Origin of the sequence: Flavihumibacter solisilvae (assembly GCF_000814475.1) — a bacterium.
In the GTDB taxonomy this organism is placed as follows: Bacteria; Bacteroidota; Bacteroidia; order Chitinophagales; family Chitinophagaceae; genus Flavihumibacter; species Flavihumibacter solisilvae.
The window spans coordinates 57,672-115,342 of sequence record NZ_JSVC01000016.1 but is presented as its reverse complement, the minus strand read 5'-3'; the positions used below and the strand labels follow the sequence as shown (position 1 = coordinate 115,342).

Below are 57,671 nucleotides of genomic sequence, written 5' to 3'. Positions count from 1 at the left end.
CAACTAATAAAAAAGGGCCTCTTACGGGGCCCTTTTTTATTCCGGGCCTGCGGCTTTTTTTACCGAAATACTTACAACTGTTAGTATTGAATCCCCATTCCTTACATTTGTATCTTTAAAACTCAACAGTTGAATATGAAAGAAGTATACGTTGTTTCTGCCGTTCGCACCCCGATGGGAAGTTTCGGCGGCAGCCTGAAAGACCTGTCAGCAACCCGGCTGGGAGCAGTTGCCATTAAAAATGCCGTGGAAAAAGCCGGGATTCCCGCTACTGCCATAAATGACGTACTCATGGGTTGTGTTATCCAGGCTAACCTGGGACAGGCGCCTGCAAAACAGGCTGCCAGATATGCCGGCCTGCCGGACAACGTGAACTGTACAACTGTGAATAAGGTTTGTGCAAGTGGGATGAAAGCCATTTCGCAGGCCGCACAAAGCATCATGCTGGGTGACGCGGAGGTCGTGGTTGCAGGCGGAATGGAAAGTATGAGCAATGTGCCCTTTTATGCTGAACAGCTGCGTTGGGGAAACAAGTACGGGAACAGCAATTTTATCGATGGACTGGCAAAAGACGGCCTGACGGATGTATATGATGGCAAGGCCATGGGGAATGCCGCGGAACTCTGCGCCAAAGATTGCGGTATCAGCCGCGAGGAACAGGACCAGTTTGCAATTGAAAGTTATAAAAGAAGCCAGGCAGCCTGGGAAGCTGGTAAATTCTCCAATGAAGTAGTACCTGTTACAGTTCCCGGTAAAAAAGGGGATACCGAGATAACCAAAGACGAAGAGCCATGGAATGTCAAATTCGAGAAGATCCCTGAGCTTCGGCCGGCATTCCAGAAAGAGGGCACTGTTACAGCTGCAAATGCTTCCACCATGAATGATGGGGCTGCAGCACTTGTACTGGTGAGCGCTGAAAAACTGAAGGAACTCGGGTTGAAGCCGATCGCGCGGATCGTTTCGTTTGCAGATGCTGAGCAGGCTCCGGAATGGTTTACCACATCTCCTGCGCTGGCGGTACCCAAAGCAGTTGAAAAAGCTGGCTTAAAAATGGAAGACATCAGCTTTTGGGAACTGAATGAGGCATTTTCTGTTGTCGGAATTGAAAACAGCCGCCGGATGAAACTGGATCCCGCACGGGTGAATGTGCATGGGGGAGCGGTTTCGCTGGGTCACCCGCTTGGGGCTAGCGGAGCACGGATCATTGTCACACTTATCAATGTACTTAAAGCTAACAATGCCCGTTATGGTGCAGCGGGTATATGTAACGGTGGTGGTGGTGCATCAGCAATGGTTATTGAAAACCTGACATAATTAAAAACAATAACGTATTTTCAAAAATAAAATCCGCACATGAAACGAATTTCGTTGCTCTCCCTGTTGCTGGTACTCGTTTTCGCTGCATGTAAAAAAGATAAAGGTGGTGATGATCCTACTCCGGACCCTGATCCGCCAGCCGTTTCGGAAGCAGATAAGGTTAAGGACACAACCCTGTTATATGCGAAGGAAATCTACCTGTGGTATAAGAACATCCCAGCGAGTTTCAACGCCCGTCAGTACGCAGATCCCAACGAAATTATGGAAGCCATCAGGCCTTACAGTATCCAGACCGGTTTTACAGAACCTGTTGACCGCTGGAGCTTTGCCATGTCACAGGCCGAATGGAATGATGTAAGCGGTGGAATTGCCGGTGATATCGGGTTGGGGATCTTCTTTATGAGCAACAATGACCTCCGTGTTTCTTATGTAGAGCCGGAATCAGCTGCCGGTAAAGCAGGTGTGAAGCGGACCTGGCGCATCACTAGCATAAACAACAGCACTAACATCAATACAAGTAATGCCAGCATCAACTTCATCGTTGACGCAATATATGGTGGTAAGAATGCCAGCATCCGGTTCCAGAAGCCTGACGGTACAAGTGTGGACATGTCGCTGACGCCGAGCACCTACCAGGAGCAGCCGCTTTTGCTCGATACAGTTTATTCAGCCGGCGGAAAAAATGTCGGGTATTTTGTATTGAATTCTTTCCTCGGTGATACATCGCAGATGAAAGCCAGCTTCAGCAACCTGTTCCAAAGGTTGGCAGCGAAAAATGTAACAGACCTGGTCGTTGACCTGCGTTACAATGGCGGTGGTTATGTGGATCTGCAGGAAGAGATGGCAAATTATATTATTCCTGCGGCAAGCAATAACAAGATCATGTACAAGCAACAGTTTAACGATCTTATGCCTACGAATTGGAACTCTACTGTCACCTTCGCTAAAAAAGGAACCGTAAGTCCGCAAAAAGTGGTATTTATTGTAACACATAACACTGCCTCTGCGAGCGAGGCACTCATTAATTGCCTGAAACCGCATATGGATGTGTCGGTAGTCGGTCCAAGCAATTCTCATGGAAAGGCAGTAGGATACTTCCCGATCGAAGTGGGGGACTGGTACATCTTACCGGTTTCATTCCGCCTGCTGAACAGTGCAAACGAGGGTAATTATTTTAATGGGTTTACTCCTGATAAAGTGGTAGTTGACGGGCTGGACAAACCCTGGGGAGATCTGAATGAAGACTGCCTGGCCAGCGCTTACAAATACCTGACTACCGGAGCTTTCCGGGCTATCCAGCGGGAGGAAAGGTCTGACCCGGAAATGATCCGGAGTTACCGGACAATGGAACTTCCAAAGCATAAGTTGTTAATTGAAGACCGTAAACATCTTCACTGATCCAAAACAGGTAGTACTATTTTTGCGCATTTGCCTATGAACCAATATTTTTGCCACTCCAAAAAGTAAACGAATGGCAAGATCAATCGCTTTTAGAGAGGCGCTCCGCGAAGCAATGAATGAAGAGATGCGTCGCGATGACAGGGTTTACCTCATGGGTGAAGAAGTTGCGGAGTACAACGGGGCTTATAAAGTAAGCCAGGGAATGCTTGACGAATTCGGAGCCAAGCGGGTGATTGACACCCCGATCTCTGAACTCGGATTTGCAGGCGTTGCTGTTGGCTCTGCGCAAAACGGTCTTCGCCCGATCGTAGAATTCATGACCTGGAACTTCGCCGCACTGGCGCTTGACCAGATCCTGAATACTGCATCCAAGATGCTGGCAATGAGCGGCGGACAGATTTCCTGCCCGATCGTTTTCCGCGGACCTAACGGTTCAGCAGGTCAGCTCGGTGCTCAGCACTCCACAGCATTTGAGAGCTACTACGCCAACATTCCGGGTCTTAAAGTGGTTTCTCCCAGTAATGGTTATGATGCCAAAGGCCTATTGAAGCAGGCAATCCGTTATGAAGAAGATCCCGTGATTTTCATGGAAAGCGAAGTGATGTATGGTGATAAATCTGAAGTACCGGAAGAAGAATATTATATTCCACTTGGCAAGGCCGATGTAAAGAAAGAAGGCAGCGACGTAACCATCGTTTCCTTCAATAAAATGATGAAAGTTGCACTTGGTGCAGCTGCAGAACTCGAAAAGGAAGGCGTAAATGCTGAAGTGATCGACCTGCGTACGATTCGCCCGCTTGACTGGATGACAATTCTCGAAAGCGTGAAAAAGACTAACCGCCTGGTAATCGTTGAAGAGCAGTGGCCGTTTGCATCTGTTTCTTCTGAAATCACGTACCGCATCCAGAAAGAAGGATTCGATTTTCTCGATGCTCCAATCCGCAGGATCACAGCTGCCGATGCACCCCTGCATTATGCACCAAACCTCGTTGCAGCAGCATTACCGGATGTTACCCGTACGGTTAAGCTTGTTAAGGAAGTAATGTACCTTAAGAAGTAAAAAGTCAGAAGTAAATAGTAAGAAATAACAAAAAGGCCGCTCAGTGAGCGGCTTTTTTGATTAACCATATATCAAAATCATCGGGTTCAGCTAGCTGTTCGCCATGCGGATCACACTGCTGATTGTCAGCAGCAGGCAATAACTGTAAGCCATGAGTACCCCTGCAAGTACAACGATTTTTGCGGTAAGCTGCCAGACACTTACTTCATTGGCAGTTTTGAGCGGGTGTTGAATTGTGTTCATAGGTGGATATTTTGATTGTTTTCAATGGATATCTGGAATAAAAGTACAAACCCGGAAAAGCATTGTCAAGGTCATTAATACTTTATTTTTTTTAGTAATACTACTATCTTTTCTTGCAGTTCTTACCTGGGTATACTTTACAATATACCTTCAGAAACTCTACGATTTCCGCCAGGTTCGCTTAATCCCGGACGTAAGCCGGGCGTCATGCTCCAGCCCGTCAAATGTGGCAAAATAATTGCCTGTACAACGCACTATCGCATTTATCGGTATTTTTGGATACCTCCATTACAGCACAAAACATTTATATATATAAGCATGTCAAATATTCTGATCATTGATGATGAAAGGGCTATCAGGAAGACTTTAGGTGAAATTTTATCTTATGAAGGTTATAAGATAGACGAAGCTTCCGACGGCGAAGAAGGGCTTAAGCGGTTCAGGGAAAAGACCTTTGATGTGGTGTTGTGCGATATTAAGATGCCCAAACTCGATGGACTCGAGTTTCTTGATAAGGCCAGGGAAGCCAACCCGGATATTCCCATCATTATGATCTCCGGCCATGGTACCATTGAAACTGCCGTGGAAGCGGTTAAGAAGGGTGCATTCGATTATATTTCTAAACCACCGGACCTGAACAGGCTGCTCATCACTTTACGCAATGCCATGGATAAAACTTCCCTGGTAACCGAAACCAAAGTGCTGAAACGCAAAGTCAGCAAAGTGCAGGAAATGATCGGTGACTCCCCGGCCATTCAAAGGATCAAGGATACCATCGAAAAGGTTGCGCCCACAGAAGCCCGTGTACTGATCACGGGTGAAAATGGAGTGGGCAAGGAGCTGGTCGCAAGATGGCTGCACGAAAAAAGCAATCGCGCCGGGGGACAACTGGTTGAAGTGAACTGTGCTGCGATCCCCAGTGAGCTCATTGAAAGCGAACTGTTCGGTCATGAAAAAGGATCATTTACCAGTGCAATCAAACAACGTATCGGTAAGTTCGAACAGGCAAGCGGTGGCACCCTGTTCCTCGATGAGATCGGCGATATGAGCCTCAGTGCCCAGGCAAAAGTACTGCGGGCCTTACAGGAAGGAAAGATAACCCGTGTAGGTGGCGATAAGGAAATTTCAGTTGACGTGCGGGTTGTGGCTGCGACAAATAAAGACCTGCTTCGTGAAGTGGAAGACAAGAACTTTCGGCTTGACCTTTATCACCGGCTGAGCGTAATCCTTATTCATGTTCCTTCGTTGAATGATCGTCGCGATGATATTCCGCAACTTGTAGATAAATTCCTGGAGAACATCTGCGCAGAGTATGGAATAGCCAAAAAGGAAATTGATAAACCCGCGCTCGAAGCGCTGAAAGAATACAACTGGACAGGTAATATCCGCGAACTCCGGAATGTTGTGGAACGACTGGTGATCCTCTCCGGTAAAGTAATAATAAAGGATGATGTGATCAATAATGTGGTGCCGAAAAGCTGATTATTGACCTCTTGCAAAAGAGATCATTTGCTGGTAATCCTTCAATAGCTGAACTTCTCCCGGAAGTTCAGCTGTTTTATTTTCAAGGCACCTGCCACTCGCCACGATGGCTACGCCTGGCAATTCGGCTCCAAGGTTCCTGATATAGCCCGGCACGTCGCAGTCCCCAAGATGGGTAATGAGGTGGAAATACAAATGTGTAACCTTTTGCTTTGTGCAGAGTTCAACCAGGCATTCCTGTTCTGTTTCCCTGCCCATGTAAATGGTCCGGGTGCCGTATTTCTTGAAGAGGTACTGCATAAATAGCAATGGTATCTCATGGGCCTCGCCGCCTGGCGTATACAGCAGAACGACCCTTTCCGAATTTCGGGGTCTTTCCAGGCCGTCAATGGCAACAATGATCTTTTTCTGGATGAGGTTGCTGGCAAAATGCTCATGGGCGATCAGTGCACGGTCCGTCAGCCATAACAGGCCCAGTCTTTCAAGGAAAGGGTAAACGACGTCAAGAATGCATTTCTCGAATCCCAGGTGCAGGATCATCATGTGCAACAGTTTGTCGAAGCGCTGCTGGTCGAACGACTGTGTCGCTTCTGTAAGCTGGCCAATGTTATTGTCGTATGAACATGATGCCGTTTTCGATAATGCCAGTGCCCGCAGATCGTCTTCCTCAAGTCCTGCCAGTTGCGACATCCGGTGCCCGCTGCGGTAAAGGAAAATCAGCCGTAGCATGGATTTCAGGTCCTCTGCGTCATAATACCGGTGACCGCTTTCCTTCCTCTTGGCCTGGCATACACCATAACGCTGTTCCCAGATCCTGAGGGTATGCGCTTTTACCCCCGTCAGGTTTTCTATATCGTTTATACTGAAATGATTCATCGGTTATTGCGAATGTATTCAATGTATTAACAAATTCTTTGAAGCTGCCCTGTCATATTTTCAACAAAAGCTGTACAAATAATGTGAATACCTACCATTTTTGAACCAGAATGGTATTTTTGTCCGAATTATAAATTCCGAGCTGAATGACAACGAATCAAATCCTGATCGTAGCACTTATTTCCCTGATCATTTTTATCCTGCCCGCATTTGGACTCTATAAACTATTTCAGAAAGCTGGTACACCCGGTTGGAAGGGACTGATCCCTTTATATAATACCTGGGTGATGCTGGAAATTGCACAACGCCCAAAACATTGGTTCTTCTGGCAGCTCATTCCTGTCGCCGGCTGGTTCGTTACTATGGGGATCTTCATTGAATTCATTAAATGCTTCGGAAAATTTTCTTTCTGGGAACACGCGCTCACCTGCCTGGTGCCCTTCCTGTACTTTCCGTATGTGGCAATGGACCAAAAGACCAGGTTCATTGGTCCCCAGGGAGTAAAACATTACCAGAAATCTACCGTAAGGGAGTGGGTTGATGCCGGCATCTTTGCCATTGTAGCGGCTACCCTTATACGCACTTTTATATTTGAGGCATATACGATTCCAACCGGGTCGATGGAAAAAACGCTTCTTATCAATGATTTCCTTTTTGTAAGCAAGCTCAGTTATGGTCCCCGGATCCCGAATACACCTTTGTCCATTCCTTTCATGCATCATACTATCCCCGGAACAAGTTCCAGGTCTTACTCAGAACTGGTCAAGCTGCCCTACAGCCGCTGGTTTGAAAGCCCGGTTAAAAGGAACGATGTGGTTGTGTTCAACTTCCCGACGGGAGATACTGTCATCAACCGGCCGGAATTCCAGTCCCAGGATCCTTATTATGACTTTGCCCGCAGGATAGGATCCGGTGATATTAATAAAGGAAGGCAGGCTGTATTATCTGATCCCGAGACCTACCCGCTGGTGATACGTCCTGTCGACAAACGTGAGAATTATATCAAACGTTGTGTGGCGATCGGCGGCGATACACTGGAAGTAAGGGACGGAAGGGTTTACATCGACGGGAAACCAGGTTTCATTCCACCACATTCCCAGATCTTCTACGAAGTGGAAACGAACGGCCAGCCGCTCAATGCTGAGGTCATGAAGGAAGAATACAATGTTGACATTGAAAATCCGGATGAGATCTTCAGTATTTCCGGGAATAAATATGGAATGCTGCTGACTGCGGAAGCCGTTGACAAGATGAAATCATCCGGGCTCGCAAAATCAATTACCCCGCAACTGATCAGGCCTGACCAGGTTGATCCGCGCCTTTGGGGCACCATTTGTTTTCCGTATGACACCATTCATAAATGGACTGTCGACAGCTTCGGCCCGATCTGGATTCCGAAAAAAGGTGCCACGCTCACCATCACGCCTGAGAACTATAGCATTTATGAAAGGGCTATCCGAGTTTACGAAGGCAATACCCTGGAACGCCAGAACAACAAGTTCGTCATCAACGGCCAGGAAACTGACAAGTACACTTTTAAGATGGATTACTACTGGATGATGGGAGACAACAGGCATCTGAGCCAGGACAGCCGCTTCTGGGGTTTTGTACCTGAAGACCATGTCGTTGGCGAAGCCTGGATCATCTGGATGAGTATCAACAAGGGTATTCGCTGGAACAGGTTGTTCAGGAGCATAAAATAATGTACCTTCTTTGTACATTATTACTGCTGCATGGAAAAGAATGCTTTCCATTTTGAATACGAAGTTTATGACTCGATCAATGAGCTGCCGGAGGCCGACGCCTGGTTACTGGAAGAAGCGAGAGAAGTAACAACTAATGCTTACGCGCCATACTCCAATTTTCACGTGGGTGCCGTCGCGAGACTTACAAACGGTGAAATGGTTGCCGGGTCAAACCAGGAGAATGCATCTTTTCCGGCAGGCCTTTGCGCAGAACGCGTGCTGCTGTCCTCTGCATCCAGTCTTTACCCGAAAGTGCCCATTGAATCAATTGCCATCAGCTACAGGAGTTCGCTGGTGGAGAGTGACCACCCGATCAGTCCCTGCGGTATCTGCAGGCAATCATTGCAGGAATATGAAACAAGATTACATCACCCGATCAGGCTGATACTTGGCGGAATGAAAGGAAAAGTCTTTGTCATTCCAAAGGCGAGTATGTTATTACCCTTGTCGTTTAACAGCAATGACCTTAACGGAACCTGAGCCTGTCCGTTCAAAAGAGCGTCTGAACACCATAATGCACTTTTTTCTCATGCTCCAGCAGCCATCGTTTTCTCCAGAGTCCGCCCGCATAACCGATCAATTCCCGATTGCTTCCTATTACCCGGTGGCATGGAACAATGATCGCAACCTGGTTTTTCCCGTTTGTTGAAGCTGCAGCCCTGATGGCCTTTGGGTCACCCAGCCGACGCGAAAGCTCAAGGTAGGAGATTGTCCTCCCGTAAGGAATAGCTGTAAGTTCACTCCATACCGATTGTTGAAAGCTGGTGCCTTCCTGGTGCACAGGAAGATCAAATTGTTTCCGTACACCCTGGAAATATTCAATAAGCTCGTCAAGGCATTGTTGTAACAACGGAGTCAGGGCAGCATCAGCAACGACATTTTCCTTTTCATCATCATTGCAGAAGTGAACTTCCTGTACATAACTGTCGGTTACGGTTACACGTAATATACCGATGGGTGAATGGTAGTATGCAGTATGCATTAATTTTTCAACCGATTTTATGGCCGTTGCCGACCGGTCTTTCCGGTTGTAATAAAACTACGTCATTGTTTTCATTATAGATCCCAAGCACAAGACATTCACTCCTGAAGCCGGCTATCAGTTTCGGCGGGAAATTGACTACCGCTATAACCTGCCTTCCGACAAGGGTTTCAGGCTGGTATAGCGCAGTGATTCGTGCAGACGACTGGCGCATCCCTTCAGGTCCGAAATCTATGCTGAGCTGGAAAGCGGGAATTTTGGCCTTAGGAAGGGGAGTGGCGGAAAGAATTGTGCCCACACGCATGTCAATTTTCTCAAAATCATCCCAGCTGATCATTTTTTATTTCGAATATACAGGCAGGTCTTTGAAATTCACTTAAAATTTTTGTTCAGTGGTTAACGTGCATTCCGTAAATTGAAACCTTAATTAAATATTTTTCAAACAGAACGTATTATGCCTCGTCAATCAGCATCGCGAAGAAAATTTATCCAAAACTCCTCCCTGGCTGCAGCGGGATTTTTCATCGTCCCCAGGCATGTCCTCGGTAAAGGTCATGTAGCTCCAAGTGACAAGCTCAACGTTGCCGGAATCGGCGTCGGTGGAAAAGGTCAGAGCGACCTGGCCGAATTCTTTAAGTCCGGCAAAGTGAACATTGTTGCATTATGTGATGTAGACGACCGCCAGGCGGTTAAGTCTCGTACTGCACATCCTAAAGCAAATTATTACAAGGACTTCCGGGAAATGCTCGAGAAAGAAAAGAAAAATATAGATGCTGTTTCCATTTCCACCCCGGACCATACGCACGCCAATGCAACACTGGCTGCAATGCAACTTGGCAAACACGTTTATACGCAGAAACCACTTACCCACGACATCTATGAAGCACGCCTTCTCACTGAGGCGGCTAAACGCTATAAAGTAGTTACGCAGATGGGTAACCAGGGTGGTAGTGGCGATGGCGTTCGTCGTGCAAAAGAACTGTATGATGCTGGCCTGATCGGCGAAGTGCATACTGTACACGCATGGACAAACCGCCCGGTATGGCCGCAGGGTATTGCAACTCCTACGGGCAGCCATGCAGTTCCCAAGGAACTGAACTGGGATCTCTGGCTCGGACCCGCACAGCATATTGATTACAACCCTGCATACCTGCCTTTCAACTGGCGTGGCTGGTGGTCATTCGGAACAGGTGCTTTGGGTGATATGGCCTGCCATATCATGGACCCGGTTTTCCGCATCCTTCCAATTGATTACCCATCATCCGTAGAGTGTAGTGTAAGCGCAGTATGGAAGGACATGTGGGCAGAAGGTGGCTATGTGGACAGCTGTCCTCCATCTTCTATCATTCACCTGAACTATCCAACCAAGGATGGCAAAGGAAATATCAAAGTTTCCTGGCACGATGGCGGACTGCTGCCTGCAAGGCCTGATGAACTGTTGCCGGAAGAAGCATTTGGTAACTGGGACGGTGGTGTATTGTTCATCGGAACAAAAGGAAAGCTGCTGGCCGACTGTTACGGTGAAAACCCCAGGCTGCTGCCCACCACAAAAATGCAGGAATCACTTCCTGCACCAACTATTAAAAGGGTAACGGAAGGACACTATGTTCAGTGGGTAAATGCCTGTATCGCTGGTTATGGCAAAGGCGTAACAAGTTCTCCGTTCGAATATGCGGGACCATTCACCGAAAGTATCCTTATCGGAAACCTGGCTATCCGCAGCTGGATGCTCAAGAATCCCAATCTCAAAGGTTGGAACGATAAATACCTGGGACGCAAAACCCTGCTGTGGGATGCCAAGAATATGCGCATCACCAACTTCGAGGAAGCGAACCAGTTCGTTAAGCGTGAGAGAAGGCAAGGCTGGGAACTTAACGCATAAAAAATATCGAATAGATATAATGAAGGAATGGCGAACAGCCATTCCTTTTTTTATTTTAACCCAGGTAACTCCTGATCATCCAGGCCATCTTCTCATGCTGGCGCAATACTACACCGGTAAGAAGATCGGCAGTGCCCGCGTCCTGGTATTTATCGCCGGTCTCGGAAATATCTCTCCTGACTTGGCGGATGATCGTTTCATGGTCATCCAGCAGGTTCTTTAATTGCGTTTGCTGGTGATTGGTATAATCCTGTTCCAGTAGTCGTGTCACGCTTAGGAAGTCTTTCAGCCGGCCCGTAGAGTAGTGACCGATCATGCGGATCCTTTCAGCAATTTCATCTATTATTTCCGCGAGCTGCTCATACTGTCCTTCGTAAAAAGCATGCATCTCGGCAAAATTGCTTCCTTCATAGTTCCAGTGATAGTTGCGTAGTTTGGTGTAGAGCACCTGCTCGTCGGCAAGTAAGGCATTCAGGATAATGGCTACCTCGTGGGAGTTCTTTTCGGATATACCAATGTCTGCTTTCATTTTCTGCTGATTTTGGTTTATGTATAATCTTCATACAACCAATAGCAGGCCAAAAGGTTTATTCTGAAATCATGGCAGACAACTGCATCAGTTCGTCATACTTGTAATAATGCTGGTCATTCTCAAAACACTTGGCAAATTCCTCCAGCAGTACCTGCACGATCCGGACATTGGAAAGGGGACGAAAGAACGAAGCAGTAGGAGGAACCGAAATCCGGCGGAAATAGGTTTCCACATCCTTTTGTGTGAATACCTGTCCGCTCATGGGATCAATATAAAACTGGATGCGATGCGATGGATTGGCTGGTAGCTTGTCCCACTGGCCATTGTCAAGCTCAAAATAAGCCAGTATGAATTGCCTGGGAATGTGAACCGCCCGGATGGGAATGTCGAGAAGGTCACATAAAACAAGGTACAGGATACCGTTACTGATCGAGTTGCCACGTTTTGCATCCAGTACTTTGTTGAGCAGGAAATCATTGGGTTCGCTATGATTCAGCTCTGTGCCCTTGAGGTGGTAATAGTTATACAGGATTGTCGTCAGTACATTGGTCTGCTCAAGAGGTGTCAGGTAGCTGTTCAGCTCAAGCCAGATATTGCGTCGCATCTTTTCAACATCCTGTAATACATTGTTGACATTGAGGTCGGGATACTGGAATTTGGATACCAGTAATGCCCCTGCGAGCAGGTCGGGCTCGGGGAGTGACTTCCACCTGGTGAATTCCTGTACCAGGTCGCAGTAATGAAGGCGGTGGATCAGGAGTTCAATCCTATCCTGTACCGATTCATCCGGCGTCGTTTCCCAAAGATGTTCAAGGTTTGGAATAATGTTGGCGCCGATTGAAATGATCCGGTTGCTTACGGTATTGAAAACTTCGTCATCCGGATCATCAATAAGATGAAACAGGGCTGATATTTCACGGGTTTCTTCCATAAGCGGAAAGGGTTTACTGGCTGTTCGTCATTGTTATGACGCACCGGTTAACCAATTTATTGTTAGGGATCTGCAAATAAATTTCGCGCTTTCAGGAGGGAAACGACGCAGTTTTTTTCCACAGGCGTGAATAATGTGGGAAAGTGAAAATTTAAAAGTCAAAATTCAAAACAGGCCGACCTGCGGACTCTTCTGAATTTTGACTTTTCAGCTTTGAGTTTTTCAGGATTTTTTCTTCCTGGCGACTTTTTTAGGCGGGTTAGCTTTTAACTCGGCAATTATTGCCTTTGCCTCATCCACAGTCAGCTCGGTTGATCTTTCCTGCTGCTCTTTGGAGAGCTTATAGTTCCTTAATCCCTGTTTGAGGTAAGGGCCATATGGGCCACGTAGTACCTGGATCTTTTCTTTTTCAAACACTTTTATCGTCCTTTCTTCCTTGGCCTTCCGCTTTTCTTCAATAACGGGAGTGGCCTCTTCCAGGCTGATGCTGTAAGGGTCAAATTCCTTTGCCAGCGAATAGAATTTGCCATCATGGGCTATATAAGGACCGAACCGGCCAATGCTCACCTGTACCTCCTTATCCTCAAAGGTTCCCAGCACCCGGGGCAGTCGGAACAATTCCATTGCCTCATCATAGCTGATCGTTTCGATACTTTGCCCGGTCTTGAGTTTGGCAAACCTCGGCTTCTCCTCGTCATTGACATCGCCGATCTGTACCATCGGTCCATACCTGCCCATGCGGGCAACTACCTTCTTACCGGACTCCGCATCAACGCCCAGTTCTCTTTCTCCCTTGATCCTTTCAGCTGTCTCCAGGGTATTCTCCACATCCTTCTTGAAGGGATTGTAAAAGTCATCGATCATCTTGTGCCATAGACGCTTGCCTGTGGCCACATCGTCAAACTCTCCCTCGATTTTTGCGGTGAATCCATAATCCATCACATCATTGAAATACTGGCTCAGGAAATCCGTCACCACCAGGCCCAGGTCACTTGGAAACAACTTCGACTTCTCCGCACCGGTAGTTTCCTGCTCAGTTTCTTTTGAGATCTTATCCTTTTCGAGTTTTAATACGCGGTAATCCCTTTTAACTCCTTCTTTATCACGCTTTTCTACATAGCCACGCTTAAGGATGGTGCTGATAGTGGGAGCGTAAGTGGATGGTCGGCCGATGCCCAGTTCCTCCAATTTCTTTACAAGGGAAGCTTCGGTATAACGGGGGGCCGGACGGTTGAAACGTTCTGTAGCTTTCATTTCCTTCAGCGGCAGTTTCTGTCCTGGCTGCAATGGCGGCAGCATACTGTCACCTCCCTCGTCATCCGTCATATCCTCTTCATCCCGGTCTTCCCTGTATACTTTAAGGAACCCGTCGAACTTCAGGACCTCACCACTTGCAGTGAGTTCTTCTTTATTCGTCGAGATACTGATTTTCGCAATTGTCTTTTCCAGTTCTGCGTCCGCCATCTGGGAAGCCATGGTTCGTTTCCAGATCAGCTCGTACAGGCGTTTGGTATCTGCATCATCGTCCGTGCTGTTTTCCATATATGACGGGCGGATCGCTTCGTGCGCTTCCTGTGCCGATTCATTCTTGTTGCGGAATTTCCTTTCCTGGAAATAGCGGTTGCCATACTGGCCGGTTACCTGTTGCCTGATTCCTTCCATCGCAGTATCACTCAGGTTCACACTGTCGGTACGCATGTACGTTATCTTACCGCTTTCATAAAGTTTCTGGGCAAGCAGCATGGTCTTGCTCACCGAGTAACCTAGTTTTCGGCTGGCTTCCTGCTGCAAAGTGGAAGTCGTAAAAGGCGCCGCCGGCGATTTCTTCCCGGGCTTCACCTGGATGTCGGAAACTGTATAGTCCGCACCCTTGCAGGATTCCAGGAACTTTTCCGCACCGGCTTCATTATTGAATCTCTGTCCCTCTGCTTTAAAGCTGACCTGTTTCTTATTGGTATCGGCTGAAGTAAAGATTGCTTCAACCTTAAAATTGCTGACCACCTTGAACGCATTGATCTCTCTTTCGCGTTCTGCGATCAGGCGTACCGCAACACTCTGCACCCTGCCGGCACTGAGCGAATTGCGCATGCTCATTTTCCGCCAGAGAACCGGGCTGAGCTCAAAACCCACGATCCTGTCAAGCACCCTGCGTGCCTGCTGCGCATTCACCAGGTTCATGTTCACCGTACGTGGCTGCTTTACCGCTTTCTGGATCGCCGGTTTGGTAATTTCATGGAATACAATCCTTTTAGTTGTGCCAGGGTCAAGTCCGAGTACTTCGCAAAGGTGCCAGCTGATGGCTTCCCCTTCGCGGTCCTCATCCGTTGCCAGCCATACTTCGTCACTTTTCTTAGCCAGTTGTTTTAGTTCCTTCACCACTTTTTCCTTATCCTCAGGAACAATGTACCGGGGTTTATATTGGTGTTTTATGTCAATGCCCATTTCGTCTTTTTCCAGGTCGCGGATATGGCCATAGCAGCTCTTCACCTCAAAATCCTCTCCGAGGATCTTTTCGATGGTTTTGGCCTTTGCCGGCGACTCCACGATCAATAAATTCTTAGCCATGTGATTCTAAATCAATTAAAAAATGAATTCCGGGTCGTGCAAGTTTAGTGTATAGGAGCGAATATACCAATTCAGGTATTCGGACAAGCCTTTACAATCCGTTAAGAAATAATACGGTTAAATCACCGTTCTTTGTACTGTTCCCAACTTCTACCAGGTAATAATTTACTGTCAATTAACTGATTTCTATGGCAAATCCCACGGATAGCCGTGACAACACGATTTCCGGCTATGACTCCTTTACCGGTAGCAGAAAAAATAACGGAACATTCCTTTGGTGGTGCGCCGGGGCGCATGGACCCACACTGGAATCTTTTCCCACCGAACATAACAAATACAATACACTGGGCGGCGTACTGCTGGCAACCTTTGCCCTGGCAGCACTTTCTTCCGGTTATGCGTTTTATACCATCTTCGGCAATGTGGGATGGGCGATCGGGTTTGCCCTGTTATGGGGACTGATCATCTTCAACTTTGACCGTTTCATGGTGGCGACCATCCGGAAATACGGAATTTCGCCGGGAAGGCAGTGGCGCGTCGCATTGCCACGGATCATCCTGGCAGTCCTGATTGGTATTACCATTGCCCGGCCGCTCGAACTGAAACTCTTCGAAAAAGAGATCAATCTTAAAGTGACCTCAAACCTGCAGGAAAAGATCAAGGCTTATAATATCCGCCAGGATTCCTTGCATCTCCAGAAAGTGCTGAACGTGAAAAATGAACGCGACCAGCTTGTAACCAGGAAAAAAGCAATGGAGGATACCCTTCTCCGTTTGCAGCAATCCTATGTGCAGGAAGCCGATGGAACCGGCGGCTCCGGTGTCCGCGGCGTGGAAACAATCACCAGGTTGAAGCAGGGTGCTTATATGCAGACCTCCCAACAGTTTGACCCCGCATTCAGGTTGATCGATTCCACCGTGTCAGCACACAACCTTTTCCTGTCAAACGCGGAAACGGAACTGAAAAAAGAAAAGGACGTTTTTGCCAAAGCGGCTTTCGACAACGTCGGTTTCCTGGAAAGGAATAAAGCCCTGCATGATCTCTCCAACGAAGAACCAAGTGTTTTCTGGGCTAACCTGCTGATCAGTCTCCTGATCATCATCCTGGAAACGGCACCCATACTTGCGAAAATGCTGCTTCCCGTTGGTCCTTATGACATCGCTCTCGCTAAAGAAGAGCTGGTGCCGATGTCAAACATCGAGCGGGCGTTGGTGATAGAGCAGGAGAAAGCACGTTCTTCAAATATGTCTGCCGTTTAGGCCATACCATTTGTAAAAAAAAACCCTTTCCGACCAGCCAAGTTGATATTTTAGCTGGCATGAAATACTTGTTTTCCCTCCTGATCCTTTGTGCCTCTTACCAGGCACAGGCACAGTCTGCCGACGAAAAAGGTGTAAAGACTGTAATAGACCAATTGTTTACGGCTATGCGTACCGGTGATACCGCCCTGCTTGCCGCAAGTTTTGCGCCGGCTGCCATGATGCAGACTATTGTTCAGAAAAACGATGGTTCTGTTGTGGTAAGGACTGATGCGGTTTCGGGATTTGTAACTTCAGTGGGAAAGCCCCATCCTGATGTTTATGACGAGAGGATTTCGTACGAGGCCATCCATATCGACGGAAACCTGGCTGCGGCCTGGACTCCCTACCTGTTTTACATCGGAAGTAAATTCAGCCATTGTGGCGTCAATTCCTTCCAGCTTGTAAAAATTTCCGGCGAGTGGAAGATACAGTATATCATCGACACCCGCCGGAAGGACAATTGTATAGTGAAATAATTACTTCGACTTCTTGCTGAGCTTGTACTTCTTGTTGACTTTGGGGTTATTGAAGTACTGGTTCAGCTCTTCTTCGCTCAACTCACCGGTATCGAGCATCGGAACGTCTATCAGTTGTACCTGCACCTGCTTCAGTTCCGCACGCAGTTTCGAGATCTTGTTGAGGATCTCGCCATCGCGCTCACTGGTAAGCGCATTGTCAGTCACCGTATATTCGAGTCGCTTAATGCTGGCGCGCACCTGTGATGCAGAGTTTTGTTCATATGTTTTTACCGGTGATACCGCTTCCTTAACCGGTACCAGGGCCACACCCACACCGGGTAATACCTTACCGAGATTTTGCGTTCCGGAAGAAGCACTTGTTGCAAGCACAGTTCCCCCAAGGGCAGCCGTTCCTGAAGTGAGGTCAAAGGAAGTCCGGGTGTTTTTGGTACCCCGCACTTTCTTATCCAGCTCCTTAAAGGTGAATTTAAGCTGGAGAATATACCGATCAATATCCTTTACCACTTTATTGTACTCCGACAGGCGATAGGGATAGTTCATGGCATCGCGTACGATTACCCGGATGGTAGCCGTGTCGCGGTTGAAGAATTTATCCGCACCGATCAGGCTGATGTTGAAGCTCCGAACCTTTCCGGTATCCGTTTCCTTTACAAAGTCAAATGGAATAGGCCAGCTGAACTGGTCTTCACACCTGTTGATGGGAGAATAATTCTTGATCGGTACATTGATCAGTGTAGTGATCTTTTCGATGGGAAAACTTCCTGTTTCACACTGCACCTTAAATGTGAGCGTATCACCTTCATCTATGTAGAGGGTACTGCTTACCGTTGGCTTTACACGTGAAATAACGATCTCTGTATTATAGAACACCAGGGTAAAGGATGTATCCACCCGGTCTTTTGGATCTTTCAGGTTCTGCACACCAAGGTACACGTGGTATTCCTCGTCATATTTCAATCTCCCGGAAAGGAAATAGGATTTTTCAGCCTTGAAGCTCAACAGGCCATTGTCCTTGTTGATCTTCAGTCCGACTGGTGCATTTTTAAGGAACCAGAAAAACTGGGCTGAATCCTTATTGATATCCAGGTTGTAATTGATGGACGAATCCACGTGAAGCGTCATGTAAGGATTGAGATTGATAATCCTTAGGGGAGTGTCCACCGGAGTTGGGGTAATTAGGGTATCGGCAGTATGCTTTATCGCGCTTGAATCCTGTGCTACAACAGAACCGGTAATGATCACGAATATTAGACTTAACAACCAATACACCCGAAAACGAAATAATGCCATTCTCTGATAGTTATAAGGGTATCTTGAAAAGTAGGCAATATTAGGGTATTTTTCACAGATGGTTGTTTAATAAAGTGTTAGAATGGTCCAAACCTTTGTCAATCATGAATTTTAAGGTCATTTATATTTTTCTGAAGCTCAGCGAGATGGTTTCCATATAAGTAACGCAGGTACCATTTTGAAAATATATAAATGATGATTGTCCATGCGGCAATAATGAAGAAATGTTCAGCTTTAAGTGATGACCAGCTGCCCAGTGTTGCAATGGCGAGGCCAAAAAACACGGGAACGGAAAGCATGCATAACCTGAAGTAGAGCCTCGTATATTCCTTTATTATGGAATGAATTGATTCAAGCGACCTGAGTGTCGACGGAACCTCGCGATGCAGGCGGTTAAGCTTCCTGGCTAACCGTGACAGGTAACCGAGAAACAACAGGCAATAACTACCTACAACGGCCGCATAGATCACCATGCCTTTTGCCGGAAGTACCAGGGGCGAAATGATGGTCAGGACAAGGAACGCCACGCATGCAATCAGTTCAAAGCGGAGACTTCGCTTCAGGCTGGTGATGGTGCCGGATGACCGCCGCAGCAGTCCCTGGTGCACGGATGGAGCTTCCGGCCTTTTTTCGTTCAGGCGCACCCGTAATACCGCTTTGAGTTCTTCCAGTTCCGTCATTCCTGCAATTTTAAGTGAGTAATTATTTTTCTGAGTTTTTCCCGGATCCTGCTCATCCTGACCGCAACCAGGTTGGGCGAAATGCCCAGCAGCTGGCTCATTTCATCATAATTATATTCTTCGAGATACAACATGACAAGGGCTTTGTCGACCCGCGACAATTCACCAATGGCATGATAAAGCGTTTGCAATGGATCTGCGCTTTGGTTACCGGGGTCAAAATGGGTTTCCATGCCTATATGGGATTCCGCCAGCCGGTCTCGTTTTTCCCGCCGGTAAAAACTTATGGCGGTGTTGAGGGCAACCCGGTATAGCCAGGTGCTGAATCGTGCATCACCCCTGAATGAACCGATTCCTTTCCATGCATTATATACAATCTCCTGGAACAGGTCTTCATGCAGGGAAATGTCCTGCTGGTACATATTGCACACCTTATGTATAATGCCTTCGTGGTCCTTTAAAGCAGCAATGAATTCCTGTTCATTCATATTAATATGCGTTAGACGCGATCCCGGCCGGTTTATTACAGGATAAAAATAAAAAACCCCGTTGTCGAAACAACGGGGTAACCAAAACCAACTGCTTATGAGAAACGATTATTGGATTGTGATCTCTTTCGGCTGGATCTTTACTTCTGCTTTTTTAGGCAGGTAAAGTTTCAGCAGGCCGTTTTCATACTTCGCCTGGATATTTTCAGCATCCACTTTTTCATCCAGGGTAAAGCTCCTTTTAAAGGAAGCCAACCTGAACTCTCTTCTAATAACTTTGAGGTCCTCCTCTTTGTTTTCCTTTTTCTCTTCGAATGAGATACTTAACAAACCATTTTCCTGGGAAACCTTAAAGTCTTCCTTGTTGCGTCCGGGTGCGTTCAGTTCCAGGTGGTAACCATCAGCGGTTTCCACGATGTTCACTGCAGGGTGCTGGAAAGAAGGCTGGAACTCCCGTCCGAAGAATGGGGTATTGAAAATTTCATCCAGAAGATTTCCAACAGGGCGGGAAGGTTGATTAACTTTTACGAGCGTCATAGCTATAGTGTTTAATAAGTTTTAGAATATGCAGGAAGGGGAACAAACGACGGACCAATGGATTTTTTCACCCGGTTTGATGGCGAACTGTCTGATTTAGGCTGTTTTTGTGTGCCAATTTAACAGTTTTAGCTAATTTTATCTGTCATTCTGGCTTATCGAACCTTCTTCCTGTTATAGCTGTTTTTACAGTAACTTTGCAAATCTTAAAACACAGTTACACAATGTATCCTCCCGAAATAGTAATGCCGATGAAGGAAGAGCTGACAGAACAGGGTTTCACTGAGCTCTTATCTCCGGATGATGTGGTAAACCAGATGAGCCAGCAGGGCACTACGCTGGTTATGATCAACTCTGTATGCGGATGTTCGGCAGGTTCTGCCCGTCCGGGTGTGATCATGGCCGTTAACAACAGCGAAAAGAAGCCTGACCATCTTACTACCAGCTTTGCCGGTTTTGATGTTGATGCGGTTCGTAAACTCCGTGAACATCTCCTTCCTTACCCTCCGTCTTCACCTTCTATTGCGCTTTTCAAAGACGGACAGCTGGTTCACTTTATTGAAAGGCACCAGATCGAAGGCCGTCCGGCCCAGATGATCGCCCACAACCTGATCGCAGCATTTGAACAATATTGCTAAGCAGCCACCGTTTACGGGGCAGCTTTCCTGATAGTTAACCCCTTCCGGTCCGGAAGGGGTTATTTTTTGACCGATTTGCCCGAATGATATCTTTGCTATTTCTTATCATTGCCTTTTATTATAAGCGAGACTAAACACCTTACATGTACCCCAATTTATATTATGCCCTGAAGGATCTTACAGGGATTGACATACCCGGACTCCGATTCATCAATTCCTTTGGATTTTTTGTGGCGCTTGCATTTCTCGGGGCGGCATGGACGCTTTCACTTGAGCTGAAGCGTAAAAGTCAGCAGGGACTGCTCATCTACGAAGAAACTAAGATCACGGTCGGTAAACCCGCTTCGATCAGTGAGCTCCTGACAAACTTCTTCCTAGGTTTTTTGCTGGGCTATAAAATCATCGGAGCCTTTGTGGTTGGTCCGGATGATCCGCAGGCCTTCATTTTTTCTTCACAAGGTAGCATGCCTGCGGGCTTACTTACCGGTCTGCTCTTTGCAGGTTTGAAATGGTGGGAGAAGAACAAAACAAAACTTGACAAACCCGAAGAGCGCACTATCCGGATCTGGCCACACGACAGGGTAGGAGATTTCGTAGTATTTGCCGCATTGTTTGGTTTCACCGGTGCCAAAGTCTTCCATAACCTGGAAAACTGGACCGAATTCAAAGCTGATCCTATCGGCGCTTTGTTGTCATTCAGCGGACTAACCTTCTACGGTGGACTCATCTGCGCCGCAATAGCCATCTGCTGGTACGCCAAAAAACATAAGATCTCGATCCGTCACCTCTGCGATGCTGCGGCACCCGGACTTATGCTCGCCTATGCAGTGGGGCGGGTCGGTTGCCAGGTTTCCGGCGACGGTGACTGGGGAATTCCCAACACCAGGCCAAATCCCTATTCCTGGCTTCCCGACTGGGCATGGTCCTATACCTATCCCCACAATGTGATCAATGCGGGGGATCCAATTCCCGGCTGCGAAGGCCAATATTGCAGTCAGCTCCCCGTCCCACATTATCCAACACCATTATACGAGACCCTGGTGTGTCTCGTCCTGTTTGCCCTGCTCTGGTACTTTCGCAAACGAATCCAAATTCCGGGTCGCCTGTTTGCCCTATACCTGGTGGTTAACGGCATCGAACGCTTCTTTATAGAAAAGATCCGCGTCAATACCCGCTACGACATTTTTGGATTCCACCCCACCCAGGCCGAACTCATATCCAGTATGATGGTGATCGGTGGTATTCTTATCTGGGTATGGATGGGAAAGCTAAAAACTTCTACAAGCGCTGCGAGCATTCAATAAGTCTATAAGTCAATAAGTGAATGGATTGGGATCGCGCTGGCGATCCCAATCACTTATTGACCTGTTCACTCATTCACTTACCGACCATCGCCGGCAAGGGTACCGTTTTTCCGTTCTTCCTGATTATCTGCCTCTTATCCGAAAGGAGGGCACAGGTGTAACCTCGTGACCCCAATTCCGTCACATTCCTGTCATTGCTTTTGCCGGAAATCACATTTAATCACCGTTCGACACAAAACAATGTACATTGCATAGCATAGTACCTACTTTTGAATTGTAATTGATCTTAAAGAGTACCAAACGAATATTAGAACCTAGTTATGAAAAAGACTTTAACCTTACTAACACTGACCTTATCCTCCTTATCCTTGATCAGTCAGTCACAGACTTCAACCTTATCCGGAAAAGTGACCGACGGCGCTAAAAAACCCGCAGAAGCGGCAACTGTCAGCCTGCTTCACGCAAAGGATTCTTCCGTTGCACGGGTTCTTACCACAGATATCTCCGGCAAATACAGCTTCAACGCAATCGCTGCCGGTAAATACCTGGTTATGGTAACCGCTGTCGGTCATGAAAAAACTTATTCCGCCCCGGTTTCCCTGGAAGGGGAGAACGCAGCGGTTGAAATACCAGGCATCACCCTGAATGCAACTTCAAAGGAAATGGGTGCCGTAACTGTTACAGCCCGTAAACCCTTTATCGAGCAGAAGATCGACCGCACTGTAGTAAATGTGGATGCCGCGGTAACCAATGCAGGTTCCACCGCGCTGGAAGTGCTGGAAAAATCACCCGGCGTTACCGTTGATAAAGATGGTGCCATCAGCCTGAAAGGAAAACAGGGTGTGATGGTGATGATGGACGGCAGACCCACTTACCTCAGTGCAGACCAGCTGGCCAGCCTGCTGAAATCAATGCCCGCAAGCTCGATCGACCAGATCGAGATCATCACAAACCCCTCGGCTAAATATGATGCTGCCGGCAACTCCGGGATCATCAATATCAAAACGAAGAAGAACAAACAGCGCGGTTTCAATGGAAGCTTAACGCTCAACTATGGCCAGGGTAAATACTGGAAGACGAACAACAGCTTCAACCTGAACTACCGCACCGGTAAAGTAAACATCTTTGCCAACGGCGGATACAGCAGGTGGAATGGCTTCCAGCAACTCGAGATCAAGCGGAAATACCGCGACGCAGGTTCCAAAGAGCTTACGGCGATCTTCGAGCAGGTGAGCTATATGAAAAATGAGAACGAAAATTACAGCCTGAAGCTTGGCGCTGACTACTATCTCTCCGCCAAAACAACGCTCGGTATCGTGCTGAATGGTAATATGTCGCCCGAAAACCAGCGTGGTACCAATACCAGCAACCTGATGAATAACCAGGGTGTTACTGATTCTGTTCTTTATGCGACCAGTTACAACGAAGACCTCTGGAAAAACAAAAGCATCAACCTTAACCTGCGTCACCAGTTTGACACTACCGGACGTGAGCTTACGGCCGATATAGACCTCGTGAATTATGGCTCAAACAGCAAGCAGCTCTTCAACAATACTATGTTCGATCCATCGATGAACGAAAAGAGTTTCAACCAGCTGAAAGGGAACCTGCCGGTTGATATCAGCATCTATTCAGCAAAAGTTGATTATACCCAACCCTTGAAAGATGGTGGTAAACTGGAAGCAGGTCTCAAGGGCAGCATGGTGAACACCGACAACTTTGCCGGCTATTACAACCTGATTGACAATGCGTGGGAAGTGGACTATCGTAAGACAAACAATTTTAAATACGAAGAGAACATCTTCGCAGCATATGTAAACTACAACAGGCAGATTAACAAATGGGGAATCCAGGGAGGTTTGAGATACGAGCACACTTCTTACAAGGGCAACCAGTTTGGAAACCCGACTGCAAAGGATTCGTCTTTTAAACGCAACTACGGCAGCCTTTTCCCAACTGTTTTTGTAACCTATAAGGCAAATGAAAAGAATACGTTTGGATTGTCACTCGGCAGAAGGATTGACCGCCCTGCGTACCAGGATCTTAACCCCTTCCTCTTCTTCATTGACCAGTACACAATGGGTCAAGGTAACCCGTACCTCCAGCCCCAGTTCACCCAGAATGTGGAATTGAGCCATACATTCAAAAGTTACCTGACCACTACTATTAACTATAGCACCACCAGGGATTACATGAATGAAACTTTTGACAATGGTAATGACAGCCAATCAGGCAGTAACGAGGAGTTTGTAACTGTAGTACGCCAGGGGAATATCGGTAGAAGGCAGAATGCAGGGATCTCGGTAAGTGCACAGGTACCGGTGCAGAAATGGTGGACTGCAATCCTTTACACCAACTATAACTACAATACGTTCGAAGGTGAACTGAATGGAGAACAACTCGAAGTATCTGGTGGTACCATGATGTTCAACGTTAATAACCAGTTCAAGTTCAGCAAAGGATGGAGCGCAGAACTGAGTGGCTGGTACAGGACAAAAGGAATTGACGGACAGATTCTCATCGACCCTATGTATGCTGTATCCGGCGGGCTTGCAAAACAGGTGCTGAAAAACAAGGGAACTGTTAAACTGAACGTTCGCGATATCTTCTACACGCAGAAACCTCAAGGCGACATCGCTTTCAAAACTACCGAAGCATGGTTCCGCAACAGCCGCGATTCACGTGTAGTAAATATCTCTTTCGTTTACCGCTTTGGAAAACCGCTTAAAGATTCTAAACCCTCTAGAAAAACCGGTGGCGCAGGTGACGAGCAAAACCGGGTGAAAATGGGAGGCAACAACTAATCGCACTATTGACCAGGCGACCTTATCCACGCAACAAAATCAAAAAAACGACCTGTTCTTCAGCAGGACAGGTCGTTTCCCCCAACCCAAACTGATCCGGCCCGACCTCAATCCTTTCCCGGAAGATTTAACATTACGTACACCTTCGTACTTGATTTCGACCGTCTGAACCAATTCGTTTTTATCTGTCCCCGCCAATAGAGAATTTCATATTTCGTAACTGCCAAAACCTATCTGATGAAAAAAATCCTGGTGTTGCTTATGGCGCTGCAGGTGTTTGCTTACAGCGTGTCAGCGCAGACTAACGGGAGCCTCAAGGGCAAGGTCACCGATTCAACGGGAAAAGCCATTGAAGCCGCAACAATCGAAATTTACAAAAAGGGAAATGCCAAACTGCAGAAGATGGCTACCTCATCTAAAGAGGGTGCATTCGAAGTAAGCCTTGCAGAAGGGATCTACGAATTAAGTGTCTCAGCCATTGGTTACCATACTTTTAAGTCAAAAGAAATTAATGTAAAGGGCAATGGCGAAGTGAATAACGCAGGTACAATCGGCCTGCAGCAGTCTGCTGCTAACCTGAAAGACGTAACCGTTACCGCAAAGAAACCGATGGTTGAAGTGAAACCCGATAAGATGGTGGTGAACGTTGATGCCTATATCACCAACGCCGGAAGCAACGCACTGGAAGTGCTGGAAAAATCTCCCGGCGTAACGGTTGACCGCGACGGAAACATCAGCCTGAAAGGAAAGACCGGGGTGATCGTGCTGGTAGATGGCAAACAGACCTACCTGAGTGGAGCAGACCTCGCCAACCTGCTGCGTAATACTCCTTCGAACCAACTGGAGACTGTCGAGATCATGACTCAGCCATCAGCTAAATACGATGCATCGGGAAACAGTGGCATCATCAATATCCGTACAAAGAAAGGCCGGCAGAACGGCTTCAATGGCACCGTGAACCTTGGTTATATCCAGGGCGTTTACCCGAAATCTCCTACCAGCATCAGCCTTAATTATAAGAAGAACAAGATCAACTGGTTTGGTAATGCCAGCTATGGTTACTGGCAGGGATTCAGTAATCTTAACCTGGTAAGAAAATTCACCGATGTTAATGGTGAGGAGCTGGTATCTGTCTTCGACCAGGAATCAAAGAACAGTTTCGTTGGACGCAATACAACTATCCGGACCGGCATCGATTATTCCATTGATAAAATGACCACGATCGGATTTCAAATATTCGGTACCTATAACCCACGGACATTTTCAGCAAACAGCACGGCACACATATATAATGGCAAAGGAATTCTCGACTCAACCAACGTTGCTTACAGCCAGAACAAGGATCCCTGGAAGAATGGCGGAATGAACCTGAATTTAAGGAAGCGTTTTGATACAACCGGCCGGGAGCTGAGTGCAGATCTTGATTATATCGTTTACCGTTCAAGAAGCAAGCAGACATCTGATAACCATACCTACTATCCTGACGGAAGTACGCCGGGCACACTATTCATCAATGGCTACCTGCCTTCAAACATCAATATTTACAGTGTAAAAGTCGATTATGTACATCCGCTTGGCAAGGCCGGAAAGATCGAGGCAGGAGTAAAAAGCAGCCTGGTTCAAACGGATAACGATGCCCAGTATACGCTGTGGGATGAAGGACAGGAAACATGGGTAAATGACACCGGTCGTACCAACCATTTCCTGTATGATGAAAATATCAATGCCGTATATGCAAGCTATAACCGCGAAATAGGAAAGTGGTCCATCCAGGCAGGATTGAGAATGGAACACACCTACGCCACTGGTGACCAGATCACGAAGGATTCAAGTTTTACGAGGAACTATGCACAGCTATTTCCTACGGCCTATCTCAGCTACAAGCTGAATCCCAAAAACACATTTACGATGTCGTACGGCAGAAGGATCGAAAGACCGAATTACCAGGACATGAACCCATTCCAGTATTTCCTTGACCAGTTCACGTATCGCCAGGGTAACCCGATGCTGCAGCCGCAGTTCAGCAATAACATTGAATTGTCGCACAATTTCAAAGGGGTCCTCAATACGACAATAAATTTTACACAGACGACCGATGTGATCAACGATGTGCTGAAACAGAACCAGGAAACGAAGGTCACCTACTTGACAAAAGAGAATGTAGCAAAGCGGAGGAATATCGGCATCGCCATGAGTTACAACCAGCCATTAACCAAATGGTGGACAGTTTCCCTTTATGGTAACCTGTTCAATAACTACTTCGAAGGTGTGGTCAATAATGAGCCGCTGAAAGCAGATATCACCTCTTTCACCGGCAATATGAACAACCAGTTCAAGATTACCAAGACCTGGAGCGCTGAACTCAGTGGCTTCTACCGTAGCAAAATGCTGGACGCTGCAATGATGGTGGCTGAACCAATGGGCGTGGTTTCCTGTGGATTCTCAAAACAGATCCTTAAAACAAAGGGTACTGTGAAAATAAATATCATTGATCCCTTCTATATCCAGAAATTCCGTGGTACCACCCAGCATGGTCCAATAGATGTGAATATAAAATCGCAGTGGGATAACAGGAGAGTGGGCTTCACTTTCGTTTACCGCTTCGGAACGCAACAGCAGCAGGCCGCACCGCGGCGTCGTTCGGGAAGCGCAACAGATGAACAAAATCGCGTCGGTGGATCCGGCCAGCAATAGTTTTCTCTCAACAGAGTGTTAGTTTAAGGTTAGATCGTCCTGTTTCTACAGGACGATCATTATTTTCAGATCATTACATTTGCAGGGTAAATAAAACATATGCCATCATTTGACCTGGTCAGCAAAGTTGACCTCCAGACACTCGACAATGCCATTAATACGGTAAAGAAGGAGATCACCAACCGGTTTGATTTCAAGGATTCTCATGTACAGATCGAACTGAACAAGAAGGAGTTCATCCTGAATATCGAAGTGGATAGTGATATGAAGCTCAACCAGGTAACGGATGTGCTGATCAGCCGTACCCTGAAGCAGGGCCTCGAGGCCGGGATCTATGATTTCGAAGCCAAAGCTGCCTATCAAAGCGGGAAGATCTGGAAAAAAGAAATCCCCGTCCGCAACGGGCTTAAACAGGAAGATGCCAAGAAAATCGTGAAACTGATCAAGGACAGCGGGCTCAAGGTGCAGGTGGCAATTATGGATGATATTATCCGGGTTACCGGCAAAAAGATCGATGACCTGCAGTCCGTTATCCAGGCCAGTAAAACCTGGGGACTGGAAGTGCCTCTGCAGTATATTAATATGAAGAGTTGATAGTCAGTCGGTTAAGTAGCCGTACTTTTTCGGGGATTTCTTGGGTATTACCACCGGAATGCACTAATTTTGCATTTCCTAAAAAAATTAAAACTGTACGGCAAAATCCGTACGACCTTAAAAAATAGCAGTTATGAAACAAGGTATCCATCCGCAAAGTTATCGCCTGGTTGTGTTCAAGGACATGAGTAACGGTATTTCGTTCCTGGGCAAGTCAACCGCAAATACAAAAGAAACTGTTCAGTGGGAAGACGGTAATGAGTATCCGCTCATTAAGCTTGAAGTTTCCAATACTTCGCACCCTTTCTTCACTGGTAAGAACGTAATGCTGGATACAGCCGGACGTATCGACAAGTTCAAAAAGAAGTACGCGAAGAAATAACAATAGTGATCCCGGGAAAATCTCCCGGGATTTTTTTTTCTTACCTTAGGCTATGCAATCCATTATATTCTCCGAAGAATATTGCCGGCCTGAAAACCTTTTCCCATTTACTTTAACGAGGCGGATCCAGGATATCAGGGTGGGCATTCTGACCATAAGGGAAAAGTGGGAGAAGTTGCTTAACCTGCCATCTTACGATAAATGGGAAGGCGATTACAAAGAAGGGGAACGTTCCTTTACCATAGATTCGGCTATTGCTGAAGGTGATTACCTGCTCGTACATGCGAATATCCTTCCTACTCCTGAACTGGTTGCGGCAGTTGCCGCCCTCGTGCCGGGCGAAATGCTTGTCAGCTCATCTGACGGTGCCATTGCATTGCACTTCAGTAAAAAACACGTCACCGGCCTGCACCGCATCAAAGTGGAAAAAACGACCAACTTTGAGGGCGATGTATTCTCTATTTGCAATCCCTGGGAGATCTTCATGCAAAATGACCGCGCTATCCGGCTCGACTTTGAGGTACTTACCAGCGGTCGTACATCCGGCGTAATAAGCGATACCAATAAAATCTCGGGAAAAGAAAATGTCTTCGTGGAACCAGGCGTTTATATGGAGCATTGCATCATCAACGCGACCACAGGTCCCGTGTATATCGGTAAGGATGCTGTAGTGATGGAAGGATGTTTCATTCGCGGTCCGCTTGCAATGGGGGAGAAGGCTGTACTGAAAATGGGAACGAAAGTGTATGGGGCAACCACAATTGGCCCATATTGCATAGCAGGCGGGGAGATAAAGAACGCCGTGATGATGGGCTATTCGAATAAGGCCCACGATGGTTACCTTGGTGATGCCGTGATTGGCGAATGGTGTAACCTCGGTGCGGGTACCTCAGCATCGAATGTAAAGAACAATGCCGGCCAGGTTTTTGTCTATCACCCTGCAAGTGAGGGCGGTATCGGCAATGCGGGAATCAAATGCGGACTGATCATGGGCGACTACAGCCGGTCAGCCATAAATACTTCTTTTAATACCGGCACTGTTGTTGGGGTATCAAGCAGTATATTTGGAAGTGGTCTGTCGCCAAAGTACATTCCAAACTTTTCATGGGGTTCCGAAGGCGTACGGAAGTATGATTTTGACAAAGCGATCAGGGATATCTCAAACTGGAAAAAACTGAAGGACAGTACGCTGTCTGCAAGGGAAGAGAACATACTGAAATATATTTACGATAACTACTAAATCAATTGCAAACAAGTAATGAGAAAACAAATTGCGGCAGCTAACTGGAAGATGAATCTTACGTATCAGCAGGGCGAAAAATTATTGAACGATATCCTTAAAGCCAAGATTTCGCTGTCAGATCACCAGGAAACAATTTTTGCTGTTCCTTTTCCGTATCTTATCATGGCGAACAGCGAAGTAGCCAACGAAAAAAATTATTCTGTAGCAGCACAGAATTGTTACAATAAAAAATCCGGGGCTTACACGGGTGAAGTTTCAACGGAAATGCTGCATTCCATCGGCATCCGGTATTGCGTCATCGGTCACAGTGAACGGAGAGAATATTTTAGCGAGACGAATGAACAACTCGCAACCAAAACTGACCTGCTGCTGGAACAGGGCATTCAGCCAATCTTTTGTTGCGGTGAATCCCTGTCTGTAAGGGAAGCAGGAACACAGAACACTTTTGTTGAAACACAGTTGAGAGAATCACTGTTTCACCTGTCGGGCGATCAGCTGAAAAACGTGATCATCGCCTACGAACCCATCTGGGCCATTGGAACAGGTAAAACAGCAACGGCAGATCAGGCACAGGAAATGCATGCGCATATCAGGTCTGTTCTTGCCACCCAGTTTGGAAATGATATAGCGTCGGAAATTTCTATCCTTTATGGTGGAAGTGTAAAGGCAGCCAATGCAAAAGATATCTTTTCACGTGAAGATGTTGACGGCGGACTGGTTGGCGGCGCTTCACTGGTAACGGATGAATTCCTGGCAATTATTCAGGCACTAAAATAATCTGTATGCAACGTGCGGAAGCATTACAACCCTTGTCAAAGCAACATAAAACCGCATTAATGACCTGCCTGCTGATCCGTAAGGGGATCCGCAGGCAGGCTTCCATTTCCGTAATGACAGACTTTCTCCTGAAATGCTGGGAGAAGGAATTGTCGCCCCATTTCGTTGAAGAAGAAAAACATCTCCTTCCGCTTCTTCGCCAGTTCAGCCAGGGCAAAGTATATGCTGAAACCATCCAGCGCGATCATGACCTGATCCGGAACTGCATGGTACATCTTCAGCAGGAAGCCGTGAGCGACAGGCTCCTGCCAGATATCGCCAACCTTCTTGAACAACATATCCGCTACGAAGAGCGGATCGTTTTCCAGGCAATGCAGGATTTTGTTCCGCCTGCAACTCTTGCCGCACTCCACTTCCATGAGAACAACGTGGTCACCGTCTGCAATACCTATCCCAACCATTTCTGGGAGTAAATCCGCATCCAGCCATTATTATGTAATTTTCCGCATGGCAAGAATACTTGTGTTGTTTGCTCACCCTACCCTGGAGAAATCGAGGGTGCATTCGCAACTGATCAGGCAGATCCCCATCCAGCAGAACATAACTTTTCATGATTTGTATGAAACCTACCCGGATTTTCATATCGACATAGATCGGGAACAGCAACTGCTCCTCAGTCACGACATTATTATCTTTCAGCACCCGCTTTACTGGTATAGTGGGCCGCCAATCATCAAGCAATGGCTTGACCTGGTGCTTGAACATGGTTGGGCATACGGGGCCAATGGAACTGCACTCACCGGCAAGGTAACGATGCAGGCGGTCACCAGTGGCGGCAGCTTTGACTCTTACAATCCCGGTGGCAAGCACAAACAGAAATTGCCCGAATACCTGGCGCCATTCGAGAACACGGTGAAGATCTGTAATATGGATTACTGGCCGCCGTTCGTCGTTCATGGCACACATCGCATATCCGACACCGATATACAACTGCATGCCACCCAGTTCAAGCAAATGTTGCTTTCACTGGCGGCTGACAGGATCAGCGCTGCTGAGCGTGCAGGCTGTTTTTATATGAACGACCTCTTTCCCATTCCATCCACTATTCAATCCTGACATATGGACCAGCAAACTTTTTATCTCGAAGCCCTGGTTTACCTGTCGGCTGCTGTACTCCTGGTGCCGGTGGCAAAGAAAGCAGGTCTCGGTTCCATACTGGGATACATCCTTGCCGGGGTCCTGATCGGACCAGCCGCACTTAACCTGGTCACTGAAAAAGGATCTGACGTGATGCACGTTGCAGAATTCGGCGTGGTAATGATGCTCTTCGTGATCGGACTGGAACTGGAACCTTCACTGCTCTGGAAACTCAGGAAAAGCATTGTCGGAATGGGCGGACTTCAAATCTTACTGACCATTTTCGCGATTGCCGGGATAGCTGTTTTGCTGGGTAATAATGTGAAGCTTTCCCTCGCGATCGGGATGATCGTTGCTTCAAGCTCTACAGCTATCGTGCTGCAGACCCTGCAGGAAAAGGGATATTTTAAAACGGAAGCCGGCCAGGGCAGCTTCTCAGTTTTGCTATTCCAGGATATTGCCGTTATTCCCATGCTGGCAATCCTTCCGCTCTTATCTCCAATGTCCGGCCGTTCGCATCCCGGTCATAACAACTGGGTATTGCAGCAGCCCGGGTGGTTGCAGACGCTCATCATGCTCGGAACAGTTGCAGCTATTTTTTTTGCAGGCCGGTACCTTGTACGCCCCTTCCTCAGGATCGTCGCTTCATCACAGGTAAGGGAAGTATTTACCGCAACCACTTTGCTGCTTGTGGTAGGTATTACCTTGCTGATGACGCAGGTTGGACTCAGTCCTGCGCTTGGCGCTTTTCTCGCCGGTGTCGTACTTGCCAACAGTGAATTCCGTCATGAACTCAAAAGCGACATCGAACCATTCAAGGGTTTGCTGCTTGGACTTTTCTTTATTGCCGTGGGCATCACGATCAACTTCAGGCTCATCGTCAACCTGCCTTGGCTGGTGTTCGGCCTTGTTGCCGGCATAATGGCGGTGAAAGCATTGGTGCTCTTCTGTGTCGGACGTCTCTTCCGCCTGAACCTTGACCAGAATTTGTTTTTTTCGCTCGCGCTCTGCCAGGTTGGTGAATTCGCTTTTGTACTACTGTCGTTCTCACGGCAGGAAAATATTATTCCCGCAAATACAACTGATCTCCTGATGGCTTCCGTTGCCATCAGCATGGCATTAACACCTTTGTTGTTCCTGCTTTATGAAAAGGTCATCCAGCGAAGGTTCGGGGTCACTGAACCGGGAGACAGGAAGGCGGACGCCATACCGGAAAAGAATCCCGTCATCATCGCAGGCTTTGGCGATTTTGGCAATACCGTCGGCCGTTTCCTGAAAGCACACGATATCGGTACTACGATCCTTGATATCGATTCAGACCGGGTCGATTTCCTGCGCAAGATAGGGTTCAAGGTCTACTATGGTGATGCGTCAAGGCGCGACCTGCTGGAAGCCGCCGGCGCAGATGAAGCGCTGGTAATTCTCATCACGATCGATGATCCGCAGAAACGTCTTGAAATGATCGAAACCATCAAAAAGCATTTTCCCCGGCTGAAGATCCTTGTTCGTACGAGAAGCAGGAATGATGCATATGACCAGATGAATGCCGGCATGCTGAATATCTATCGCGAAACTCTGGATGCCGCACTCCGGATGGGCATCGATACCATGAAGATGCTTGGCTTCAGGACATACAGTTCTTTCCGTGCTGCGCAGACATTTCGCAGCTATGATGAAAAAGCGCTGAAGAAACTTTCTGCCATCCGGGATCAGAAACAATATATTAATACTTCAAGGGAATTTATCGAGGAGCTGGAAAAGATCATCCAGAGCGACAGAAGTATGCGCTCGCTGGCAATTGAGAAAGGGTGGGAGGAGGAAGGACTCATCCGCGAATCCCCGGGCGATTAATTGAAATGTGATATATTTGGCCGGAAGGCAGTACCATGCCCCGGTTCCTTATGCAATCAGACCTGTTAGAACATCTTCGGTGCCCCTACTGCAACAGCACACTTGAATTGGAGACCATTGAAGTGTGCACAACCGGGATAAAGACAGCAATACTTACTTCTTCCTGCACCATGTTTTTTCCCGTGATCGATGGAGTGCCACGCATGCTGTTGGAAAGTTTTCTCGATCACCAGCAAATCCTTAAGGAATGTTGCCAGGATTTCGATTCAAGAAAGGATGCCGTTCTTGCGAAATATGGCGAGCCGATCCGGTCGGCCACCCGGCGTAATGCGAAGTCCAAAAAGAGTTTCAGCCTCGAATGGAAGCTGCTGGGCAACAGGGATCATCTCCGGGTGTGGCATACCGATGCAGTGAGTTACCGTAACCAGTTATTTGCCGAGATCGACCTCCGCGAAGAAGAACTTGCCGGTAAGAAAGTGATTGATGTCGGCTGCGGTCATGGAAGGTCAACCCGCCTGCTCGCTGCGAAATCGGCGCTGGCAATTGGCATGGACCTCGGTAACAGTGTTGTTGACGCAGCAGCGAATAACGCTTCTCCCAATTGCCATTTCATCCAGGCTGACCTGCATTACCCGCCCTTTTCACCCGGCTATTTCGATCTTGTATATTCAAGCGGCGTACTTCACCATACAGAAAGCACCAGTAATTCATTCAATACGATCAGCACACTCACGGGTGCCAATGGAATTTTGTCTGTCTGGCTTTATCGTCCCTGTCATGATTTTGTACAGCGATTCATGTTGTTCCTGCGCCGGTTCACAGTTAACCTGCCAGTGAAGCTGCAGTTCTGGCTTTACTTCTTCACGCTGACACCTTTGCATTGGGTGATCTCATTTATAAAAGGAAATCACCCGCACTGGCGTGAGATCATGATCAGCCAGCTGGACGTGCTGAGTCCGCAGTTCCGTCATGAACATACACCGGACGAAGTGGAGAAATGGTATCATGCGCACCGGTTTGAAAAAGTATCCGTTACTACTATGAACGAGATCGGATTTTCAATGAAAGGATCAAGGATTCTATGAGAACAGTCATATTTGACACAGAACATTTTGAAACAGCCTATGCACTCATCCGCCTGTTTGATGTGGATGAAAATGAACTGACCATTTGTACGAATGAGCATGTCCGTGGTATCCTGCAGCAAATGCTGGGAGAAAAGTATACGCGCTACGATTGGGTGGTGCAGGGAAAACGCGAATCAAATTTTCGCTTTATCCTGCGCATCCACAAACTGTTGAAGATCCTCAGGCCCGGGTTATTTATTTACAGCACAGTCCGTGATAATCACCTTCTGCATGCATGGATGCTTAAAAAGCATCCCCAAATGAGATCAGTACTCACATTGCACTCCATTAACTGTGTGACCAGGCTTTTTCCCGGGCTTGGAATAAGACCCGTTGTCCGGAATATTGGCAGCAAACTGCTGGTCAGGCAGGCAGATGAACTGAACCTGCTGGCTGCTACATTAAGAAAGCACCTCGACAAAAAGTTACGCCGGAAGAAGCCGGTGCATAACCTGCCTGGCGCGGTTTATGAACGCAATGCTGAAGAGATCCAGTTGGCGGGAACGATCCGGCTGGTGATTCCGGGATCAATCGACCGGGAGCGGCGTGACTATGACGAAGTATTCCGGTTACTTGACCTTGCAGAACAGGGCCATGTTGCGGTGGAAGCAATATTGCTTGGTGCGCCGGTTGGTGAATATGGCGCATCGATAGTCGCAAGGGCTAAACGAAGAAAAGGCGTTTATACATCCATCCAGGCTTATGATACAATGCATGTGCCGGTAGAAGAGTTCGACAGGCAAATGAAGGTTGCGCACTTTGTTTATATCCCGGTAGTGCGATTCTCGTATGCGCATGACCATATCCGTGAAGTTTATGGAGAAACAAAGACTTCCGGCAATATTTTTGATGCAGTTAGATATGCGAGACCTGTACTTCATCCCACGCATCTTGCTGTTCCGGATGAAATGAAAAACAGCAGTTACAGGTATGAGAAAGCGACCGAACTGGTCAGTTTCTTCCGGGAACTGGGGCAGCAACCTGCCGAATATGCCGCATGGCAGCAACGGGCGCTCGAAAGCAGCATGAAGTTTACGCCGGAGGCAATCCGTGAAGCACATCCAACCCTATTTCCAATAAAATAAACCAGGCATAATTGTCGATAGCCAGCTTCTATTTACAACTGTTCAGCGGTAATCCGTACCGTCATGGGGGAGTCGGGTATACCGATATCGAGGCAATTCTCGGGAAAATGGGTTATTTCCCTGTTTCGCTTCCCTCCGGTAGCGGTTTGTTCAGCAAGTGGCATAGGTGGAAAGAAATGAACCGGCTGGTCTATCTCATTCCCCCCGGTGCAACAGTCGCCAGTCTCTTCCCGGTTTACCCGAGGATGTCTGTGGCGATGTTACAGAAACTGAAACGCAAGGGTGTACGGATCCTTTTTATCATTGGTGATATTGACGGGTTGAAGGACAATGACCCCGCTCTCCTCGAAAAGGAACTTGGCGTGATGAAACTTGCCGATGCTCTGGTTGTGCATACGGAAGAAATGAAAACCTGGCTGCAGCGCCGGTTGCCGGCCGTACCGGCACAGGTACTGGGACCCTTCGATTTTCTTGCCCCGGTCGCGGAAAGGAAGCGGGAAAAAAGCCACCAGGTCTGTTTTGCCGGTAATCTCGGGAAAAGCGGGTTCCTCAATGAACTCCCGGCTATTCCTGCCATCCATTTTCATATCTATGGCGAGGATCTTGTGCCAGGCTTAAGTAATGCCCCGAACTGCAGCGTGTACCCGGCCTTTGAGCCAAAAGAAGGACCGGCTGTCATTGAAGGAAGCTTCGGACTGGTTTGGGACGGTGATTCAATTGAAACGCTCTCAGGACCACTGGGAGAATATGCACAATACATTTTCCATCATAAGCTATCGCTCTATATCCTAGCCGGCATGCCCGCGATCGTTCCGGCGTCAGCAGGATCCGCAGGATTTGTGAGGGAAAAAGGGATCGGGTGGACAATAGACAGCCTGCACCAGCTACCTGCCTTGATTCAACAGGTTTCCACTGATGAGTATAGGGAAGCAACGGAGCGAATGAAGCCAATTGCTGAAGCGATTTCGGATGGGGCGCACCTGCGTGCGGCGGTGCTTAATTCACCAGTTTCTTCACGAGGTTGATGTAGTCGGTCATGGCATCACCCTGTGATTTGCCTTTCAGGGATGACCAGGCCTCGTATTTGGCCTTTGCAACAAAGTCAAACATATTGGGGGTGTCGCCATTCACATCACCCTCTGTAGCCTGTTTGTACAGCGAATAAAGCTGGAGCAGGGTTTCATTACTGGGGCGATCTGTCAGCGATTTGCTGTCTGCAACTGCCTGTTCGAACTGTTGTTGTAAATCCATAACCCTTGAAAATTTGCTGCGAAAGTAGTGGTTTTTAAGTTAATGGAACACCGTTTAGTGCCGTCTTTTCGCTACTTTTGCACCCCTAAGTAAGCACCTGATGAAGAATATCCGGAATTTTTGCATTATCGCCCATATCGACCACGGAAAGAGCACACTGGCAGACAGGTTGCTTCAGGCCACCAATACCATCAGTGAACGTGAAATGATGGACCAGGTATTGGATGATATGGACCTCGAAAGGGAAAAAGGGATCACGATCAAGAGTCACGCCATCCAGATCAACCATAGGCATAATGGACAGGATTACACCCTGAACCTCATCGATACTCCCGGTCACGTTGACTTCAGCTATGAAGTGAGCCGTGCGCTGGCAGCCTGCGAAGGCGCCCTGCTGCTGGTAGACGCTACCCAGGGGATCCAGGCCCAAACGATCAGCAACCTCTATCTCGCCATTGATAACGACCTGGAAATCATCCCGGTAATCAATAAGATCGATATGGATGGCGCAATGATCGAAGAAGTTAAGGACCAGATTGTTGAACTCATCGGTTGTAAACCCGAAGAGATCCTGCTGGCCAGCGGTCGTACCGGCCTCGGTGTGGATAAAGTGCTGGAAGCCATCGTGGAAAGGATCCCTGCTCCAAAAGGAGATCCGACCGCACCTTTACAGGCGCTCATCTTCGATAGCGTGTTTAACAGCTTCAGGGGTATCATCGTTTATTACCGGATCATGAACGGAAAGATCCGAAAGGGTGATAAGGTGAAATTCATGGCGACAGACCAGGAATACTATGCCGATGAAGTCGGGATCCTGAAACTAAAGATGACCGAAAGGAACGAGGTTTCGGCCGGCGATGTGGGTTATATTATTACCGGTATCAAAAACGCGAAAGAAGTAAAGGTCGGTGAAACCATCACGCTCGTGAGCAACCCGGCTCCGGAAGGAATCAAGGGTTTTGAAGAAGTAAAACCAATGGTATTCGCAGGGATCTTCCCGGTTATTACCGACGACTTCGAGGAACTGCGCGAGTGTATGGATAAACTGCAGTTGAACGACGCTTCGCTCACTTACGAACTGGAAACCTCGCAGGCCCTTGGATTTGGATTCAGGTGCGGATTCCTCGGAATGCTGCACATGGAGATCATCCAGGAAAGGCTGGAAAGGGAATTCAACCAGACGGTGATCACAACAGTTCCAAACGTTAGTTTCATTGCTTATACCAGCAAAGGCGAAAAGGTGATCGTGAATAATCCCACGGAAATGCCTGATCCCAGCAAGATAGACCGGATTGAAGAACCCTTTATTAAGGCGCAGATCATTACCAAGCCCGAATATATCGGCAATATCATGACGCTTTGCCTGGGTAAGCGCGGGATCCTCATTAACCAGAGCTACCTCACGCAAACCAGGGTGGAACTCATTTTTGAACTGCCACTGACTGAGATCGTATTTGACTTCTACGATAAATTGAAGAGCCAGACACGTGGTTATGCGTCGTTTGACTATCATCCGATCGGTTATCGCGAGGCGGACATTGTTAAGATGGACATCCTGCTTAATGCGGAAAAGGTAGATGCCTTAAGTGCGCTTATCCATCGCGGTCGCGCCAATGATTTTGGCCGCAAACTCTGCGAGAAGCTGAAAGAACTGCTTCCACGCCAGCAATTCCTTATTGCCATCCAGGCTGCAATCGGTGCCAAGATCGTTGCACGGGAAAATATCAGCGCCATGCGGAAAGACGTAACTGCCAAATGTTATGGTGGTGACGTAAGCCGGAAGCGTAAACTCCTGGAAAAACAGAAGGAAGGTAAGAAGCGGATGCGCCAGATCGGTTCGGTTGAAGTACCGCAGGAAGCATTCCTTGCTGTGCTTAAACTGGATGACTAGACCGTCCGGAGCCATTTTGCCCGGAGTGCCTGCCACATCCGGCTCCAGAAATCATTGCTGAAAATCAACACCTGCACAATTGCATATGCCAGGCAACTTACTGTCAGTCCGACGGTAAGTTGTACCAGTGCGTTCTGCGAGATATTTTCTGCCAGCGAAAATCCAAGCCAGGCAATCGGGAAAGCGGTCAGGCAACTGAGAAAATCGATGACCATCGAAGAATTCAGCCTGAAATAATCCCTGCTGTAGATCACTGCCACAACCAGCACTACAACTTCTGTGACCAGCATCGCGATGGCCGCTCCCTGGGTGAACCATAGCGGGATCAGTATGATATTGAGAAAAAGCGAAACCAGTGATGCGATCGCGTAGAGGCGAACCAGCAGCTTCTCGCGGTGATGAACCATCAACACCTGGATGGTAAAGAAATCATGAAGTGGTACTACCACCCAAAGCAATGAAAAGATGCGCAGGATGTCTGTTGCCGGGAGGTAATGCACACCGGAAACAAATCGGATCACCGGGTTGGCAAACGCAAATAATAATGCGCCGATCGGGATGCTGAGGTGCATCGTCATGAGCATACTGTCTTCCTGCAGCTTACGGTCAACAGCACTGCGGAACAGCTTTACAAAGAAAACTATCGACGCCCCGATAAATACATTCAGTCCAAGCCTTACAATCTTTGCCGCAACTGTATAATGGCCAAGGTCCGCTACCTTACCGGTTCTTGCGAGAATGATCGTGTCCAATGAAAAGTAAAATGAGCTGAGAACACCCAGCAATGCAAACGGCCATAAGGACCTGATCAGTTTTTTAAACAGTTCGATGTCCCATTTCCAGTAGGGCAGGAGTGACCTCAGGTTCCACCAGGTGCTTGCAGCTATGAGGGTATAATTAACTGCACTGACCATGATGTAATAAATCAGGTGTTCCGGTTTACGCACAAAGATTATCGCACTCACCAATACGAATAAGCGCAGTACGAAAGTCCGGTTCAGCAGGAAACGGAATTTTTCCTGCGACTGGAAATACCAGTCCGCATGAAACATATACACCAGCATGATGTATGCATACAGTAACGTAATGCCCGGCGACCCGATCTGTACCGGTTTGCTTATGATGTATAACAGGTAGCAAACTGTGCCGGTGAATGCCATGAACCCGTTAATGAACAGCAGGTGCAGGACCGTATTGGCATGATTGGCGTCACCGACCGCACTTTTACTGAGCAGCCGGAGTCCGAAGTAATTCACGCCGAACGCTGCCCATACATTCACGACCAGCATCAGCGATTCATAATACCCGATCACACCATAACCCTGCGGACCGAGGGTGCGGGTCATGTATGGGAAGAGAATAAGCGGAAAAAGGATGTTGAGAGCAGTATTGGTATACTGCAGCAGCAAATGCCTGAATGGAATTTTATTGGTGTTACTGGTTTCCGCCACCCGTTTTTTTCGGTTTGGGTTTTACTTTTTCCCTGGACTTCTCATCATTCTTACGGGATCGTTCTTCCAGTTTTTTCTCGTCTATGTTTCCCTCCTTATCCCTGATGGCATCGTCGGCCGGCGCATTGCCCAGCAATGGGTCAACGTTTTTGAACTCATCAGGCACTTCGGTGAATACTTTTTTTATTTGCACCCATTTGCCGTCCTTCCACTGGAATCCTTCGAAATCGCCGTCTGGTATGAAGGTCTCAGGACGGTTGGGCTCGTCTGATTCGGAAATAAGGTGGTCGAAGATGACCATGTCCTTATCCTCGCTATAATTGAAGGTGGTGCTGGCTTCTTTCTTATATTCTATGCTGAAGCGGTTCTGGACCTGGCTCTTTTTTGCGGAGTCGGGTGAAACCACAAAGTAAGGACCGCCAAACACGGGTTCTCCTGATTGTGGGTCGAACGAAAGTACTTCCATCCATTTTCGGTTACTGCTTACTGTGAACCCGTCGAAGCCGAGCAGGGTATAATATTTCCGGCCCTGCCACTCTTTCTGGATAACCTTGTAATAGATAGCGCCGATCCAGTTCTTCCTGCTCCGCACTGAATCGATTGGTTTCGCTGTGAACATGGAAGCATCAAAGAGCGGGAAGAGACGCAGGCTGCCATCTGTTGTACGCATCTGGATAGCGCCCTTTTGCAGGTACATATATTCATCCTTCTTTAACTGCCAGGTCATGATCCGGAATGTACTGTCGGCCGGGTACAACATGGAAACAGAAGTGACTGAATCGAAGGGATAGTCGAATGAGTAGGGAGTTTTTAACGCCCGCACAAAACTGCGGACAAAATTGCTGTCGCTCAGGAAACGTTTGCCGGCTGAGCGGGCATTGATCATGCTGTCGGCATATGCCTTCAGGGAATCTTCGCGTACCTGCAATTGCTTGCGGTCAGCTGCCTTCAGTTTTTGTGCCATAGAGCCCAATGCGCACATTACGGAAATGAACAAAAGAAACAATGTTTTCATATTCATATGGTATATGAAGTTACGGCTTTCGCAGTGAGGGCAAAGTCCTGGCAAAATTTAACAGGTCATTGTAAGCATCATCAACTGCAGGATGGGGAAGGGTGAGCCCGGGTACGATGGTCCGGATATACACTGTATACATCCCCAGGTTCCTGCCGAATTCCATGTCAGACAGGCTGTTTCCTACCATGACTGATTTCGAAAAGTCTATTGACGGAAAATCGTTTTTTGCCCTGTATCCCATGCCAGGCTGCGGTTTGCGGTCGGGATGCGAATTGTCGAGCGAAGTGCAGTAGTAAATTCCATCCACCTTTGCACCCGCCTCGTTAAACACCGCGTTCATGTGCTGGTGAATCCCATGCAGGTCATCTTCGGTCATGAGTCCTTTACCGATACCACGCTGGTTGGTCACCAGGATGATCCTGCCGAAACTACGGGTAAAAATCTGCATGGCTTCCACAACGCCCTCGTACAACACGAATTCATCCTTGTTGTAAATATAGTCGGCTTCCTTTTCGTAATTGATCACCCCATCCCGGTCGAGGAAAAGGGTCCAGCTATTATCTACGTGCAACTGGTTAATCATTGAAAATACTTTTCTTCCACCAGCTGGCAGATGATATGGCCGATAAGGATGTGGGATTCCTGGATCCTTGGTGTGGTGTCAGAAGGTACGTTGAACAGGTAGTTGCTGCTGTTCTTCAGTTTTCCGCCTGAAGAACCTGTGAACCCGATAGTATGCACACCTTTACGGGCAGCAGCTTCAAATGCAAGCACAATATTGGGGGAGTTGCCGGATGTTGACAGTCCAACCAGTACATCTCCTTTTTCCATGATACCATCGACCATGCGTTCATATATTACGTCGAAGCTGTAGTCGTTGGCCACAGCAGTCAGGTAGGAAGTGTTGCAGTGCAATGCTTCGGCAGGAAGGGCTTTCCTGTTCATGTAAAAACGGCCGCTGAATTCTGCTGCCAGGTGCTGCGCGTCTGCAGCGCTGCCGCCATTACCGCAGAAGTATAATCGTTTGCCTGAACGGAATGCATTCGTGATCAGGTCAACAACAGTATCGATCTGTTGCAGCATCGCTTCATCCTTCAATAACTTTTCTTTTACATCAATGGATGCCCTGATCAACGATTCTATCTTTCCCTGCATATTATTTTTTTTCAACTGTTTCTTGATAAAGCTCAAGCAAAGACGATACGAAAGCCGTCCAGCTGAACCTTTTCTTTTCGTTGCGAATTTGAGATTTATAGTGCGCTTCACCAAAACCCAGGTAGCGGTTAATGGCAGTGGCGATTTTTTCGGGCTGCGGTTCCGTTACAATCCCGGTCACATCGTTGGTCACGTAATCGGGTAATCCGCCTACGTTGGTAACGATCATTGGCTTTTCGAAATGGTACGACAACGGTGTAACGCCACTCTGGGTCGCATTCCGGTAAGGCTGGATCACCACATCTGCCGCACTGAAATAATATTTTACCTCATCATTCGGAATGAAGTCATTCTTCAGGATCAGCCTGTCGCCGATCTCATTCATCAATGGCTTGTAGTGATTGATGTCTTCATAGAATTCACCCGCGACAAGCAGTCTCACGTTAGGATCATCTACCTGTTTCATGGCTTCAAGCAGCAGGTCAAGTCCCTTATACTTTCGGATGAAACCAAAGAAGAGCAACAGTTTTACCCCCGGATCAATGCCCAGGTGGCGACGGGCAGTTTCTTTTTCCACCGGCGTTCCGAAATTATCATAAAGTGGGTGGTGAAGTCGCGCAATAGGTTTTTGTATATGGAAGGCGCGCAGGTCTGCCAGCACCTTATCGCTCATGCATATAAAGGCATCGCAGGGTGGAAGAAAATAGCGGGTGAATATCCGGTCACCGACCCGTTTTTCATGGGGCAGCACGTTATCTGTAATGGCAATGACTTTGGTATGCCTGTTCTTCTTCACCCTGCGGAGAACTGTCCCGAATGCCGGTCCCATAAATGGAAGCCAATAGCGGACTATAATAAGATCGGGTCTTAATTTACGTAAGTAATTCCCGGTTTTCAACCAGCTGATGGGATTCATGGAATGCAGCATCCTGGTTATCCGGAGATCCTTCGGTGCCGGTTCATCGGTGAACTGCGATTTGCCCGGGAAGAGCATCGAAGGGTATTGCACGGTGAAGTTCAGGATCGAAACGCTGTGGCCATGCGATTGCAGTTCCTGTGCCAGTCGCGCATTAAAAGTCGTGATGCCGCCGCCCCTGAATGGATGCGCCGGGCCAAGGATCACGATGTTCATAGTCCGAGTTTTTCTTCCACCAGGTATTGATTCCTGTTGGCTGAACTACGGCTGATGAGTTCGCCCAGGAATCCCGCCAGGAACAACTGGGTACCTATGACCATAAGCGTTAGTGCGATGAAGAAGGCTGGACGGTTGGTCAGGCTTATGGCCGGGTTTAAAAATTTTGCTACAACAAGATATACGCTGGAAGCAAAACCCAGGAAGAAACAGAGCGTTCCCCACAGCCCGAAGAAGTGCATGGGACGCTTACCGTATTTGCCGACGAATGTGATCGAAGCGAGGTCGAGAAACCCGTTCACAAACCTGCTGATGCCGAACTTGGTGACACCATATTTCCGGGGACGGTGCTCAACCACTTTTTCCGTTATGCGCGGAAACCCGGCCCACTTGGCAAGGACAGGGATATAACGGTGCATTTCGCCGTATACTTCAATACTCTTTACTACTTTTTTGCGGTACGCTTTCAGTCCGCAGTTAAAGTCATGCAGGCTGATCCCCGAAACACTACGGGTAGCCGCATTGAAGAATTTGGAGGGAACGTTTTTCGTAAGGGTATTGTCGTATCTTTTTTTCTTCCAGCCACTGACCAGGTCGTACCCGTCTTTCAGGATCATCGAACGCATTTCCGGGATCTCGTCTGGCGAGTCCTGCAGGTCTGCATCCATCGTGATAACAACATCGCCCTGTGCGGACCTGAATCCTTCATTGAGGGCAGCTGACTTACCATAATTGCGCTGGAATTTGATTCCCTTCACATGCTCGTCTTCGCGCTGCAACTTTTTGATCACCTGCCAGGAAAGATCGGTACTGCCATCGTCAACCAGGATGATCTCATAACTCAATTGGTTCTCCGTCATCACCTTTGTGATCCAGGAAACGAGTTCCGGTAAAGACTCCTCTTCATTCAGTAATGGTATGACGATCGAGACATCCATATTCTTCGGTTATGCTTTCGTTGATTTTGTTTGTTTGGTAATAGTAGCAATAAAGATGGACTTGATGAAATTGAGGATCATGTTCTGCCCGAAGCCCAGCAACACCTGGCTGAAGGTCAACGGACCTTTCATGGATTCTGCCTGGGCTTTTGCCGCGTTGATCTTATCTTCATTTGCGCCTGCGGATTTCATCTTTTTTACAGACTCATCAAGCAGCTGCTGGATAACCAGGCTGTTCGCTTCCCTGTCGACTAGTGCAAACAGGCTGTAGTTCGCGACAGCGTACAGCAGTTCAAAAATGAAATAAGCGAGCACTGCATATTGCAGCGCAGTTTTAAAATCGAAAGTGATGCTGTTATAACGAAGCCATACAGCTCCGCCGGCTATGATCAGGAAGATCAGCGGCAGGTAAGTATACCAGGTCATGAAACCTGCGAGTGCCCCCATGCCCAGCTTCCAAAAAATGAAAAGAGCGATGGCATATAATAGTCCTGCCCCGGACCCTGTGATCAGCGCTATCTTTTTATTCATGCTCTTTCCTTGACCGAGATATGAGTGCCATTAATGATTCCTGCCACACTGCCTTTTAAGGTAACTCCAACGAATGGACTGTTGCTGCACTTTGAACGGATGTCGTCGCGGCTGAAAACCTTTTCCGCATCCGGCTGGTACAGTGTGATCGCAGCTGGTTGGCCCGCTTCCAGCCTTGCTTCCGGGAGACTGAAGATCCGGCGTGCGTTGATGGAAAGGAGATCTGCGATCTTTTCTTCGCTGAGTTCAGGAAGCGCAGTACGAAGTACTGAATAGCAGGATTCAAGTCCGATCATGCCGAACTTTGCATATTCGAATTCCAGGATCTTCGCATCGTAATCCTGCGGCAGGTGATGTGTTGCTATGCAGTCGACCCATCCTTTCTTAACGGCATCGCGCAGTTCCATCATATCTGCACGGCTGCGTAATGGCGGATTGACTTTAAGATTGGTATCGTAGTTCACGAGGTCTTCATCACAGAAGAACAGGTGGTAAGGTGTAACGGAGCAGGTCACTTTTAACCCGCCTTCTTTTGCCCGCCTGATGTATTCAATCGATTTAGGTGAGCTGACACCGGTAAAGTGGATATGGCTGTCGGCATACCTGGCGAGCTTGATGTCGCGTGCAACGATCAGTTCTTCTGCGACCATGGGTTTGCCCGGCAGTCCAAGCTTTGTTGAGATAATGCCTTCGTGCATGAGGCCATGGGCAGCAATGCTGCTGTCGTCCGGAACCTGCACAATTACGCCGTCAAAAGCTTTTACATATTGGAGGGCTTTCACCAGCATACCGGCAGACTGCACCGGTTTCGTGCCGTCGCTGAAGGCCACGGCGCCGCTTGCTTTCATGTCGTACATCTCGGCCAGTTCTTTGCCCTCGTTCTGCCTGGTAAGTGAGCCCAGCGGCAGGATATTGACCGGAAGTCTTGAGCTCTTCGAAACCACGTACTCGACCTGCGATTTGGAGTCAATGGAGGGACGGGTATTCGGAATGATGAATACTGTAGTGAAGCCACCGGCAGCAGCAGCTGCGGCACCGGATTCTATCGTTTCCTTATGTTCTGAACCCGGATCGTTGAAGTTTGCAAACGGATCGACCCATCCCGGTGATGCATGGAGTGCATCCTGCTTAATCACTGTGGCTCCATCAGCCGTGATCGACGTACCGACCTGGCTGATAATGCCGTTCTCTATTAAAATGTCTTGTGATGTATTGTGGTGAGGGGACCGTGGATCGTTGATAACAACCTGTTGTATTAATACTTTCATCGGTGTAACGTTGTGCGAAATTAGCTATGTTATTTGATTTTTGTGAAATGAAATTTTAGCGTAGCTTTGCCACCCGCAAATGACAATTGGCTAACAGTCATGCATTTGTACCGGTTTTCGGGACGTAGCGCAGCCCGGTAGCGCGTTTGCATGGGGTGCAAGAGGTCGCTGGTTCGAATCCAGTCGTCCCGACTTCGCCCGCCGAGCTTTAGCGATGGCGGGCTTTTTTTTATCTACCACTCAACTCTTTGGCGGGCTTCGTCGGGCGATGCCCGCCGTAGCTTTAGCGAAGGTGGGCGAGGCCCGACTTCAGGCATACGGTTGATAATCCATCACTAATTCGGTGTTTACTGGTTTTTTTCTACAACATTTCACACGATTATCACTGCTGTAACACTACTTCTTAAAAAATATTTGCGTAACTCAGAAGTTACATATATATTCGTAACCTAAAAGTTACATATATGCATAACGAGATCAAACACGAATGGATTTTTGAGCAATCTCCGAACGAAGTTTGGGAATATCTCACGCAGGCGGAACTCATTGCCTTATGGCTGATGCCAAACGACTTTAAACCAATTGCCGGCCATGAATTTCAACTTCTGGCGAAAGCAATGCCAGACCTTGGTTTAGATGGAGTCTTTCATTGTAAGGTTCTTGAAATTGAACCTTGTTATAAACTTTCTTACAGTTGGAAAGCGGGTTCAGGTAACGGTACTTTTACCCTTGATACCATCTGCGAATGGACATTGGAACCTCAGGGCCGCGGAACGAAATTGTTGTTAAAACATTCTGGGTTCAAAGAGGCCAACTATGCCATCTTCAGCGGCATGAAAGACGGCTGGTTAAAGAAAATTGAAAAAATGCTACATCATATCAATAGTAACCAGGAGAAACTAAGCTTATGAAGATCGGAATAATCGGTGCAGGCCAGATCGGTGCCTCACTGGTCAGGCAATATGCCAAGGCGGGTCACGATGTAAAAATGACCAATGCCAGCGGTGTGGAGAAACTAAGGGCACTGGAAAGTGAGACGGGTGCAAAAGCTGTTACATCAGGTGAAGTCGTTAAGGAGATCCATGTCCTGGTGATTTCAATTCCTTTCATTGAAATTTCTAAGCTGGCAAAATCATTGGGCCAGGATATTTCTGACGATACCGTAATCATCGACACAACTAATTATTACCCGATAAGGGATGGACGTATAGATGAAATTGAGCACGGTATGGTTGAAAGTGTATGGGTTTCAAATCACCTCTCACGGCCTGTTATTAAAGTATATAACAGTATCCTAGCAGGTTCACTTGTTCAGGCTGGACTTCCAGGTGGCTCCCCTTCAAGAATAGCATTACCGGTTTCCGGGGATGATGAGCAAGCGAAAAGAATTGTAGCGCGCCTGGTAAACGACAGTGGTTTTGATGCCCTCGATATCGGAAGCATCCAGGATTCCTGGCGGCAACAACCCGGCAGCCCGGTGTATTGTACCGATTTGAACAGTGCGCAATTGAAACGAAATATCCAACTTGTGCAAAAGGATGTCTTGCCTGAAAGGCGTGAACTTGCTTTACAATTTATACTCAAACAAGACCCTGTCCAATACCTGGCCTGGTCCAGGGAATGCGTAACCAATAACCGTATTGTATTCAAAACTGATATTAACGAATAATGTATGGCAACTCCGAACCTCGACGTTTTCCAGGTAATTGCAGATCCAAGCAGGCGGCAGATTTTGCAGATGCTGACCAAAGACAGCTACAACATTAACTACATAGCAGAAAATTTCGAAATGAGTCGGCCGGCTGTTTCCAAGCATATCAGCATTTTGCAATCTGCCGGTTTTATTACGATCAGCGACCAGGGCAGGGAGCGATACTGCAGTTTAAGCCAGGACGGTTTTATCGAACTTCGGAACTGGATAGATTATTTTGATGCTTTCTGGAGATCCAAACTCAAAACACTTGAAAGCGTAATGAATAAGAAGTCAAAAAATAGTAACCCATCTAAAAAATAGTAACAGGGGGATTGGAAAAGACGATTGCTGTTACACTGCCATTGGTACTTCCATTAAAAGTACGCGACTGTTTGTTAAGGACTTTACATTTACTCTGTTGGCGTCCCAGATTCCGAAACCGTCACGTTTTGAGAGTAGTTGTCCTTCGACTTCAATTTCTCCGTCCAATACAAAGAAATACATCCCGTTCCCTGTTTTTTTCAGGTTGTAAGTGGTTGTAATGTCTTTGTCGAATTTACCAAGGTGAAACCATGCATCCTGGTGTGCCCAAACGCCCTGGTCATTGGCATCAGGTGAAAGTACCTGGTAAAATTCATTTGCCTTTTCTACATCCCTGATAGAAATTTGGGAGTAGCGGGGTGTAACGTTTCTTTTGTTAGGAAATACCCAGATCTGGAGAAATCTTACGTCCTTATCCTTGTTTTTGTTGTATTCACTATGGGTGATCCCTGTGCCGGCACTCATTACCTGTACATCACCTTCACGGATCACGGACACATTTCCCATACTGTCTTTGTGTTCAAGGTCGCCTTCGAGTGGAATGGAAACTATTTCCATATTGTCGTGTGGATGGGTGCCGAAGCCCATTGCCGGAGCTACTTTATCATCATTTAACACCCTGAGCACACCAAAGTGCATTCTTTCCGGATTATAATAATTTGCAAAACTAAACGTGTGGCGGCTATGCAGCCATCCGTGATTGGCATCTCCCCGGGTGTCTGCTTTGTGAAGAACTGTATTGTCCATAATTTTTGAATTGGTGTTTGGAAGATGATTGAAACCAAGAATTTCCAATTCCATCAGTTCGTCGATATTGTTTTTAAGAACATGGCCTAATGCAGCTGTTGAGACAAATACGCCTGTTCCCAATAAGCCTTTCCGCAAAAAATCCTTTCTGTCCATAACTTCAATTTTGAATGATGGGTCAAAAGTATGGTACAACGAATATCACCTGGATTAATGTAGGTTAAGAAATTGACGTGGAGTATGTTCTTTCCGTAACCTGCTTAGGATTTGGGGGTATTTTCAAGGTACTTTTAGAAGTATAAAATGAATTACTTTTAAATGTTCAAATATGAAAAAGTCACGATTCATTGGAACACTGATTGTAAAAGTTATAAGGGAGCAGGAGAGTAGCCGAAAATGATGTATGCCGTGGCAAAAAGCAAATCAGAATCTAAGTTTAAATGACCTCAATCAAAGAGTTACAGGAGCAGTTACTGACCAGTAATGATAATCTTCAATTTTCTCAAAATCAACTGCTGAATAAGGATTTAAGTATAATCGTTCTAAAAAATTATAAATTTCATAGGCAGTTATCTATTGAATTGTATAACGCCTCAACTACCCAAACAGGAAAGTTAAAAAACCCGCTTATACCTATCAGTCCTTTGGATGCTGCGTTAAAGACACTGCAACCTGACGAGCTCAGGTTCTATTCTGCTGTCAGCCGGTTTCAAAATAATCCTACGGTTTCAAAATCGCCGCTTGACATAGACGCTTTGAAAGTCGTGACCGCTAATCCATTAAACCTGCGGTACTTTTTTCATAATGCAGAGTTCTCGGAAAATATTGTGGCAGGCTCCCTTCAGGAAGTTTCAATAGGGGAAATAATTAACGATGTTACGCTCTTTGTTCACAAGAAAAAAGATGGTTATGAAATATTCCCCCAGTTAACAATACAGGGCAAAACCTATTTTTTCAATGAAGTTGAACTGAAATACGATTTCTTTATCCTGGTGGGTCAGACGATTCATCTACTGGGTAAATTTCATCTTCTGAAATTATTCCGGTTCTTTAAACTGCAGCATTCAGGCTTGCTAAGAGTACAGGAATCCAGGTTCAAAGAGTTTCAACTCAATATCCTGGAAAAACTGGAAGATTGTGTTACCGTTGTTTACACTTTCTTGAATGAGGGAACCAGAACGCAATTAGAAGAAGCTGGCATAAGTCAACCGGCAGAAAAGTTAATCTATCTGTCAGATCTCGATTCCTATGTAATGATAAACCCGGTGATGAAATATGGGATGGCAGAGATACCAGTACTTACCAAAAGACAGATTTATGCACAAGATGGAGAGGGTAAATTATTTACAGTTAAGAGGAACGATGATGCTGAAATTAATTTCACGGCTTTGCTCTTAAAACAACACCCGGACTTTGAAGAACAGCTTCAGAATGATCTCACCTATTTTTACCTGCACAAGCAACGCTTTTTGGATGAGGACTGGTTTCTAAATGCTTTTGAACAATGGCGGGCTGAAGGTATTACAATACACGGCTTCAACCAACTAAAAGGGAATAAATTAAATGGCCATAAGGCAAAAATAACAATACAGGTTACAAGTGGGTTAAACTGGTTTAATACAATACTGAATGTGCATTTTGGAAAGAAGAAAGCCTCTTTGAGACAGTTGCATTTATCGGTACGCAATAAGAATAAATTTGTTCAACTGGATGATGGCACTCAAGGCATTCTTCCGGTAGAGTGGTTGAAAAAATTTGAGTCCTATTTTAAAACAGCAGAAATATCCGGTGACGTTTTACAAACACCGAAGACCAATTTTTCTTCAATAAAGCAACTGTATAATGCTGAAGAACTGGATGACGCTGTGAACAATGAAATAAGTTTGTATCAAGCTAAGCTGGTTCAACCAGATGGTTTCAAAGAATCGGAAGTGCCACCTGAATTAAATGCATCATTGAGGGAATATCAAAAGCAGGGCTTAAGCTGGTTAAACATAATGGACGACTACAACTTCGGGGGCTGTCTTGCGGATGATATGGGACTTGGAAAGACAGTGCAAATCATTGCCTTTATTTTAGGGCAAAGGAAAAAGGTGAAGCAGAATACGAATCTTGTAGTAGTTCCCACTTCGCTCATTTTCAACTGGCAGACGGAAGTACAGAAATTTGCACCTTCTGTAAAATTGCTCACTATTTATGGTTCCAACAGGATAAAGAATCTAAAAGAACTTGACTACTATGAGATTGTTCTGACATCGTATGGAACCTTGCTTTCAGACATTAACTATTTGAAGAACTATACTTTCAATTATATTTTCCTCGACGAATCCCAAAACATTAAAAACATAGATTCACAACGCTATAATGCTGTCAGACTTTTAAAATCCAGGAATAAAATTGCCATTACCGGCACACCTGTAGAAAACAATACGCTGGATTTGTACGCTCAGTTATCTTTTGTATGTCCGGGACTTTTAGGCAGCAAACAATCCTTTAAAGACCTGTTTTCAATACCGATTGATAAATTTAAGAGTAGCAAACATGCGGCCGAGCTGCAGCGGAAAGTGGCACCTTTCATTTTAAGAAGGACTAAAAGGGAGGTGGCAAAAGAACTGCCGGAAAAAACTGAAGTGACCCTTTATTGCCCTATGGAGGAAGCGCAACGTAAGGTGTATGATGCCTATGAAAAAGAGTTCCGGGATTTTATCTCAGGTTTAACCGAAGAGGAACTTCCAAAAAGTTCTATGCATGTATTAAGAGGATTGACCCGTTTACGACAGATATGTAACTCACCGAATTTACTTCGAGATGAAAAGTTGTATGGCGACAAATCTTCTAAAATGGAGGCTTTGCTTGAACAGATTGAGAGTAAAACGCAGAATCATAAGATTCTGGTGTTTTCCCAGTTTGTATCCATGCTGGATTTAATAAAAAAAGAACTTGAAAGCAGAAATATAGCGTATGAATACCTCTCAGGCAGAACGAATAACAGAGAGCAGGTAGTAAGCAGTTTTCAGAATAATGAAAGCATCCGTGTATTTCTGATAAGCCTCAAAGCAGGGGGGACCGGATTAAACTTAACAGAAGCCGATTATGTTTATCTTGTTGATCCCTGGTGGAACCCAGCAGTAGAAAACCAGGCGATAGACCGTTGCTACCGCATTGGTCAGGTAAAGAATGTCGTGGCGGTTCGGTTGATCTGCCCCGATACGATTGAAGAAAAGATAGTGAAGCTGCAGGAGACAAAACGAGCTTTATCTACTGATTTGGTGAAAACGGAAGCTTTTTTCTTTGGCTCCATTTCAAAAAGTGAATGGCTTTCTTTATTTAACCAGCATTAAAAATGCTTCCGGGAAATGGCGTGAAGCCGTCACATTTTGTGAGTGGTTATAACGCGCCTGTTTCCCATTGATACTTTGCAGGCTGGGACAGGAATAATAACAACGATTAAGCGCTCGTGCCTACGCCGGCCTGGACGCGATTTTTTTGAAATGAATAAGCCATTTTCTTCCAGAGCTTTTCCACTGGTCCTTGGCGGTGATATCTTAGCCAGAAGTTGCTGAGTATTGCCTGCAGGATGAAAAAGGCAACGGCCAACAGGTAAGACTGGCTGATCGATATATGCCCGAAAAGCTTTAAGCCGTTGGTCCAGTGAAAAAAGACAAGGAGGTAAAAAACAGTTTGCAACAGGTAATTGGTCAATGCCATCCGGCCGATCGGGGCGAACAGGAGCAACAGCTTTGTCCACGCGCTTCGTTCGGAGAGTTCGATGAACAACGAGATGTAAAAGAGGCTTTGCAGCACCATCCCTGCCACAATTACCAGGGGAAGCCACGCAAGGGCGGGTGTCAGTTCCAGTTTGCCTGTGGTCACTAACCAATACAGGTAACTGCATAGTAAGCCAACTGTAGCCCCAAAAAGGATCAGTTTTCTACGCACCTTTCTGAATTGCTTAGTGTATTGAAAGAACCCCAGCCTGGCCAGCGAAAAGCCTAACAGCATATTGCCAAAACAAAATGCCAGCGTGATCGGTTTGTCCTGGATGAAATTAACGAAGGGGTCAATGGTCATGTTTATCTCCAGGTACTGCAGGTAGGATAGGGTAGTGGGATGAACCAGGATCAAAGACCTGTCGTAGCTGTATTGAGGTTCCAGTATGCCATTCAGGATATAGATCGTGCCGGTGGCTATCACCGTAATGGTAGCCCCCGCGATCAATTGTTTTTTGGCGGGCCAGCGGTATACCAGTAATAGCGCCATGCCGCAGATGGCATAATCGCGCAGGATGTCCCCGAACCAGAACAGGTAGGCATGAACGCAACCGATCAGGAACAACAGCAACATCCGCCGAAAAAAATAGGGACGAAAAGCGATGCCATTTTCCGTGGCCCGTTGAAACTGTATGAATGATCCAAACCCGAAAAGCATGGAGAAGATAGTGATGAACTTTTTATCGATCAGCAGGTGGAACCCGGCTTTGGTCGCAGCATCAACTGCAGTCGCTTCACTGGAATACGGAACATTGGCCAGTAGGATTCCCAGCAGGGCCAGGCCACGAAGGGCATCGATTACTTCAATACGTTCCGGCTTCGATGAAGGATGAAATTCGGGCATAAGTTTTTTTCCGAAATTATATGTCCCAGGCAGCAGGAAAAAGCCGGGTTCAGGTGTTGTAGAATTTTTAGACCTTGAAAGACAGCAAAGTCGGCGAAGTAGATAAAACAGGACCTGAAGTATACCACATTTTACGTTGAACTGAGCGGAGACACCACCCATTTCCGGAATTCGCTCGCTCTTTTCTGGCTAACAATTACCGCGTTTTTTAAGGGAGGATGGATGTCCAGCTCGATCTTACCGTTCTCGATGCTCTTATATGATTGGCATGATTTCCTGTTCAGAAGGGTTTGCCGGTTTGCGCGGAAGAACACCGACTCGTCGAGCATTCGTGCCAGTTCTTCGAGGGTATAACTTGTCATGAAGCTTTCCCCGCTGAACAGCTTTACATAGCAATAGCCGTTGCTGAGGAAGGCACAGGCGATGTCTTCCTGCGGAAGGAGGAGTTTTTTGCCTGCCTTTGCAACTTCGATCACCGGGTATTCCCGTGTTTGGGTTTTTACTGACCTGTCTGCTGTGCCTTGCTTTGTCCATTTAAGAAGCAGCCACCAGGTAAAGTAAATGACGTTGACAAAGAGTATGAACAGAATGACAGTATAGAATTCGCTGTTCAGCCAGCCGGTTTCAAAGATGTTCTGGCGATATGCCAGTTTCATGAAAATCATCGTAAATACGAAACTGAGCAGCGCCGGTAATAATACAGCAAGCAGGAGTTGAAGTGTAATGCGCTGTACAGGCTTTTCAAGCCAGTCGAACCTGCGATCAAGCTTGATAATGGCAAACCTGGTTACCTCCCAGAGCAACAGGGCAATTACAAATCCTCCAAGCAGGTCGTAATAAAAATATTTAGACCCAAGGCGCTGGAGTAAAGATTCCTCCCGGCCAATCGAGTCAATGATTTCGGATATCAGCAGGCAACCGATGATCCTGAACCAGAAATCCTTGTATACTGGTGTTGTTTCCTTCATAATCACAGGTAAATTAAGTAAACCATTTACCTAACGCCAGCCCAATTCAGGCGCTACGTACTTCAGAATAGACGACAGTACATGCACATTGTAATCAACACCCAACGTATTGGGAATGGTTAAAAGAAGTGTATCCGCTTCCTGGATGGCTTCGTCTTTTGCAAGTTCCTTTATGAGTTGATCCGGTTCAGCGGCATAGCTTCTTCCGAAAATGGCTCGTTTGTCTTCTTCTATGAAGCCAATCTGGTCAGTTCGCTCCGCTTCATTTCCAAAATAATATCGGTCCATATCGTTTACCAATGCAAAAATAGACCGGCTGACAGAAACCCGTGGTTCACGTTGGTGTCCTGCTTTTTTCCAGGCTTCTTTATAGAACCTGATCTGCTCGGCCTGCTGTACATGAAAAGGTTTCCCGCTTTCATCTTCTTTCAGGGTGGAACTTTGAAGATTCATCCCATTTTCAGCAGCCCATACGGCCGTGGCATTAGATGCGGCTCCCCACCAGATCCGTTCGCGTAATCCTTGAGAATACGGTTCCAGGCGCAATAATCCCGGTGGATTTGGAAACATCGGATTAGGGTTAGGCTTCGCAAAGCCAACACCCTTCAGCTTATCCAGGAACTCCAGGGATTTACGACGTCCCATTGCTGTACCATCCTCACCATCGGTGGGTACATAACCGAAATAGCGCCAACCATCAATGACCTGTTCCGGTGACCCCCTGCTAATTCCCAGCTGTAAGCGTCCGCCGGAAATCAAATCAGCCGCGCCGGCATCTTCAACCATATACAGTGGATTTTCATAACGCATATCAATGACACCCGTTCCAATTTCGATTTTGCTGGTCCTGGCTCCAATTGCTGCAAGCAACGGAAACGGCGATGCAAGCTGGGCTGCGAAGTGGTGTACCCTCACATACGCACCATCCAAACCCATCTCTTCAGCGGCTACTGCCAGGTCAATAGACTGGAGCAACGTGTCAGCTGCTGACCTGGCCTTGTATGCAGGATGGCTACCCCAATGACCAAATGATAAAAATCCAATCTTTTTCATATGTATTAAAGTTACCGCACATGCTGACGAATTTAAAAAAATGTTCAAAACATGATGTGCCTTCTGCCGGATAAATGAGTACACGAAACTGCTACCTTTATAGTACTTCTTTTAGCATTCACAAGGACTGGCACTGGTCATTACTGATTAATGTTTTTTGTGAAAATGAAAAGATTGAAAGGTATAATACTCGCTTTCCATTTTTTACTTGGATTTACCGGCTTTGCCAGCGGAGAAAATATTGACAGCCTGAAAAAAGTTTTGGCGGGCTTAAAAGGTTCCGCAAGAATAGACTGCCTTAATGCAATAAGCACCGATTATTTCTATCATGCTACCGACAGTGCAATTAAGTTTGCGCACAGGGCACTGAATGAAGCTGAAAAAATAAATTATAAAATCGGGATCGCAGCAGCCTGGCTTAACATGGCCTGGGCAGACGCATTGGCCGGTGGCAATCTCATTACAATGGAAAACCATTGCCGCAATGCGGTTGCCCTGCTGGAAACAACAGGCGAAAAAAGACAATTGGCAGAAGCCTGGTTTTCATTGGCATGTGCACAAAGTTCTCAATGTAAATTTTCTTCTTCCTTACCTGCTTTTGCTGCTGCGGGCCGGCTGTACTCTGAAATGGGGGATGAACTGAGTCTTGCCAAAATGTATAATTATATGGGTGATGATGAAAGGAACATGGGGCAATACAGTAAATCACTTGAGTATGCAGTGAAATGGCTTGAGATCGCAAATAAATACGGGGAAAATTCTTACCTCGATGTATGGGCTTCGCTTTATATGGTTATGGGGGATTATGAAACAGCGCTGGACTATTACCGACAGGCTGAGATTGGTGCAGCGGCAGCACAGAAAATTGGTTTCGAAATGATTTATTACACCAGGCGCAAGGGAGAGATCTTCCTGCTCCAGGAAAAATATGATTCCGCCCGGTATTATTTTAAAAAGGCAATTCAATACCCTCAGCAACCGCCTTTTTACTTACAATGGGGAACTCTATACCTGGCCTTGAAAGAATATGATTCCGCCCTGTATTATTTGAACAACGCGTACACCCATTCAAAAGCTATCAATGATTTATCTGTACTGCAGCCTGCCTTATTAAGCCTGGGTAAAATCCATAGAGAAACAGGCAACACCCAGATGGCCCTGTTATATGCCCGCGAGCTCTTACAAACAAGTGAATTGACCGGTGCCAGGCAACATAGCCGTGACGGACACTTTTTGCTGTATCAACTATTTTCTCAAACCGGGAAAAAGTATAGTGCGTTGAGTCACCTTCAAAAGTATACCGTATTGAAGGAAACAATTGACAAAGACCTGTCCGCCCAAAAGCTGGCCTTCTATAAGATCAAAGCTGAAAAGGAAAAAGACCAGGCGCGGATAGACCTGTTGAACGAGGAAAGAAAGTTGCAGAAGCAGCAATTAAAACAAACTGCACAACAAAGAAGTTTCCTTATAATCGGAATTGCCGGCGTTCTGATTCTCGGTATTATTTTGTTGCGAAACGTAATGCTCAAACGAAAGAACGAGGCAAGCCTGAGAGAGATCGCAGAAAATGAATTGCAGCTGCAGAAGCTGGAAAGCGAAAAAACAAAAGTTGAATTGCAGCACCAGGCTTCCGAACTTGAAATGCAGGCGCTTCGTGCACAAATGAATCCGCACTTTATCTTCAATTCGCTCAATTCGATCAACCGCTTTATTCTTCAGAATAATAAATCCCAGGCGTCGGAATACCTAATCAAGTTTTCAAAACTGGTTAGGATGATACTACAGAATTCCCAGGCCCCATTAATCACTTTGGAAAATGAACTGGAAGCGCTGGAATTATATCTCGACCTGGAGGCCCAGCGTTGTGAACAGCATTTTGATTATAAAATTTCCGTGCAGGACGACCTGGATATTGACGTACTGAAAGTGCCACCGCTAATCATTCAGCCGTATGTGGAGAATGCAATCTGGCACGGCCTGATGCACAAACAGGATAAAGGACAACTGGAAATTTCAGTAGCGCAGGAATCTGAACATCTCCTGATCAAAATCACTGATGATGGCATCGGTAGAAAACAAGCCGATGAATTGGCCAATAAATCGTCCACAAGACATAAATCAGTTGGGCTAAAGATAACAGCCGACAGAATTATGTTGGTTCAACAAATCGATGCAGGAGTTTCACCTGTTACAATCAATGACCTGGTGCATTC

At 46.9% G+C, this 57,671-nt stretch carries 54 protein-coding genes and 1 tRNA gene (2 of these 55 cut by a window edge); 31 read left to right on the top strand and 24 right to left on the bottom strand.

All coding sequences use genetic code 11. The annotated features are described in order from the left end of the window. The 4 genes from OI18_RS15000 to OI18_RS14985 form a co-directional block, all read left to right on the top strand. Positions 1–7: the final stretch of a hypothetical protein gene (locus OI18_RS15000; protein ID WP_039141192.1), read on the top strand. 239 nt of this gene lie to the left of the window's left edge; only the last 7 of its 246 coding nucleotides appear in the window; its start codon lies beyond the left edge, outside the window; it ends in the stop codon at positions 5–7. A gap of 128 nt (positions 8–135) precedes the next feature. Further along, a complete protein-coding gene (locus OI18_RS14995; RefSeq protein ID WP_039141190.1) occupies positions 136–1,314 on the top strand; it encodes a thiolase family protein in 1,179 nt (392 codons plus the stop codon). Between the two features lie 39 nt (positions 1,315–1,353). Then, entirely contained in the window at positions 1,354–2,715 is a 1,362-nt protein-coding gene (locus OI18_RS14990) for a S41 family peptidase (RefSeq protein WP_039141188.1), read from the top strand. Positions 2,716–2,788: 73 nt separating this feature from the next. Beyond that, a complete protein-coding gene (locus tag OI18_RS14985) occupies positions 2,789–3,778 on the top strand; it encodes a pyruvate dehydrogenase complex E1 component subunit beta (RefSeq protein ID WP_039141186.1) in 990 nt (329 codons plus the stop codon). Between the two features lie 90 nt (positions 3,779–3,868). On the opposite strand, the gene OI18_RS24710 is transcribed toward OI18_RS14985, so the two are convergent. Further along, complete coding sequence (locus OI18_RS24710; RefSeq protein ID WP_160290245.1) at positions 3,869–4,021, bottom strand: hypothetical protein; 153 nt, start codon at positions 4,019–4,021, stop codon at positions 3,869–3,871. Between the two features lie 318 nt (positions 4,022–4,339). Here OI18_RS24710 and OI18_RS14980 point away from each other — a divergent pair, with 318 nt between their 5' ends. Next, positions 4,340–5,503 (top strand): sigma-54-dependent transcriptional regulator, encoded by a 1,164-nt coding sequence (locus OI18_RS14980; RefSeq protein WP_039141184.1) that lies wholly within the window; start codon positions 4,340–4,342, stop codon positions 5,501–5,503. Here OI18_RS14980 and OI18_RS14975 read toward each other — a convergent pair whose 3' ends face one another. Then, a complete protein-coding gene (locus tag OI18_RS14975; RefSeq protein ID WP_052273267.1) occupies positions 5,504–6,379 on the bottom strand; it encodes a MerR family transcriptional regulator in 876 nt (291 codons plus the stop codon). A gap of 146 nt (positions 6,380–6,525) precedes the next feature. On the opposite strand from OI18_RS14975, the gene OI18_RS14970 reads away from it, so the two are divergent. Next, positions 6,526–8,082 carry a S26 family signal peptidase gene (locus OI18_RS14970; RefSeq protein WP_039141182.1) on the top strand — a complete coding sequence of 519 codons (1,557 nt, stop codon included), beginning with the start codon at positions 6,526–6,528 and terminating at the stop codon, positions 8,080–8,082. A gap of 30 nt (positions 8,083–8,112) precedes the next feature. Beyond that, complete coding sequence (locus OI18_RS14965; protein ID WP_039141181.1) at positions 8,113–8,604, top strand: cytidine deaminase; 492 nt, start codon at positions 8,113–8,115, stop codon at positions 8,602–8,604. Between the two features lie 10 nt (positions 8,605–8,614). Here the strand turns inward: OI18_RS14965 and OI18_RS14960 are convergent, their stop codons facing one another. After that, positions 8,615–9,106 (bottom strand): methylated-DNA--[protein]-cysteine S-methyltransferase, encoded by a 492-nt coding sequence (locus tag OI18_RS14960; protein ID WP_039141180.1) that lies wholly within the window; start codon positions 9,104–9,106, stop codon positions 8,615–8,617. 7 nt (positions 9,107–9,113) lie between these two features. After that, positions 9,114–9,443 carry a tRNA-binding protein gene (locus OI18_RS14955; protein WP_039141179.1) on the bottom strand — a complete coding sequence of 110 codons (330 nt, stop codon included), beginning with the start codon at positions 9,441–9,443 and terminating at the stop codon, positions 9,114–9,116. Between the two features lie 117 nt (positions 9,444–9,560). On the opposite strand from OI18_RS14955, the gene OI18_RS14950 reads away from it, so the two are divergent. Further along, complete coding sequence (locus tag OI18_RS14950) at positions 9,561–10,988, top strand: Gfo/Idh/MocA family protein (RefSeq protein ID WP_039141177.1); 1,428 nt, start codon at positions 9,561–9,563, stop codon at positions 10,986–10,988. A 55-nt stretch (positions 10,989–11,043) separates the two neighbouring features. Here OI18_RS14950 and OI18_RS14945 read toward each other — a convergent pair whose 3' ends face one another. The 3 genes from OI18_RS14945 to topA form a co-directional block, all read right to left on the bottom strand. Beyond that, positions 11,044–11,517, bottom strand: coding sequence for a Dps family protein (locus OI18_RS14945; RefSeq protein ID WP_039141176.1), 474 nt, complete (start codon positions 11,515–11,517; stop codon positions 11,044–11,046). A 58-nt stretch (positions 11,518–11,575) separates the two neighbouring features. Further along, positions 11,576–12,451, bottom strand: coding sequence for a transglutaminase family protein (locus OI18_RS14940; protein WP_039141174.1), 876 nt, complete (start codon positions 12,449–12,451; stop codon positions 11,576–11,578). 222 nt (positions 12,452–12,673) lie between these two features. After that, positions 12,674–15,016 carry a type I DNA topoisomerase gene (topA, locus tag OI18_RS14935; protein WP_039141172.1) on the bottom strand — a complete coding sequence of 781 codons (2,343 nt, stop codon included), beginning with the start codon at positions 15,014–15,016 and terminating at the stop codon, positions 12,674–12,676. Between the two features lie 188 nt (positions 15,017–15,204). On the opposite strand from topA, the gene OI18_RS14930 reads away from it, so the two are divergent. Together OI18_RS14930 and OI18_RS14925 are read left to right on the top strand one after the other, a co-directional pair. After that, positions 15,205–16,275 (top strand): DUF4407 domain-containing protein, encoded by a 1,071-nt coding sequence (locus tag OI18_RS14930; protein ID WP_039141170.1) that lies wholly within the window; start codon positions 15,205–15,207, stop codon positions 16,273–16,275. Between the two features lie 59 nt (positions 16,276–16,334). After that, positions 16,335–16,793: a nuclear transport factor 2 family protein gene (locus OI18_RS14925; RefSeq protein ID WP_039141169.1), complete on the top strand. Its 459-nt coding sequence runs from the start codon at positions 16,335–16,337 to the stop codon at positions 16,791–16,793. On the opposite strand, the gene OI18_RS14920 is transcribed toward OI18_RS14925, so the two are convergent. From OI18_RS14920 to OI18_RS14905, 4 genes are all read right to left on the bottom strand, one after another. Beyond that, positions 16,794–18,086 carry a hypothetical protein gene (locus OI18_RS14920; protein ID WP_039141167.1) on the bottom strand — a complete coding sequence of 431 codons (1,293 nt, stop codon included), beginning with the start codon at positions 18,084–18,086 and terminating at the stop codon, positions 16,794–16,796. A 98-nt stretch (positions 18,087–18,184) separates the two neighbouring features. Then, positions 18,185–18,766 (bottom strand): hypothetical protein, encoded by a 582-nt coding sequence (locus OI18_RS14915; RefSeq protein ID WP_039141165.1) that lies wholly within the window; start codon positions 18,764–18,766, stop codon positions 18,185–18,187. After that, the gene (locus tag OI18_RS14910) at positions 18,763–19,254 is read right to left on the bottom strand and encodes an RNA polymerase sigma factor (protein WP_039141164.1); all 492 of its coding nucleotides are present in this window, start codon (positions 19,252–19,254) and stop codon (positions 18,763–18,765) included. The genes OI18_RS14915 and OI18_RS14910 overlap by 4 nt, the downstream gene beginning before the upstream one ends. A 108-nt stretch (positions 19,255–19,362) precedes the next feature. Then, positions 19,363–19,791 (bottom strand): Hsp20/alpha crystallin family protein, encoded by a 429-nt coding sequence (locus OI18_RS14905; protein ID WP_039141162.1) that lies wholly within the window; start codon positions 19,789–19,791, stop codon positions 19,363–19,365. 224 nt (positions 19,792–20,015) lie between these two features. On the opposite strand from OI18_RS14905, the gene OI18_RS14900 reads away from it, so the two are divergent. From OI18_RS14900 to OI18_RS23870, 14 genes are all read left to right on the top strand, one after another. Continuing rightward, the gene (locus tag OI18_RS14900; protein WP_039141161.1) at positions 20,016–20,429 is read left to right on the top strand and encodes a BrxA/BrxB family bacilliredoxin; all 414 of its coding nucleotides are present in this window, start codon (positions 20,016–20,018) and stop codon (positions 20,427–20,429) included. A 143-nt stretch (positions 20,430–20,572) separates the two neighbouring features. After that, positions 20,573–21,733 carry a prolipoprotein diacylglyceryl transferase gene (locus OI18_RS14895; protein WP_039141159.1) on the top strand — a complete coding sequence of 387 codons (1,161 nt, stop codon included), beginning with the start codon at positions 20,573–20,575 and terminating at the stop codon, positions 21,731–21,733. Between the two features lie 320 nt (positions 21,734–22,053). Continuing rightward, positions 22,054–24,537 carry a TonB-dependent receptor domain-containing protein gene (locus tag OI18_RS14890; RefSeq protein ID WP_039141157.1) on the top strand — a complete coding sequence of 828 codons (2,484 nt, stop codon included), beginning with the start codon at positions 22,054–22,056 and terminating at the stop codon, positions 24,535–24,537. A 237-nt stretch (positions 24,538–24,774) separates the two neighbouring features. Then, entirely contained in the window at positions 24,775–27,231 is a 2,457-nt protein-coding gene (locus OI18_RS14885; protein ID WP_039141156.1) for a TonB-dependent receptor domain-containing protein, read from the top strand. Between the two features lie 99 nt (positions 27,232–27,330). After that, positions 27,331–27,825, top strand: coding sequence for a YajQ family cyclic di-GMP-binding protein (locus OI18_RS14880; protein ID WP_039141154.1), 495 nt, complete (start codon positions 27,331–27,333; stop codon positions 27,823–27,825). 133 nt (positions 27,826–27,958) lie between these two features. Next, a complete protein-coding gene (locus OI18_RS14875; RefSeq protein ID WP_039141150.1) occupies positions 27,959–28,207 on the top strand; it encodes a type B 50S ribosomal protein L31 in 249 nt (82 codons plus the stop codon). A gap of 52 nt (positions 28,208–28,259) precedes the next feature. Continuing rightward, on the top strand, positions 28,260–29,447 hold the full coding sequence (locus OI18_RS14870) for a putative sugar nucleotidyl transferase (RefSeq protein ID WP_039141149.1): 1,188 nt from the start codon (positions 28,260–28,262) through the stop codon (positions 29,445–29,447). A gap of 18 nt (positions 29,448–29,465) precedes the next feature. Further along, the gene (gene tpiA / locus OI18_RS14865) at positions 29,466–30,227 is read left to right on the top strand and encodes a triose-phosphate isomerase (protein ID WP_039141147.1); all 762 of its coding nucleotides are present in this window, start codon (positions 29,466–29,468) and stop codon (positions 30,225–30,227) included. A 5-nt stretch (positions 30,228–30,232) separates the two neighbouring features. Further along, entirely contained in the window at positions 30,233–30,700 is a 468-nt protein-coding gene (locus tag OI18_RS14860; protein WP_082037990.1) for a hemerythrin domain-containing protein, read from the top strand. Between the two features lie 34 nt (positions 30,701–30,734). After that, positions 30,735–31,343 (top strand): glutathione-regulated potassium-efflux system oxidoreductase KefF, encoded by a 609-nt coding sequence (gene kefF / locus OI18_RS14855; RefSeq protein ID WP_039141142.1) that lies wholly within the window; start codon positions 30,735–30,737, stop codon positions 31,341–31,343. Between the two features lie 3 nt (positions 31,344–31,346). Next, positions 31,347–33,215 carry a monovalent cation:proton antiporter-2 (CPA2) family protein gene (locus OI18_RS14850; protein WP_039141140.1) on the top strand — a complete coding sequence of 623 codons (1,869 nt, stop codon included), beginning with the start codon at positions 31,347–31,349 and terminating at the stop codon, positions 33,213–33,215. Positions 33,216–33,265: 50 nt separating this feature from the next. Next, positions 33,266–34,300, top strand: coding sequence for a methyltransferase domain-containing protein (locus tag OI18_RS14845; RefSeq protein WP_160290244.1), 1,035 nt, complete (start codon positions 33,266–33,268; stop codon positions 34,298–34,300). Continuing rightward, positions 34,297–35,427 carry a hypothetical protein gene (locus tag OI18_RS14840; protein ID WP_039141135.1) on the top strand — a complete coding sequence of 377 codons (1,131 nt, stop codon included), beginning with the start codon at positions 34,297–34,299 and terminating at the stop codon, positions 35,425–35,427. Before OI18_RS14845 ends, OI18_RS14840 begins: the two co-directional genes overlap by 4 nt. A gap of 11 nt (positions 35,428–35,438) precedes the next feature. Then, positions 35,439–36,452 (top strand): glycosyltransferase, encoded by a 1,014-nt coding sequence (locus OI18_RS23870; RefSeq protein WP_052273265.1) that lies wholly within the window; start codon positions 35,439–35,441, stop codon positions 36,450–36,452. On the opposite strand, the gene OI18_RS14830 is transcribed toward OI18_RS23870, so the two are convergent. Then, a complete protein-coding gene (locus OI18_RS14830) occupies positions 36,424–36,678 on the bottom strand; it encodes an acyl-CoA-binding protein (RefSeq protein ID WP_039141133.1) in 255 nt (84 codons plus the stop codon). The genes OI18_RS23870 and OI18_RS14830 overlap by 29 nt on opposite strands. A 100-nt stretch (positions 36,679–36,778) precedes the next feature. Between OI18_RS14830 and lepA the strand changes: the two genes are divergently transcribed. Beyond that, the gene (gene lepA / locus OI18_RS14825) at positions 36,779–38,569 is read left to right on the top strand and encodes a translation elongation factor 4 (protein ID WP_039141131.1); all 1,791 of its coding nucleotides are present in this window, start codon (positions 36,779–36,781) and stop codon (positions 38,567–38,569) included. Here the strand turns inward: lepA and OI18_RS14820 are convergent. Genes OI18_RS14820 through OI18_RS14785 form a run of 8 tightly spaced genes read right to left on the bottom strand, consistent with a single transcriptional unit; the run spans position 38,566 to position 46,062 of the window. Then, positions 38,566–40,020, bottom strand: a complete 1,455-nt coding sequence (locus OI18_RS14820; RefSeq protein ID WP_039141130.1) for an oligosaccharide flippase family protein — start codon at positions 40,018–40,020, stop codon at positions 38,566–38,568. The genes lepA and OI18_RS14820 overlap by 4 nt on opposite strands. Further along, on the bottom strand, positions 40,004–41,035 hold the full coding sequence (locus tag OI18_RS14815) for a hypothetical protein (protein WP_152616837.1): 1,032 nt from the start codon (positions 41,033–41,035) through the stop codon (positions 40,004–40,006). Before OI18_RS14815 ends, OI18_RS14820 begins: the two co-directional genes overlap by 17 nt. Positions 41,036–41,054: 19 nt before the next feature. Continuing rightward, positions 41,055–41,621 (bottom strand): D-glycero-alpha-D-manno-heptose-1,7-bisphosphate 7-phosphatase, encoded by a 567-nt coding sequence (locus tag OI18_RS14810; protein WP_082037989.1) that lies wholly within the window; start codon positions 41,619–41,621, stop codon positions 41,055–41,057. Then, positions 41,618–42,193 carry a D-sedoheptulose-7-phosphate isomerase gene (locus tag OI18_RS14805; protein WP_039141305.1) on the bottom strand — a complete coding sequence of 192 codons (576 nt, stop codon included), beginning with the start codon at positions 42,191–42,193 and terminating at the stop codon, positions 41,618–41,620. Before OI18_RS14805 ends, OI18_RS14810 begins: the two co-directional genes overlap by 4 nt. Before the next feature lies 1 nt (position 42,194). Beyond that, complete coding sequence (locus OI18_RS14800; protein ID WP_039141126.1) at positions 42,195–43,325, bottom strand: glycosyltransferase; 1,131 nt, start codon at positions 43,323–43,325, stop codon at positions 42,195–42,197. Continuing rightward, positions 43,322–44,263 carry a glycosyltransferase family 2 protein gene (locus OI18_RS14795; RefSeq protein ID WP_039141124.1) on the bottom strand — a complete coding sequence of 314 codons (942 nt, stop codon included), beginning with the start codon at positions 44,261–44,263 and terminating at the stop codon, positions 43,322–43,324. Before OI18_RS14795 ends, OI18_RS14800 begins: the two co-directional genes overlap by 4 nt. Before the next feature lie 9 nt (positions 44,264–44,272). Then, on the bottom strand, positions 44,273–44,794 hold the full coding sequence (locus OI18_RS14790) for a DUF4199 domain-containing protein (RefSeq protein ID WP_039141122.1): 522 nt from the start codon (positions 44,792–44,794) through the stop codon (positions 44,273–44,275). Continuing rightward, positions 44,791–46,062: a dihydroorotase gene (locus OI18_RS14785; protein ID WP_039141119.1), complete on the bottom strand. Its 1,272-nt coding sequence runs from the start codon at positions 46,060–46,062 to the stop codon at positions 44,791–44,793. The genes OI18_RS14790 and OI18_RS14785 overlap by 4 nt, the downstream gene beginning before the upstream one ends. Before the next feature lie 118 nt (positions 46,063–46,180). Here OI18_RS14785 and OI18_RS14780 point away from each other — a divergent pair. From OI18_RS14780 to OI18_RS14765, 4 genes are all read left to right on the top strand, one after another. After that, positions 46,181–46,254: transfer RNA gene (locus OI18_RS14780), tRNA-Pro, on the top strand. A 272-nt stretch (positions 46,255–46,526) separates the two neighbouring features. Beyond that, positions 46,527–46,973, top strand: a complete 447-nt coding sequence (locus OI18_RS14775) for an SRPBCC family protein (protein WP_052273264.1) — start codon at positions 46,527–46,529, stop codon at positions 46,971–46,973. Next, positions 46,970–47,731 (top strand): NADPH-dependent F420 reductase, encoded by a 762-nt coding sequence (locus OI18_RS14770; RefSeq protein ID WP_039141117.1) that lies wholly within the window; start codon positions 46,970–46,972, stop codon positions 47,729–47,731. Before OI18_RS14775 ends, OI18_RS14770 begins: the two co-directional genes overlap by 4 nt. 3 nt (positions 47,732–47,734) lie before the next feature. After that, a complete protein-coding gene (locus OI18_RS14765) occupies positions 47,735–48,076 on the top strand; it encodes an ArsR/SmtB family transcription factor (RefSeq protein ID WP_039141114.1) in 342 nt (113 codons plus the stop codon). Positions 48,077–48,106: 30 nt separating this feature from the next. On the opposite strand, the gene OI18_RS14760 is transcribed toward OI18_RS14765, so the two are convergent. Next, the gene (locus tag OI18_RS14760; RefSeq protein WP_082037988.1) at positions 48,107–48,979 is read right to left on the bottom strand and encodes a pirin family protein; all 873 of its coding nucleotides are present in this window, start codon (positions 48,977–48,979) and stop codon (positions 48,107–48,109) included. Between the two features lie 284 nt (positions 48,980–49,263). Here OI18_RS14760 and OI18_RS14755 point away from each other — a divergent pair, with 284 nt between their 5' ends. Further along, positions 49,264–52,164, top strand: a complete 2,901-nt coding sequence (locus OI18_RS14755) for a DEAD/DEAH box helicase (RefSeq protein WP_039141111.1) — start codon at positions 49,264–49,266, stop codon at positions 52,162–52,164. Positions 52,165–52,270: 106 nt separating this feature from the next. Here OI18_RS14755 and OI18_RS14750 read toward each other — a convergent pair whose 3' ends face one another. From OI18_RS14750 to OI18_RS14740, 3 genes are all read right to left on the bottom strand, one after another. Then, complete coding sequence (locus tag OI18_RS14750; protein ID WP_039141109.1) at positions 52,271–53,437, bottom strand: DUF418 domain-containing protein; 1,167 nt, start codon at positions 53,435–53,437, stop codon at positions 52,271–52,273. Between the two features lie 131 nt (positions 53,438–53,568). Continuing rightward, the gene (locus tag OI18_RS14745) at positions 53,569–54,405 is read right to left on the bottom strand and encodes a LytR/AlgR family response regulator transcription factor (RefSeq protein ID WP_039141106.1); all 837 of its coding nucleotides are present in this window, start codon (positions 54,403–54,405) and stop codon (positions 53,569–53,571) included. Between the two features lie 30 nt (positions 54,406–54,435). Then, positions 54,436–55,458: an LLM class flavin-dependent oxidoreductase gene (locus OI18_RS14740; RefSeq protein ID WP_039141103.1), complete on the bottom strand. Its 1,023-nt coding sequence runs from the start codon at positions 55,456–55,458 to the stop codon at positions 54,436–54,438. A gap of 165 nt (positions 55,459–55,623) precedes the next feature. On the opposite strand from OI18_RS14740, the gene OI18_RS23865 reads away from it, so the two are divergent. Then, positions 55,624–57,671: the 5' portion of a tetratricopeptide repeat-containing sensor histidine kinase gene (locus tag OI18_RS23865; protein ID WP_160290243.1), read on the top strand. The gene runs 58 nt beyond the window's last position; only the first 2,048 of its 2,106 coding nucleotides appear in the window; the start codon lies at positions 55,624–55,626; the stop codon falls past the right edge of the window.

Bases quoted from the DNA above. Each gene is read 5' to 3' on its own strand.
- OI18_RS14995 (WP_039141190.1), top strand. From the start codon at position 136: ATGAAAGAAGTATACGTTGTTTCTGCCGTTCGCACCCCGATGGGAAGT.
- OI18_RS14990 (WP_039141188.1), top strand. From the start codon at position 1,354: ATGAAACGAATTTCGTTGCTCTCCCTGTTGCTGGTACTCGTTTTCGCT.
- OI18_RS14985 (WP_039141186.1), top strand. From the start codon at position 2,789: ATGGCAAGATCAATCGCTTTTAGAGAGGCGCTCCGCGAAGCAATGAAT.
- OI18_RS24710 (WP_160290245.1), bottom strand. From the start codon at position 4,021: ATGAACACAATTCAACACCCGCTCAAAACTGCCAATGAAGTAAGTGTC.
- OI18_RS14980 (WP_039141184.1), top strand. From the start codon at position 4,340: ATGTCAAATATTCTGATCATTGATGATGAAAGGGCTATCAGGAAGACT.
- OI18_RS14975 (WP_052273267.1), bottom strand. From the start codon at position 6,379: ATGAATCATTTCAGTATAAACGATATAGAAAACCTGACGGGGGTAAAA.
- OI18_RS14970 (WP_039141182.1), top strand. From the start codon at position 6,526: ATGACAACGAATCAAATCCTGATCGTAGCACTTATTTCCCTGATCATT.
- OI18_RS14965 (WP_039141181.1), top strand. From the start codon at position 8,113: ATGGAAAAGAATGCTTTCCATTTTGAATACGAAGTTTATGACTCGATC.
- OI18_RS14960 (WP_039141180.1), bottom strand. From the start codon at position 9,106: ATGCATACTGCATACTACCATTCACCCATCGGTATATTACGTGTAACC.
- OI18_RS14955 (WP_039141179.1), bottom strand. From the start codon at position 9,443: ATGATCAGCTGGGATGATTTTGAGAAAATTGACATGCGTGTGGGCACA.
- OI18_RS14950 (WP_039141177.1), top strand. From the start codon at position 9,561: ATGCCTCGTCAATCAGCATCGCGAAGAAAATTTATCCAAAACTCCTCC.
- OI18_RS14945 (WP_039141176.1), bottom strand. From the start codon at position 11,517: ATGAAAGCAGACATTGGTATATCCGAAAAGAACTCCCACGAGGTAGCC.
- OI18_RS14940 (WP_039141174.1), bottom strand. From the start codon at position 12,451: ATGGAAGAAACCCGTGAAATATCAGCCCTGTTTCATCTTATTGATGAT.
- topA (WP_039141172.1), bottom strand. From the start codon at position 15,016: ATGGCTAAGAATTTATTGATCGTGGAGTCGCCGGCAAAGGCCAAAACC.
- OI18_RS14930 (WP_039141170.1), top strand. From the start codon at position 15,205: ATGGCAAATCCCACGGATAGCCGTGACAACACGATTTCCGGCTATGAC.
- OI18_RS14925 (WP_039141169.1), top strand. From the start codon at position 16,335: ATGAAATACTTGTTTTCCCTCCTGATCCTTTGTGCCTCTTACCAGGCA.
- OI18_RS14920 (WP_039141167.1), bottom strand. From the start codon at position 18,086: ATGGCATTATTTCGTTTTCGGGTGTATTGGTTGTTAAGTCTAATATTC.
- OI18_RS14915 (WP_039141165.1), bottom strand. From the start codon at position 18,766: ATGACGGAACTGGAAGAACTCAAAGCGGTATTACGGGTGCGCCTGAAC.
- OI18_RS14910 (WP_039141164.1), bottom strand. From the start codon at position 19,254: ATGAATGAACAGGAATTCATTGCTGCTTTAAAGGACCACGAAGGCATT.
- OI18_RS14905 (WP_039141162.1), bottom strand. From the start codon at position 19,791: ATGACGCTCGTAAAAGTTAATCAACCTTCCCGCCCTGTTGGAAATCTT.
- OI18_RS14900 (WP_039141161.1), top strand. From the start codon at position 20,016: ATGTATCCTCCCGAAATAGTAATGCCGATGAAGGAAGAGCTGACAGAA.
- OI18_RS14895 (WP_039141159.1), top strand. From the start codon at position 20,573: ATGTACCCCAATTTATATTATGCCCTGAAGGATCTTACAGGGATTGAC.
- OI18_RS14890 (WP_039141157.1), top strand. From the start codon at position 22,054: ATGAAAAAGACTTTAACCTTACTAACACTGACCTTATCCTCCTTATCC.
- OI18_RS14885 (WP_039141156.1), top strand. From the start codon at position 24,775: ATGAAAAAAATCCTGGTGTTGCTTATGGCGCTGCAGGTGTTTGCTTAC.
- OI18_RS14880 (WP_039141154.1), top strand. From the start codon at position 27,331: ATGCCATCATTTGACCTGGTCAGCAAAGTTGACCTCCAGACACTCGAC.
- OI18_RS14875 (WP_039141150.1), top strand. From the start codon at position 27,959: ATGAAACAAGGTATCCATCCGCAAAGTTATCGCCTGGTTGTGTTCAAG.
- OI18_RS14870 (WP_039141149.1), top strand. From the start codon at position 28,260: ATGCAATCCATTATATTCTCCGAAGAATATTGCCGGCCTGAAAACCTT.
- tpiA (WP_039141147.1), top strand. From the start codon at position 29,466: ATGAGAAAACAAATTGCGGCAGCTAACTGGAAGATGAATCTTACGTAT.
- OI18_RS14860 (WP_082037990.1), top strand. From the start codon at position 30,233: ATGCAACGTGCGGAAGCATTACAACCCTTGTCAAAGCAACATAAAACC.
- kefF (WP_039141142.1), top strand. From the start codon at position 30,735: ATGGCAAGAATACTTGTGTTGTTTGCTCACCCTACCCTGGAGAAATCG.
- OI18_RS14850 (WP_039141140.1), top strand. From the start codon at position 31,347: ATGGACCAGCAAACTTTTTATCTCGAAGCCCTGGTTTACCTGTCGGCT.
- OI18_RS14845 (WP_160290244.1), top strand. From the start codon at position 33,266: ATGCAATCAGACCTGTTAGAACATCTTCGGTGCCCCTACTGCAACAGC.
- OI18_RS14840 (WP_039141135.1), top strand. From the start codon at position 34,297: ATGAGAACAGTCATATTTGACACAGAACATTTTGAAACAGCCTATGCA.
- OI18_RS14830 (WP_039141133.1), bottom strand. From the start codon at position 36,678: ATGGATTTACAACAACAGTTCGAACAGGCAGTTGCAGACAGCAAATCG.
- lepA (WP_039141131.1), top strand. From the start codon at position 36,779: ATGAAGAATATCCGGAATTTTTGCATTATCGCCCATATCGACCACGGA.
- OI18_RS14815 (WP_152616837.1), bottom strand. From the start codon at position 41,035: ATGAAAACATTGTTTCTTTTGTTCATTTCCGTAATGTGCGCATTGGGC.
- OI18_RS14810 (WP_082037989.1), bottom strand. From the start codon at position 41,621: ATGATTAACCAGTTGCACGTAGATAATAGCTGGACCCTTTTCCTCGAC.
- OI18_RS14805 (WP_039141305.1), bottom strand. From the start codon at position 42,193: ATGCAGGGAAAGATAGAATCGTTGATCAGGGCATCCATTGATGTAAAA.
- OI18_RS14800 (WP_039141126.1), bottom strand. From the start codon at position 43,325: ATGAACATCGTGATCCTTGGCCCGGCGCATCCATTCAGGGGCGGCGGC.
- OI18_RS14795 (WP_039141124.1), bottom strand. From the start codon at position 44,263: ATGGATGTCTCGATCGTCATACCATTACTGAATGAAGAGGAGTCTTTA.
- OI18_RS14790 (WP_039141122.1), bottom strand. From the start codon at position 44,794: ATGAATAAAAAGATAGCGCTGATCACAGGGTCCGGGGCAGGACTATTA.
- OI18_RS14785 (WP_039141119.1), bottom strand. From the start codon at position 46,062: ATGAAAGTATTAATACAACAGGTTGTTATCAACGATCCACGGTCCCCT.
- OI18_RS14775 (WP_052273264.1), top strand. From the start codon at position 46,527: ATGCATAACGAGATCAAACACGAATGGATTTTTGAGCAATCTCCGAAC.
- OI18_RS14770 (WP_039141117.1), top strand. From the start codon at position 46,970: ATGAAGATCGGAATAATCGGTGCAGGCCAGATCGGTGCCTCACTGGTC.
- OI18_RS14765 (WP_039141114.1), top strand. From the start codon at position 47,735: ATGGCAACTCCGAACCTCGACGTTTTCCAGGTAATTGCAGATCCAAGC.
- OI18_RS14760 (WP_082037988.1), bottom strand. From the start codon at position 48,979: ATGGACAGAAAGGATTTTTTGCGGAAAGGCTTATTGGGAACAGGCGTA.
- OI18_RS14755 (WP_039141111.1), top strand. From the start codon at position 49,264: ATGACCTCAATCAAAGAGTTACAGGAGCAGTTACTGACCAGTAATGAT.
- OI18_RS14750 (WP_039141109.1), bottom strand. From the start codon at position 53,437: ATGCCCGAATTTCATCCTTCATCGAAGCCGGAACGTATTGAAGTAATC.
- OI18_RS14745 (WP_039141106.1), bottom strand. From the start codon at position 54,405: ATGAAGGAAACAACACCAGTATACAAGGATTTCTGGTTCAGGATCATC.
- OI18_RS14740 (WP_039141103.1), bottom strand. From the start codon at position 55,458: ATGAAAAAGATTGGATTTTTATCATTTGGTCATTGGGGTAGCCATCCT.